This is a genomic window from Vulgatibacter sp., assembly GCF_041687135.1.
Taxonomy (GTDB): Bacteria; Myxococcota; Myxococcia; order Myxococcales; family Vulgatibacteraceae; genus JAWLCN01.
Genome location: NZ_JAWLCN010000003.1, coordinates 226,985 through 284,655, shown reverse-complemented (window position 1 = coordinate 284,655; position 57,671 = coordinate 226,985). Strand labels below are relative to the sequence as shown.

Annotated in this window: 38 protein-coding genes (2 of these 38 running past the window's edge); 13 read left to right on the top strand and 25 right to left on the bottom strand. The window is 70.7% G+C overall.

The annotated features are described in order from the left end of the window. From ACESMR_RS08610 to ACESMR_RS08595, 4 genes are all read left to right on the top strand, one after another. Positions 1-2,687, top strand: the 3' portion of a protein-coding gene (locus tag ACESMR_RS08610; RefSeq protein ID WP_373046645.1) for a hypothetical protein. It extends 2,731 nt beyond the left edge of the window; only the last 2,687 of its 5,418 coding nucleotides appear in the window; the start codon falls outside the window, past its left edge; it ends in the stop codon at positions 2,685-2,687. Further along, positions 2,687-5,845, top strand: coding sequence for a MopE-related protein (locus ACESMR_RS08605; protein ID WP_373046644.1), 3,159 nt, complete (start codon positions 2,687-2,689; stop codon positions 5,843-5,845). The genes ACESMR_RS08610 and ACESMR_RS08605 overlap by 1 nt, the downstream gene beginning before the upstream one ends. Before the next feature lie 61 nt (positions 5,846-5,906). Next, positions 5,907-7,931, top strand: coding sequence for a hypothetical protein (locus ACESMR_RS08600; protein WP_373046643.1), 2,025 nt, complete (start codon positions 5,907-5,909; stop codon positions 7,929-7,931). 81 nt (positions 7,932-8,012) lie between these two features. Further along, positions 8,013-9,830, top strand: coding sequence for a hypothetical protein (locus ACESMR_RS08595; protein WP_373046642.1), 1,818 nt, complete (start codon positions 8,013-8,015; stop codon positions 9,828-9,830). 75 nt (positions 9,831-9,905) lie between these two features. On the opposite strand, the gene hemL is transcribed toward ACESMR_RS08595, so the two are convergent. The 10 genes from hemL to ACESMR_RS08545 form a co-directional block, all read right to left on the bottom strand. Further along, positions 9,906-11,189, bottom strand: coding sequence for a glutamate-1-semialdehyde 2,1-aminomutase (gene hemL / locus ACESMR_RS08590; RefSeq protein WP_373046641.1), 1,284 nt, complete (start codon positions 11,187-11,189; stop codon positions 9,906-9,908). Between the two features lie 78 nt (positions 11,190-11,267). Next, on the bottom strand, positions 11,268-12,110 hold the full coding sequence (locus tag ACESMR_RS08585; protein WP_373046640.1) for a tetratricopeptide repeat protein: 843 nt from the start codon (positions 12,108-12,110) through the stop codon (positions 11,268-11,270). Between the two features lie 3 nt (positions 12,111-12,113). After that, the gene (gyrA, locus tag ACESMR_RS08580) at positions 12,114-14,867 is read right to left on the bottom strand and encodes a DNA gyrase subunit A (RefSeq protein ID WP_373046639.1); all 2,754 of its coding nucleotides are present in this window, start codon (positions 14,865-14,867) and stop codon (positions 12,114-12,116) included. 213 nt (positions 14,868-15,080) lie between these two features. Then, complete coding sequence (locus tag ACESMR_RS08575) at positions 15,081-16,544, bottom strand: hypothetical protein (protein ID WP_373046638.1); 1,464 nt, start codon at positions 16,542-16,544, stop codon at positions 15,081-15,083. A gap of 109 nt (positions 16,545-16,653) precedes the next feature. Next, the gene (locus ACESMR_RS08570; protein WP_373046637.1) at positions 16,654-17,343 is read right to left on the bottom strand and encodes a ferredoxin--NADP reductase; all 690 of its coding nucleotides are present in this window, start codon (positions 17,341-17,343) and stop codon (positions 16,654-16,656) included. A gap of 146 nt (positions 17,344-17,489) precedes the next feature. Further along, positions 17,490-18,692, bottom strand: a complete 1,203-nt coding sequence (locus ACESMR_RS08565) for a hypothetical protein (RefSeq protein ID WP_373046636.1) — start codon at positions 18,690-18,692, stop codon at positions 17,490-17,492. An 8-nt stretch (positions 18,693-18,700) separates the two neighbouring features. Further along, positions 18,701-22,186, bottom strand: coding sequence for an IPT/TIG domain-containing protein (locus tag ACESMR_RS08560; RefSeq protein ID WP_373046635.1), 3,486 nt, complete (start codon positions 22,184-22,186; stop codon positions 18,701-18,703). A gap of 11 nt (positions 22,187-22,197) precedes the next feature. Further along, positions 22,198-23,673, bottom strand: coding sequence for a hypothetical protein (locus ACESMR_RS08555; RefSeq protein ID WP_373046634.1), 1,476 nt, complete (start codon positions 23,671-23,673; stop codon positions 22,198-22,200). A gap of 2 nt (positions 23,674-23,675) precedes the next feature. Further along, positions 23,676-25,208, bottom strand: coding sequence for a choice-of-anchor D domain-containing protein (locus ACESMR_RS08550; RefSeq protein WP_373046633.1), 1,533 nt, complete (start codon positions 25,206-25,208; stop codon positions 23,676-23,678). Continuing rightward, positions 25,205-26,302: a hypothetical protein gene (locus tag ACESMR_RS08545; protein WP_373046632.1), complete on the bottom strand. Its 1,098-nt coding sequence runs from the start codon at positions 26,300-26,302 to the stop codon at positions 25,205-25,207. The genes ACESMR_RS08550 and ACESMR_RS08545 overlap by 4 nt, the downstream gene beginning before the upstream one ends. Before the next feature lie 364 nt (positions 26,303-26,666). On the opposite strand from ACESMR_RS08545, the gene glnA reads away from it, so the two are divergent. The 4 genes from glnA to ACESMR_RS08525 all read left to right on the top strand — a co-directional run bounded on the left by glnA (position 26,667) and on the right by ACESMR_RS08525 (position 32,809). Then, a complete protein-coding gene (gene glnA / locus ACESMR_RS08540; RefSeq protein ID WP_373046631.1) occupies positions 26,667-28,091 on the top strand; it encodes a type I glutamate--ammonia ligase in 1,425 nt (474 codons plus the stop codon). A 144-nt stretch (positions 28,092-28,235) separates the two neighbouring features. After that, on the top strand, positions 28,236-28,595 hold the full coding sequence (locus ACESMR_RS08535; RefSeq protein ID WP_373046630.1) for a response regulator transcription factor: 360 nt from the start codon (positions 28,236-28,238) through the stop codon (positions 28,593-28,595). A 54-nt stretch (positions 28,596-28,649) separates the two neighbouring features. Next, positions 28,650-31,922, top strand: coding sequence for a PPC domain-containing protein (locus ACESMR_RS08530; protein ID WP_373046629.1), 3,273 nt, complete (start codon positions 28,650-28,652; stop codon positions 31,920-31,922). A gap of 26 nt (positions 31,923-31,948) precedes the next feature. After that, on the top strand, positions 31,949-32,809 hold the full coding sequence (locus ACESMR_RS08525) for an alpha/beta fold hydrolase (RefSeq protein WP_373046628.1): 861 nt from the start codon (positions 31,949-31,951) through the stop codon (positions 32,807-32,809). A 68-nt stretch (positions 32,810-32,877) separates the two neighbouring features. Here the strand turns inward: ACESMR_RS08525 and ACESMR_RS08520 are convergent, their stop codons facing one another. The 5 genes from ACESMR_RS08520 to ACESMR_RS08500 all read right to left on the bottom strand — a co-directional run bounded on the left by ACESMR_RS08520 (position 32,878) and on the right by ACESMR_RS08500 (position 37,629). After that, positions 32,878-33,615 carry an ABC transporter ATP-binding protein gene (locus ACESMR_RS08520; RefSeq protein WP_373047106.1) on the bottom strand — a complete coding sequence of 246 codons (738 nt, stop codon included), beginning with the start codon at positions 33,613-33,615 and terminating at the stop codon, positions 32,878-32,880. A 14-nt stretch (positions 33,616-33,629) separates the two neighbouring features. After that, complete coding sequence (locus ACESMR_RS08515; protein ID WP_373046627.1) at positions 33,630-34,442, bottom strand: ABC transporter ATP-binding protein; 813 nt, start codon at positions 34,440-34,442, stop codon at positions 33,630-33,632. Next, positions 34,439-35,455 (bottom strand): branched-chain amino acid ABC transporter permease, encoded by a 1,017-nt coding sequence (locus tag ACESMR_RS08510; protein ID WP_373046626.1) that lies wholly within the window; start codon positions 35,453-35,455, stop codon positions 34,439-34,441. Before ACESMR_RS08510 ends, ACESMR_RS08515 begins: the two co-directional genes overlap by 4 nt. Then, positions 35,452-36,354, bottom strand: coding sequence for a branched-chain amino acid ABC transporter permease (locus ACESMR_RS08505; RefSeq protein WP_373046625.1), 903 nt, complete (start codon positions 36,352-36,354; stop codon positions 35,452-35,454). The genes ACESMR_RS08510 and ACESMR_RS08505 overlap by 4 nt, the downstream gene beginning before the upstream one ends. A gap of 78 nt (positions 36,355-36,432) precedes the next feature. Continuing rightward, positions 36,433-37,629: an ABC transporter substrate-binding protein gene (locus ACESMR_RS08500; protein WP_373046624.1), complete on the bottom strand. Its 1,197-nt coding sequence runs from the start codon at positions 37,627-37,629 to the stop codon at positions 36,433-36,435. A 137-nt stretch (positions 37,630-37,766) separates the two neighbouring features. Here ACESMR_RS08500 and ACESMR_RS08495 point away from each other — a divergent pair, with 137 nt between their 5' ends. Continuing rightward, on the top strand, positions 37,767-39,068 hold the full coding sequence (locus ACESMR_RS08495) for a response regulator transcription factor (RefSeq protein WP_373046623.1): 1,302 nt from the start codon (positions 37,767-37,769) through the stop codon (positions 39,066-39,068). Here the strand turns inward: ACESMR_RS08495 and nagZ are convergent. After that, complete coding sequence (nagZ, locus tag ACESMR_RS08490; protein WP_373046622.1) at positions 39,065-40,183, bottom strand: beta-N-acetylhexosaminidase; 1,119 nt, start codon at positions 40,181-40,183, stop codon at positions 39,065-39,067. The genes ACESMR_RS08495 and nagZ overlap by 4 nt on opposite strands. A 133-nt stretch (positions 40,184-40,316) precedes the next feature. Here nagZ and ACESMR_RS08485 point away from each other — a divergent pair, with 133 nt between their 5' ends. Then, positions 40,317-40,730: a hypothetical protein gene (locus ACESMR_RS08485; protein ID WP_373046621.1), complete on the top strand. Its 414-nt coding sequence runs from the start codon at positions 40,317-40,319 to the stop codon at positions 40,728-40,730. Positions 40,731-40,810: 80 nt separating this feature from the next. On the opposite strand, the gene ACESMR_RS08480 is transcribed toward ACESMR_RS08485, so the two are convergent. From ACESMR_RS08480 to ACESMR_RS08450, 7 genes are all read right to left on the bottom strand, one after another. After that, a complete protein-coding gene (locus ACESMR_RS08480; RefSeq protein WP_373046620.1) occupies positions 40,811-41,797 on the bottom strand; it encodes a hypothetical protein in 987 nt (328 codons plus the stop codon). A gap of 166 nt (positions 41,798-41,963) precedes the next feature. Continuing rightward, entirely contained in the window at positions 41,964-43,400 is a 1,437-nt protein-coding gene (locus ACESMR_RS08475; RefSeq protein ID WP_373046619.1) for a sensor histidine kinase, read from the bottom strand. Positions 43,401-43,567: 167 nt separating this feature from the next. Then, positions 43,568-45,667 (bottom strand): BatA domain-containing protein, encoded by a 2,100-nt coding sequence (locus ACESMR_RS08470; protein ID WP_373046618.1) that lies wholly within the window; start codon positions 45,665-45,667, stop codon positions 43,568-43,570. Continuing rightward, positions 45,668-46,561, bottom strand: coding sequence for a DUF58 domain-containing protein (locus ACESMR_RS08465; protein WP_373046617.1), 894 nt, complete (start codon positions 46,559-46,561; stop codon positions 45,668-45,670). 1 nt (position 46,562) lies between these two features. Then, complete coding sequence (locus ACESMR_RS08460) at positions 46,563-47,552, bottom strand: AAA family ATPase (protein WP_373046616.1); 990 nt, start codon at positions 47,550-47,552, stop codon at positions 46,563-46,565. Between the two features lie 2 nt (positions 47,553-47,554). Then, a complete protein-coding gene (locus tag ACESMR_RS08455; protein ID WP_373046615.1) occupies positions 47,555-49,213 on the bottom strand; it encodes a tetratricopeptide repeat protein in 1,659 nt (552 codons plus the stop codon). Next, positions 49,210-52,623 (bottom strand): DUF4175 family protein, encoded by a 3,414-nt coding sequence (locus ACESMR_RS08450; RefSeq protein ID WP_373046614.1) that lies wholly within the window; start codon positions 52,621-52,623, stop codon positions 49,210-49,212. The genes ACESMR_RS08455 and ACESMR_RS08450 overlap by 4 nt, the downstream gene beginning before the upstream one ends. A 291-nt stretch (positions 52,624-52,914) precedes the next feature. On the opposite strand from ACESMR_RS08450, the gene ACESMR_RS08445 reads away from it, so the two are divergent. The 3 genes from ACESMR_RS08445 to ACESMR_RS08435 are packed head-to-tail and all read left to right on the top strand — an operon-like array spanning position 52,915 to position 54,537. After that, the gene (locus ACESMR_RS08445; protein WP_373046613.1) at positions 52,915-53,532 is read left to right on the top strand and encodes an RNA polymerase sigma factor; all 618 of its coding nucleotides are present in this window, start codon (positions 52,915-52,917) and stop codon (positions 53,530-53,532) included. Positions 53,533-53,537: 5 nt separating this feature from the next. After that, positions 53,538-54,074 carry an anti-sigma factor family protein gene (locus ACESMR_RS08440; RefSeq protein WP_373046612.1) on the top strand — a complete coding sequence of 179 codons (537 nt, stop codon included), beginning with the start codon at positions 53,538-53,540 and terminating at the stop codon, positions 54,072-54,074. Between the two features lies 1 nt (position 54,075). Beyond that, a complete protein-coding gene (locus tag ACESMR_RS08435) occupies positions 54,076-54,537 on the top strand; it encodes a hypothetical protein (RefSeq protein WP_373046611.1) in 462 nt (153 codons plus the stop codon). 68 nt (positions 54,538-54,605) lie between these two features. Here the strand turns inward: ACESMR_RS08435 and ACESMR_RS08430 are convergent, their stop codons facing one another. Further along, complete coding sequence (locus tag ACESMR_RS08430) at positions 54,606-56,264, bottom strand: carbon starvation protein A (RefSeq protein ID WP_373046610.1); 1,659 nt, start codon at positions 56,262-56,264, stop codon at positions 54,606-54,608. 177 nt (positions 56,265-56,441) lie between these two features. Next, positions 56,442-57,671 carry the 3' end of an O-antigen ligase family protein gene (locus ACESMR_RS08425; RefSeq protein WP_373046609.1) on the bottom strand. Its footprint extends 1,254 nt past the window's final position, so only the last 1,230 of its 2,484 coding nucleotides appear in the window; its start codon lies beyond the right edge, outside the window; it ends in the stop codon at positions 56,442-56,444.

The window sequence follows — 57,671 nt, the reverse complement described above, 5'->3', positions numbered from 1 at the left end:
ACGACGAGATCTTCGAGGCCTTCCGCTACAAGACCCGCTTCCGCAACCGCACCGGCCAGAGCGTCGGCTTCGCGCCGCAGGTCTGCCAGGGCGATTCGATCCCCTACTGCTACGACCCGGCGGCGATCGAGGCGATCCGCGAGCGCGTCGACTGCGCCACCCACGTCTACACCGCCTATTACCCGGAGCTCACCGACGAGGCCCGCTCGGTGCTCAAGGCGTTCCTCACCCGGAATTTCTCCTACGCGGAGCAGCAGGTCTTCGGCCTGCCGGCGCCGATCGTGCTCGACGGCTTCGAGCGTCTCTACGCCGAGCTGCTGATCATGATGGGGGACGAGTCCTTCACCTCGGCCTTCGCCTCGCGTTTCGATCTCGCGGGCCAGAAGCTCGCCAACTTCGAGGGCTCGCTCTTCGAGCCGCAGGGGCTCAACCTTTCCGGCGGCGCGGGCTTCGAGATGTACTCGCTCTACCAGGCGGGGCAGTACTACCAGCTCGCCCTCGACCGCTTCTACGGCCAGGCCGCGGAGATCTGGGCCTCGATCGGCGAGCTGCCGCCGGGGCAGGGCTTCATCACCCAGGCCACCACCACCTCCTATTTCGACCGGCTGATCCGCGCCTCCTCGCAGAAGGCCCGGGTGTGGAGCGAGGTGGCCAAGCGCTACCAGGGCTTCAACCGCCCCGACCTCGCCCGCCGCGTGGTCGAGCGCGCCTACGGCCAGGCCTACATGGAGTCGATCCTCCTCTCGCAGATGATGCGGAAGGTGAGCCGGAACGTGGACGCCGCTTCGATGGCGCAGATCACGCGTTCGGTGGAGATGGCGCAGTACACCTACCGCGCCGCCCTCCTCGACATGCGGAGCGTCTACCAGGACATCTCCGACAGCATGACCTTCTACGGCATCCCGCCGGACTACATCCCCTTCCCGGCGCTGGACGCCCTCGACGTGAACGCCTTCGAGAAATCCCTCGCCCGCGCCCGGGAGATGGCTTCGGTCGCGGCGGTGAAGGAGCAGCGGGCCCTCGAGGACAACCGCAGCTTCGAGACCGACACCGTGCTCTTCCAGGCGGAGCTGGGCCGGATCCGCAACGACGCGGAGAACACCCTCGCCGACATCTGCGGCACTTTCGTGGTCGAGGAGGACGGGCAGAGCGCCGTCTACCCGGCGATCCCGCGCTATGCCTACCTGAGCGAGGCGACGCGGCTCTTCCCCGACCCCTGCGGCCTGGTGGGCAACGGCGCCCTCCACGACGCGATGGCGAGCCTCGACGCGGTCCGGCTCGACTTCGAAGGGGTGAAGCTCGCGCAGCGCAACCTCGTCGCTTCGATCGCCGACGCGGAGGAGCAGGTCGACAGGCAGTGCGCCCGGATCGGGTCCTTCAAGGACTACGTGATGAACGCCAACGCCGAGCGGCTGCGTCTCGAGGACGGCATCCGATCCCTGGAGCTGGTGATCGACACCACCACCAACGTGCTCGAGCTCCTCGGCAACCTCACCGAGCTCACCAAATGCGGTCCGCTCACCGGCGAATGCGCCACCGCCGCGGTCTCTGCGTCGGTCTACACCGGCGTCGCCGTCGGCGGGAACGTGCTGATGGCGGTCTCGAAGTCGATCATCGTCGGCCTCGAGCACCGGATCAGCGAGATCGAGAACGGCATCGTCGAGCGCGAGATCCAGGAGGAGTGCGACGCCGCTCGCATCGACGTCGAGTACACCATCCGCGACTTCCTCCGGCAGGCGGCGGAGCTCGAGCTCGAAGCGGTGAAGATGCAGTACGAGCTCAAGCTGGCCATCTCGCAGATCGCCAAGCTCCGCAACGACGCCACCGCCACCATGGCGGAGCAGGCCGAGAACGAGCAGCTCTCGATCAACGTGGAGGCGGCCCGGAACGATCCGAACGTCCGCATCTACCGCAACGACGCGATCTTCACCGCCGACCGCACCTTCTACGCCGCGCTCACCGAGGCCTACCGCGCCACGCAGGTCTTCGAGTACTACACGAGCCAGTCGTACGCGCCGAAGGACAAGCTCTTCATCGTGCGCATGGTCGCCGCCGGCGACGTGACCCTCGAGTCCTACCTCGACGAGCTCGAGAGCGACTACATCGCCTTCGAGGAGCAGTACGGCAACCCCGACACCCGCGTGGCGATCGTCTCGCTCCGGGACGACGTGCTCCGCATCCCGCGCAAGGGCGACGACGGCGTCGCCCTCTCCGAGGTCGCGCGCACCAGGCTCCTGCGCGAGAAGCTCGCCGACCCGAACCTCTTCGATCCCCGCGGCTACCTGCTCATGCCCTTCTCGACTTCGGTCGACGATCTCTCGCCGCTGACGCGCAACCACAAGGTTCGCTACGCGGAGGCGGAGATCGTGGGCGACGCGGTGGGCGACACCCTCGGCCGCGTCTACGTCACCCAGCGCGGCACCGGCGTGGTGAGCGCGGTGGGCGGCGGCACCAACTACTACGCCTTCCCGGTGCGCACGGCGGTCCTGAACCCCTTCTTCAACGGCGTGCGGGCGCTGGCGCCGGAGGTCTACCGCAACGAGCGGCTCCGCGACCGGCCCCTCGTCAACACCGGCTGGGATCTCGTCTTCAACCAGAAGGACGAGAGGGTGAACGAGGACGTCGACCTCGCCTCGCTCACCGACATCCGCCTCTACGTCTACTACACGGACTTCACGGAGATCTGATGAACGCCACCCTTCGTCATTCGTGGCTGGGCGGCCTGCTCCTCGCCGCCTCCCTCGCCGCCTGCAGCAGCGAGCCGGCACCTGCGCCGGAACCCGGATGTGCGGCGGGCGAAGTCCGCGACGAGACCGGCGCCTGCGTCGTCCCGGCGCCGACCTGCATCGCCGACGTGCCCGGCAGCATCCTCGCCACCTGCCGCGCCGAGCACCGGGAGTGCTTCGACGCGGGGCAGGGCGCGAGCTGTACCTTGTGCCTCGGCGGCTACGTCGAGGAGGACGGGGCGTGCAGGCCGGTGAAGGCTTGCGCCGATCTCGACTGCGGCAGCGAATCCCGCAGCTGCGTCGAGGGCGGAAGCCGCGCCGACGCGCAGTGCGGCGGCTGCCTCCCCGGCGCCGCCATCGGCGAGAACGGCTGCGTCCTGCGCACCTGTGAGGACGGCGTCCCGGGCAGCATCGCCGGCACCTGCGCCGAGCAGATGCGCAACTGCGTCGACACGGCCGAGACCGAGGCGAGCTGCGGCGGCTGCTGGTCGGGCTTCGTCGAGCGCGCTGGCAGCTGCCAGCCGGTCCGCACCTGCGCCGACCTCGGCTGCGTGGCAGCGGGCCGGAGCTGCATCCCCGCGAGCGCCGGCCAGGACGCGAGCTGCGGCGCCTGCAGGGCGGGCTTCGAGGAGATCGGCGGAAGCTGCGCGCCGATCCCCGACGCGAGCTGCACGGCAGGCGCCGGCACCGACATCAGCGCCGCCTGCGAGGACGAGTCGCGCAGCTGCGACGGCGCCGTGTCGCCCGCCCGCTGTGGCGACTGCCAGGGCGAGACCGCGCTCGATCCGGAGCGGGGCACCTGCGTGGAGCGGGTGGCCTGCGCCGAGCTCGGCTGCGCCGTCGAGAACCGCGGCTGCGAGGAGCTGCCCAACGGCCATTGCACCGGCTGCCTGCCGGGCTTCACCGAGGATCCGTCCACCGGAAATTGCCGGGCGGTCCGCACCTGCGGCCAGGTGCGCTGCGGCAGCGGCGAGATCTGCGTCGCCGCAGGCGACCACACCGACGCCAGGTGCCAGCAGGATTGCGGCGCCGACGGCATCTGGAGCGGCAGCCGCTGCGAGCCGTGCCCGCCTTGCGACGACGCAGGCGAAGACGGCCGCTGGACCGCGCCGACCGACGCGGGCTCGTGCATCTGCCGCACCCAGCCCGGCTACTTCTACTCGACGGCCGGCGACGTGGGCAGCTTCGCCTGCGACGCGGACGGCGACGGCTGGCTCCGCGAGAGCGCGCGCCTCGCCCTCGACTCCGCCGACCCGGCGATCCACGAGAACGCCCGCTGCCAGCTCCGCACCATCGACCGCGTGGTACTGGTCAACGAGGCGGGGCAGCGGAAGACGGTGCCGCTGCCTGCGCCGCTGCCGCTCTTCGAGAGCGATCGCAACGACGACGACACGCTCCTCTCGATCAGCTGGCAGGTGAAGGGGCTCCCCGCCTACGGCGCTGCCGGCGCGATCCCCGGCGCCCGTGAGCTCAACCGCTTCACCAAGCTCTGCCACGACCCCCGCGCCGACTACAACGACAACGGCGTGCCGGACGTGAACGAGTGGAACGGCCACGCCCGCTCCCCCACCGTGCGTCCGGAGCAGACGCCCTTCAACGAGTTCAGCTATTTCGCCGAGCTCCACACCGGCCGCTTCGTCGAGCCCGGGCCCGGCGATCTCCACGGCGCCTGGGAGATCGCGGAGAAGTCGCGCCTCGCCTTCACCTCCGAGGCAGAGCGCCCCGACCACGTGGCTCTCTCCTACCCGGCGGAAGACGGCACCCATTGGCGGAGCTGCGACGTCGATCGCGATCCGCGCTTCGGCGTCATCGCCACGCCGGTGGGCCTCGACTACGCGGTCCACTCCGATCCGGCCGCCGGCTGGAGCGGCATGAACCACCACAGCCAGTTCAAATGCCTGGTCTTCGAGAACGAGCCGGTGGCGGGGCTGCCCCAGCAGATCACGCCGACGCAGGCGGAGGCCCGGGGCTACCGCCTCAACCACTGCCGTGCAGCGGGTCCTGCCCGCTTGCCGGACGAGGTCAACCCCGCCGACACCGACGTCGCCTGCTCCCTCGTCCAGGCGAGCGCGGTCCGCCCGGGCGACGTGGCGTGGGCGGCGATCCCCTACGTCGACTACGGCCCGCAGCTCCCCGGCAGCAGCTACCAGGGCGGCTGCGTCAACGACTGCATCATCCAGTACCCCTCGTGCCCCGGCTACGACGTGAATCCGGCGGGCGTCACCTGCTCGCACGACGCCGACGACTTCGGCCGCTTCCTCGGCTGCGACGCCTTCGAGGTCTGCGACGGCTTCGACAACGACTTCGACACCGTCGTGGACAACGGCAACCCCGGCGGCGGCCTCGATTGCGACACCGGCGAGCTCGGCGTCTGTGCCCCCGGCACCACCATCTGCCGCGCCGGCAGCGTGCAGTGCGATCGCGACGTGCAGTCGTCGGCTGAGCGCTGCAACGGCCTCGACGACGACTGCAACGGCAGCGTGGACGAGACCTACCCGGAGGAGAACGGCGCCTGCACGGTTCCCGGCAAGCTCGGCGAGTGTGCCAAGGGCGTCTACAGCTGCACCAACGGCGCGCTGGTCTGCAACCAGACCATCCAGCCCACCAACGAGATCTGCGACGGCCTCGACAACAATTGCGATGGCCAGATCGACGAGGGCGAGGACAACGGCCAGTGCACCGACTACTACCTCGACGAGGACGGTGACGGCTGGGGCACGCAGCTGGCGAAGAAATGCCTCTGCGCCGCCAGCCCCTCGGACAACTACGACGCCCGCGCGAAGCACCGCGACGGCACGGTGAACAAGCAGCCCTTCGCCTTCGATTGCTGCGACCGCGACAACCGCGCCCATCCTGCTGCGTTCCACTGGTACACGTCGGCCAACGCCTGCGGCTCGTTCGACTACAACTGCGACGGCACCGAGAGCAAATCGAGCAACACCGCGGTCGCCGCGGGCTGCAGCACCTGCTGCTCGGGCTTCTGCTGCTGCGACCCCCGTGTCGGCTGGGCCAACAGCGTCCCCGCCTGTGGCCAGAACGCCACCTGGTACATCGACGATTGCAGCAACTGGTCGTCCTGCACCCAGGAAGGCGAGCAGCGCACGCTCTCCTGCCGCTGATCCCGTAGGCGGGTCTCCTCCTCGATGGGGAGGAGGCCCGCGAGAGTCTCTGGAGCTTCCCGTGAAATCGATCGCCACCCTCGCGGCCCTGGCCGCGTTCCTCCTCTCCGCCTGCGGCGCCGAGCAGGAGGCCTGCACCGTCGCCGAGGAAAACGGCGTGCGGACGATGCGCTGTCCCGACGGCACCAGCGCCGAGATCCCCGGCCCTGTCGCTGGCGGCGGCTGCACCGTCGAGGAGAACGGCGACGGCACCCGCACCGTGCGCTGCGCCGACGGCACCGAGACCGTGATCGAGGACGGCGCCCCGGGCAACGACGGCAAGGACGGAACGGACGGCACTGACGGCAGGCCCGGCCGCGACGGGACCGACGGCACCAACGGCAGGCCCGGAACCGACGGCACCGACGGCATCGACGGCGAGGATGGCGCCGAGGCGCTGGTGCGCACCGAGCCCGAGCCCGCTGGCAGCACCTGCCCCACCGGCGGCACCAGGATCATCGCCGGCGTCGATCGCGATCGCGACGGCGTCCTCGACCCCGAGGAGGAGACCGATCGCACGGTGATCTGCAACGGCCGCAATGGCACCGACGGTACCAACGGCAGCGACGGGCAGGACGGCGAGGATGGCCAGGACGGGCAGGACGGGAGCGACGGCTCCGACGGCGCCACCGCGCTGGTCGACATGGTCGACGAGCCCGCCGGCGCCAACTGCGGCTTCGGCGGAATCAAGATCGTCGCCGGCCTCGATCTCGACGCCGACGGCGTGCTCTCCGCCAACGAGGTGACCTCCACCCGCTTCGTCTGCAACGCGCCGACCTGGACCTTCGGCCTTCGCTACGACGCCGAGTGGGACGCGATGGGCGCAGGGGTCGCCAACCTCGTGGGCTTCCGGGCGCAGATCGTCGGCGCCTACGATCCCTTCGCCAGGCTGCGCTGGCGGGTGCGCTTCACCGACGCGACCGGCGCGCCCGTCGCCGGCATCGCCCTCGCCACCGGCGCCGATCCGATCGAGTGGCGGAGCTGGACCGAGGAGAGCTTCTCCGACGCGCAGGGCGAGGTGATCCTCGGCGGCTCGGGCTTCGAGGCGGGTGCAGCGGGGCTCCTCGCCGCGGGCGGCGCCCACGTGCAGTGGCGGATCACGCCGCCCGCCGCAGGCACCATCAACGCGACAGTCGAGCTCCTCTCCCTCGGCAACACCGTCGTCGGCAGCGGGACCGCCGAGGTGCAGGTCGCGCCGGTGCTCACCGGCATCACCCTCTGGGGCTTCGGCGAGCACCCGGCCACCGTGCGCAACCTCGCGGTGATCAACTCGCGGGTGGCGCCCACCGTCGATCCCGACGAGCTGGTCTCGTGGCGCTATACCGTGCTCGACGGCGCCGGCGCGCCGGTGCAGGGCGTCGCCTTCCACTACGACCTCGACGCGGTGGACGGCTTCGATCACGCGCACTGGACCGACGCCCTCGTCACCGACGCGAGCGGCGTCGCGGTGCGCAGCCCGGCGGGGATCGCCGCACGGGAGCTGCAGCTCTTCCGCGGCGCCAACTTCCCGGTCTCCTTCGCGCTCACGCCGGGGACCTACACGCTGCAGGTGGAGCTGCTCGAGGTGGCGGGCGGCACGGTGCTCGCCACCGACACCGAGACGCTCACCGTGGCGCACCTTCCCGCGCTGGCGAACTTCCTCCACTTCGATGCGGTGCAGGCGGACGCGCGTTCGTTCGTGGCGATCCAGGCGCGGCACGCGACCACCGCCACGCCCACCGAGACGGTGCAGTGGCGGGTGACGCTCTCGTCGGTGGGCGCCACGGCCAACACGCCGATCGACGGGGAGGAGCTCTTCGTCGGTGATGCGGCGGATCACCTCTACCACGCGTGGTGGACCGACTCGGTGACCACCGATGCGAGCGGCATGGCGCTGGTCGGCGATCCCTTCCCCGCCGTGGAGGCGATGGGGCTCGAGGGCGTGATCCTGCCCTTCAGCCTGCGCCTTCCCACCGGCAGCTACGAGCTGCGCCTGCAACTCGTCGAGACCGCCGGCGGCACCGCGGTCTGGGACCACGTGACGACCTTCACCGTGCCGGTGCCGTAGCGAAAAAGCTCCGAATTCCCACATTGCGAGCGGCAAGACGAAATGCTCGGATCCGCCCCGTTTCGAATGGGGGGAAACGACATGAAGAAGCTGCTGCTCGCCTGTGCCGCTCTCGTCCTCGCCGCCTGTGGTGGCGGGGACGCGTCGTCTTCGGGATCCGGTGGCGCTGGTGGCGGCGGTGGTGCGGGGGGAAGCGGCGGCACCGGCGGCACCGGTGGTGACCCGACCTGCCCCGCGCTGCCGGCCCACCAGCCCACGCTCTGCGACGCGCAGGGATGGTGCGCCGAGAACGCCGAGGCGAACCTCGCGGTGGAGGCGATCGCCGCCACCGAGGACGGCTTCTGGCTCGCCAGCACCACCGCCCTCGTCCACCGCGGCGCCGCGGGCTGGAGCCAGCAGGAGGCGCTTCCCATCGCCTTCGTCGCTGCGGCGGACGGCGCGCTCTTCGCCACGGGTTGGGAGGGGATCTACGAGCGCAGCACCTGCGGCGGCTTCCTCCTCCACCCCATCGACGGCGCCGCCGACTTCCGCAGCGGCTGGGCGGCTTCCGCCAACGACGCCTGGTTCGCCGCCACCGCGAAGGATCTCGCCGGCACCCGGGTGCTCGTCCATTGGGACGGCAGCGACGCCACCACCTGGCCGGTGCCCGACGGGCTTTCCATCCGCTCGCTCTGGGGCGCAGCGCCGGACGACGTCTGGGGTGCCGGGCCGCAGGGCCTCGTGCATTGGGACGGGAGCAGCTGGACGGTGGCGGAGGGCCCCGCCATCGAGGTCGCCGCGATCTGGGGCAGCGCCGCCGACGATCTCTGGGCGGTGGGACGGGACGGCGGCATCGCGCGCTGGGACGGCGCGGCGTGGGCCACCGTCGCTTCGCCCACGACTGGCGATTTCGTGGCCGTCACCGGCAGCGGCCCCGACGACGTGTGGATCGCCTCGGACTTCGTCGCAGGAGAGGCAGGGCTGCTCCACTGGAACGGCGCCACCCTCGCCGCCGTCGACGGCAGCGAGGCGCACGGCTTCCACGCCATCGCCGCCACCGGGCACGGCACGCTCTGGGCGGCGAGCACCTCCACCGTCGAGCCGCTGCGCCAGCTGATCCACTGGAGCCCCGCAGGCCCCGGCGACGCGCCGCTGCGGCGCTTCATCGATGCCGCCGGGATCAGCGCCGCTGGCGAGGTGGTCTGGGTCCTCGGCGCCGACGGCAGCACCGCCCGCTTCGCCGGTGGCGGGGTGGAGCGCTTCACCACCGGCGCCGACCGCGCCATCTACGATCTCGAGGCGGTGGCAGACGGCACCGCCTGGGCGGTGGGCGAGCAGGGGCTGGTGCTCCGCTTCGGCGCCGCAGGCTGGGAAGAGGTTTCGGGCGTGCCCGCCACCTGGGCGCTCCTCGACGTGGAGGCGGACGGCGACGAGGTCTGGATCGCCGGCGCCTCGTCGCAGGTGCTGCGCGGCGGCGACGACGGCTTCGCCACGGTGGAGACCGGGCTCTCCTTCGCCGCCGAGATCGCTGTGCGGGACGGCGCGGTATGGGCAGCGGGGGAGGGCGGCGCCGCCGCCGCCTGGAACGGCAGCGTCTTCGAGGCCCGGGGCAGCGCCGGGCGCGAGCCGAGCGATCTCGCCATCGGTCCCGGCGGCGACGTATGGCTCCTGGCGGATGGGGGCCTCTTCGCCTGGGACGACGGCAGCTGGGCGCTGCGCGAGGACGATCTCTTCAACGCCGGCCACCTCGCTCACGACGACGCCGGAACGCTCTGGGTGAGCGGCCCGATGCTCAAGCGCTGGACCGGCGGGGCGATCGACTGGATCGCCGGCGGCGACGCGCAGGGCGGCATCGCCCCGGCAGGTGGGTCGATTTGGACCGTGGGCTACGGCAACGCCGTGCTCCGCTGGGCGCCCTGAAAAGCGCCCGCCCATGAAAAACGCCCGGGCCGCTCGTGGCGGCGCCGGGCGTTTTCGTGAGCCAGGCCCTGCGGATCAGCGCACCGCTTCGAGCGCCCCGCGGATCCCGCGCACCGTGTGCTCGATCTCCGCGTCGCCGTGGGCGAGCGACACGAAGCACGACTCGAACTGCGAGGGCGAGAGGTAGACGCCGCGCTCGATGCACTCCCAATAGAAGCGGCCGAACTTCGCCGTGTCCGCCTTCTTCGCCGAGTCGTAGTCGTAGACCTCGTCCGGCGTGAAGTAGAGCGTCCACATGCTGCCGATGCGATTGAGCCGCGCCGGCACGCCGGTGTCGCGGAGCGCCTCCTCGATGCCGGCGTAGAGCTTCTCGCACTGGGTCTCGAGCCTGGCGAACGCAGCCTCGTCGAGGGCACCGAGCATCTTCATGCCCGCAGCCACCGCCAGCGGATTTCCCGAGAGCGTGCCCGCCTGGTAGACCGGCCCCTCCGGCGCGATCAGCTTCATCAGCTCGTTCTTGCCGCCATAGGCACCCACCGGCAGGCCGCCGCCGATCACCTTGCCGAAGGTGGAGAGGTCCGGCGTCATCCCCAAGCGGCCCTGCGCGCCAGAGCGAGAGAGGCGGAAGCCGGTCATCACCTCGTCCCAGATGAGCACGGTGCCGTGCGCCTGCGTCACCTCGCGCAGCGCCTCGTGGAAGCCGGGCTTCGGCAGCAAGACGCCCATGTTGCCGACCACCGGCTCGATGATCGCGCAGGCGATGGTGTCGCCGTGCTGCTCGAAGAACGCCCGCAGCCGCTTCTCGTCGTTGAAGGGCAGGGTGAGGGTGTGCTTCGCCAGATCCGCCGGCACACCCGGCGAGTCGGGGAGGCCCAGGGTCTCGACGCCGGAGCCGGCCTTCACCAGCAGCGAGTCGGAGGCACCGTGGTAGCAGCCCTCGAATTTGAGGATGCGATCGCGGCCGGTGGCGGCGCGGGCGAGGCGGATCGCCGCGGAGGTGGCCTCGGTGCCGGAGGAGACGAGGCGGACCTTCTCCACCGAGGGGACCATGCTGCAGATGAGCTGGGCGAAGTCGACCTCGCCGGCGTGCGGCGCGCCGAAGGAGGTGCCCTTCTTCGCCGCGTCGCAGACCGCATCGACCACCGGCTGCCAGGCGTGGCCGAAGAGGAGCGGGCCCCAGGAGCCGACGTAATCGACATAGCGGTTGCCGTCGACGTCGACGAGCCACGCGCCCTCGCCGCGGTCGAAGAAGAGCGGCTGTCCGCCCACGCCCCGGAAGGCGCGGACCGGCGAGTTGACGCCGCCGGGGATCTGGCGCTGTGCACGCTGGAAGAGGTCGGCGCTGCGGCTGTGGTCCATGCTTCGCTCCTTGCGGCCTCGAGGTGGCCGTGAAGGGCTTGGCATAGATCCCCGCGCCACCCTGGGCAACGCCGAAAGTCAGTGGGCGAGCGCTTCGTTGCGGGTCAGCGGACGCATCTTGCGGAGCTCGGCGAGGTGCTTGCGCACCCGGGCGAGATCCGCCTGCACCCGCCAAGGATCGGGGTGGGTCTCGAGCGCCGCGAGGAGCGCCGCCTGTGCCCCTTCCCAATCGCGCTGTGATGCCTTGGACTGGCCGATCTGGTAGCGCGAACGCGCCGCCACTGCCGTGTCCGGGTAGCGCGACTCGACCACCTCGAAGGCGGCGACCGCCTCGTCGTGGCGGTTCTCCATTTGGAAGGCGGTGGCGAGGAGGAAGAGCGCGTCCGCGGTCCAGCGGCCGCCGGGCGATCGCTCCGCCAGCGCCTGCGCCTCCTGCCTGCACTGCTCGTAGTCGCCCAGGGAGAAATAGGCCCGCGCGATCTTGAGCGCGAAGCGGTCGGCGTTCGGCCTGCCGGAGCGGGCGAGCGCCTCCCACTGCGCGATGGCGTCGTGCACGTCGTCGAGCTCGCCCCTGGCGATTTCGGCGAGGCGCTCGCGGGCGGTCCAGCTCTCCTCCGCCTGCGGCGCGGTGGCGATCAGCCTGCGGTAGATCTCCGCCGCCCGGCGGGGCTCGGAGAGCTCGAGGTAGGTGATCTCGCCCAGGCGCGCGTGGGCCTCGACCCAGCCCTCCCGATCCTCGTCGGGATCGAGGCCCGCCACGATCGCCCGGTAGGCGGCGACCGCCTCCTCGTATTTGCGCTCGAAGACGAGCTCGGAGGCCCGCTCGAGGCGGGCGCCCACCGAGTTGTAGTGGACGCCCCAGGCCAGCCCGCCTGCTGCGAGCGCGGCGAGAGCGAAGACGCCGATGCGGGAACGCTCCACCGATCAGGCCTCGGTCTCGGGCTCGCCGCCACCCTCGGAGCCACCCTCGGTCTCTGCCTCGGCGGCGGCCTCGGCCTCGCCGGCACCTTCCGGTGCTGCTGCGCCGAGCTCCTCGCCGAGGTCTTCGCCGAGCACTTCTTCTTCGGCCTTGCCCACGTCGGCGAGGCGGGCCACGGAGACCACCTTCTCGCCCTTGCCCACGGTGATGAGGCGCACGCCCTGGGTGTTGCGGCCGATCATGCTGATCTCGTTCACCGCCATGCGGATGAGCGTGCCGGCGTTGGTGATCAGCATCGCCTCGTCGTCGTCGTGCACCTGGCTGACGCCCGCCACCTTGCCGTTGCGGTCGGTGGTCTTGATCGTGATCAGACCCTTGCCGCCGCGGCCCTGCGTCCGGTACTCGCTCTCCTCGGTGCGCTTGCCGAAGCCGTTCTCGGTGATGGTGAGGATCGCGGTGCCCGACGCCACCAGATCGGCGCCCACCACCACGTCGTCGTCCTCGAGGGAGATGGCCTTCACGCCGTAGGCGGCGCGGCCCATGGCGCGGACCTCGCTCTCCTCGAAGCGGATCGCCATGCCGTTGGCGGTGGTGATCAGAATGTGGGAGGAGCCGTCGGTGAGCATCACCTGGACGAGCTCGTCGCCCTCGTCGATGCCCAGCGCGATGATCCCGTTGGCGCGCACGTTCGAGTAGGCCATCAGGTCGGTCTTCTTGATGATGCCCTTGCGGGTCACCGAGATGACGTACTTGCCTTCCTCGAAGCGGCGGACCGGCAGCACCTTGGCGAGGGTCTCGCCCTCCTGGAACTGCACCAGGTTCACGATCGGCTTGCCGAGCGCGGTGCGTCCCGCCTGCGGGATCTCGTGGACCTTGAGCCAGTAGAGCTTGCCCTTGGTGGTGAAGACCAGCAGGTAGGCGTGGGTGCTCGCCACGAAGAGCGACTCGATGAAGTCCTCTTCGCGGGTGGAAGCGCCGCTCTTGCCGCGGCCACCGCGCTTCTGCGCCTTGTAGAGGCTGACCGAGTTGCGCTTCACGTAGCCGCGGTGGCTCATGGTCACGACCATGTCCTCCTCGGCGATGAGGTCCTCGCGGGTGATGACGCCGGCCTCGCCGTGGATCTCGGTGCGGCGGGGATCGGCGAAGAGGTCGCGGATCTCCTTGAGCTCGCCCTTGATCACGCCGAGGAGCGTCGCCTCGTTCGAGAGGATCTCCTTGTACCAGACGATGCTGCGGATCAGCCCGACCAGCTCGTTGACCAGCTCCTCCCGCTCCATGTTGGTGAGGCGGGCGAGGCGCATGTCGAGAATCGCCTTGGCCTGCAGCTCGGAGAAGCCCGCGCCCATGTACTGGCGGGAGAGGCCGGCGTAGCGCGGCTCGTCGCGCTGCACGCGCTCGACCACGCGGGCGAGGCCCGCCTCGGCGATCTTCGGATCGAGCCGGGGCAGGTGGGTGAAGCGCTCGTGCTTGTAGAGCTCGTCCGAGAGGATGTTCTCGAGGCCCCAGCGGGCTTCCTCGGGATCCTTCGAGGCGCGGATCAGCGCCACCACGAGATCGATGAGGTCCTGCGCGACGACGAGGCCCTCGACGATGTGCTGGCGATCCTCGGCCTTGCGCAGATCGTAGCGGGTGCGCCTGGTGACGACGTCGCGCCGGTGCGCGATGAAGCGCTCCAGCATCTCCTTGAGGGTGAGGACCTTGGGCACGCCGCCGTCGATGGCGAGCATGGTGACGCCGAAGGTGGTCTCGAGCGACGTCTGCTGGAAGAGGTTGTTCACCACGACCTGGGCCATGGCGTCGCGCTTCACCTCGACGACGATGCGGACCTTCTCTTCGCGATCCGACTCGTCGCGGATGTCGGAGATCCCCTCGATCTTCTTGTCCTTGACCAGCTCGGCGATGCGCTCGATCAGGCGCGCCTTGTTCACCTGGTAGGGCAGCTCGCGGACGATGATCCGCTCGCGGTTGCCCTTGTCGTACTCCTCGATCTCGTAGACCGCCCGGAGGCGGATCGAGCCGCGGCCGGAGAGGTAGGCCTCGAGGATCCCGCCGCGGCCGTTGATGATGCCGCCGGTGGGGAAGTCCGGACCCGGCACGTACTCCATCAGGTCCTGGATGGTGCACTTCGGGTTGTCGATGAGGTGCAGCGACGCGTCGAGGACCTCGCCCATGTTGTGGGGCGGGACGTTGGTCGCCATGCCCACCGCGATGCCCGCCGAGCCGTTGACCAGCAGGTTGGGGAAGCGGGTGGGCATCACCAGCGGCTCGGTGGTCGAATCGTCGAAGTTCGGACCGTGGTCGACCGTGTCCTTCTCGATGTCGGCGAGCAGCATCTCGGCGAGCTTGGTGAGCCGCGCCTCGGTGTAACGGTAGGCCGCCGCGGAGTCGCCGTCGATCGAGCCGAAGTTGCCCTGCCCGTCGACGAGCAGGTAGCGGAGGTTCCACTCCTGCGCGAGGCGCACCAGCGCGTCGTAGACCGACGCGTCGCCGTGCGGGTGATACTTCTTGAGCACCTCGCCCACCACGCCGGCGCACTTCGAGAACTTCCGGTTGTGGAGCAGCCCCTCGTCGAACATCGCGTAGAGGATGCGCCGGTGCACGGGCTTCAGGCCGTCGCGCACGTCGGGGAGCGCGCGGCCGATGATCACCGACATCGAGTAGTCGAGATACGACTTGCGCATCTCGTCTTCGATGTTGATCGGCAGGGTGTTCGCAGAGGGCGCGCGCGGCGGCGGGGTGGTCGGCGTGTCGCTGGACATCGGTCCTCACTGGCTGCATCGAGCCGAGGCGTGCCCCGGAAAGACCCGGGGGACTCGGCCTTGACCACGAAAAACACGTAGAAATAACCGGCTCTTCCACGCCGGGTCAACCAATCTTCCGGCCTGCCCACAGGGCCGCCGCCGCAGGCGTGCACCCGCCTGGCCGGCTGGGTGGTGCGGGAACGGCCCGTTCTCACTCGGTGTGATGGGCGGTCAGCGTGGCGGAGCGCACGGGGCGGTCGCGGCGGCGCAGGCGACGAAGCGGTCGACCAGCGCCGCGGCGCCGTCTGGCGCCGTGGCGAGGAGGTGGATCGGCCTGCCGCCGGCGGTGTGGCGCAGGGTGATCGTGCGGGGGGCGAGGGTGAGGGTGGGGTCGTCCACGAGGGCCCGGACCCGCTCCATTGCGTCCCCTTCCGCCGGATCGAAGAGCACCACCGCCGGCAGCTGGCGCCAGCGGCCGAGCAGGGCCGGCGCCTCGTCCAGCGTCGCCTCCCAGCCGTTGCTGGCGCGGAGCAGGCCGAAGAGGCGCAGGGCGTGGGGCCGCAGCGCGGGGTCGCGGACGAGGGCGACCTGCCGCAGCTGCAGCGCCGGCGTGTCGAGCTGCGCGCCGAGGGCGGCCTCCACCGCAGCCCGATAGCGTTCGAGGAAGGCCCCGTCGTGCACCGTGCCGCCAGCTGCGATCTGCTCGCGCACCAGGGTGAGGATCGCCCGGGCCGCGCCGTCGATCGCCGGGTCGCCGTAGAGCGGGGCGGCCAGCCGACGCTCCCGCGTGGCCTCGTCGTAGAGCAGCGCCGCGCCGAGGCCATTGCCCGCAGCCGTGGCCACCGCCTCGTCGAGGAGCGCCCAGGCGGCCATCGCGCGCTGATCACCGACCGACACGAAGGAGGCGAGCGCCTCGCGCCGGGCGGCTGGCGGCGCATGGGCGAGGAAGCGGTGGCAGAGCTCGTGGATCGCCACCTCGAGCCGTGAGGCGGGCCTGTCGCCGGGGCGCATCTCGAGGAGCGCGTGGTCGCCGAGCTGCGTGGCGTAGCTGGGCCCCTGGGCCTCCGCCGGGATCACGGCGAGGTGCAGGGTGAAGCCCTCCGCAGCGCCGGCACCATAGAAGCGGCGCAGCTCGTCCACCCAACGCGCCAGCGCCGGATCGTCGAGCGCCGTCTCGAGGGCCGCCGCCGCGTCGCGCGCCGCTGCGGCACCGTGGGCCTGCCACCACGCAGCGAAGCGCGGGTGGAAGTGCGCCAGCACCCCGAGCCCCGCCTCCACCTGCGCCGGCTCGAGCAGCGCCGCCGCCCGCCGCTTCCACGCCGCAGCGTCGGACGCGAGGCTGCCGGCGACGCGGAGCTGCTCTGCGGCGTCCGGCGTCGCGTGGGGCAGCGGATGGAGGCCACCTTCGTCCTCGGCCGGCGCGTCGATCGCCGCCGACCGGACCACTGCCGCCCAGCGCTGCAGGATCCCCTCGTCTGCCTCGCTCCAGCCGTTCGCCCAGAGCGCACGCAGCGCCTCCCGGCTGCAATGGACCTCCGGCAACGCCAGGCAATCGAGCTGGTAGATCAAGTTGGCGAAGCCGTCCGCCCGCACCGTGAGCACCGGCTGCTCGAACGCATCCGGCGCCGGCACCTGCGCGGCGGCACATCCGCCCAGCGACGACACGGCCAGAAGAGCTGCCGCAATCCGCTTCATCGTCTCCCCCTCGCGCCGCGAGCAAGCGGCATCGCGCGCAGGTACGCGGGAGGCGCGCAGGCGGTTCACCTCGCGCGGCACATGCGCGCGGGCCCCGCACCACACCGCTTCAGACGTTGAGGTGGATCCGCTCCGCCGGTAGCCCGCAGCGGCAGAGCGCCTCGGTCACCCCGTCGATCATCCCCTGCAGCCCGCAGAGGAAGGCCACCGCGTTCTCCACCCGCGGCAGCTCCGCGCGGAAGCGCTCCTGCACGTAGCGGGCGTGCCCCGCCTGCGGCCCCTGCTGCGAGATCACCCGGTGGACCTTCACGCCCTGCGCGGCGAGCCCATCGAGCTCGGCGCCGTAGGGGAAATCCTCCGGCGTGCGCACGCCGAAGAAGAGCTCCACCGCGCCCCACCGATCCCGCTCGCCGAGGATCTCCTGGAGCGCTGCCCGGATCGGCGCGATGCCGGAGCCGGTGGCGAAGAGGAGCACGTCCCGCCCCCGGTTCTCCTCGAGGGGAAAGCCGCTCCCCATCGCCAGGGTGGTCTCGACCTCCGCCCCGACCGGCAGCGCGACCAGCTCGTCGGGAAGCCCCTCGCCCTGCTTCACCAGCAGCTCGACGGTGTCGCCGCCGGGCCCGCTGGCGATGGCGAAGAAGGCGCCGTCCGTCTCCCCGGGGCGGCGCACCTTGAGGAATTGCCCGGCATGCCGGTAGCTCGCCGCTACCCCCGGCGCGACCTGCAGGCGCAGGCCCCGGAGGAGCGGCGCCTCGGGCCAGCTCGCCACGATGCGGGCGGGATGAAAGGGCGTGGACATCGCTGGGCAACCTAACGGCGCCCCCCGGCCCGCTCAACCGTCGTTTCACCTGCAGCCGCAGAAAAGGAGCAGGAATGCGGCAGGAACGACGAAGGCCCGGCGCCTTCGGGGCACCGGGCCTTCGCGCTACGCGAGATGCCTCCGGCCTACTGGCCGCAGCCGCTCGGATCCTGGTCGCAGCGCACGTCGGAGCAGGCGACGCCTTCCTCCGGCGCGCAGTTGCGGCCGATCTTGCAGTAGCCCACGTTGCCGTTGTTCACGCAGAAGATCTGGCCGCGGCACTGCTCGTCCGAGGCGCAGCGCTCCCGGGTGATCTCGCAGTAGCCATCCGACTCGCAGACCTGCTGCGGGCAATCCGAGTCCTGCACGCAGGAGCAGAAGCCGCGCTGGCCACCCTCGCCGACGGCGCAGCGGCCCGCGCACTTGCCGTTGGCGCAGCGGGCGCCTGCGGGGCAGTCCGCATCCTCGCTGCAGCTCGGGGCGTTGACCGCGGCGCTGCAGCTGTTGTCGCTGGTGCAGGTGTCCTCGGTGAGGATGAGCACGTCGCGGCAGGCGAGTCCGTTGGGGCAGGCCTGGCCCTCCGAGCAATCGACGCCGCAGTAGCTCGCCTGGCCGGCGGGGTCGGTGGCGTCGACGAGGCAGAAGTTCGGGCCTGCGCTGCCGCAGCGCTTCGACTCACCGGGGCTCGCCGTGCAGTTGCGGCAGTAGGGCCGCGTCTCGGTGATCCCCGATTCGCAGGCGGCGAGCTGGGTGGGATCTTCGGGCTCCACGCAGAAGTCGCCGTAGCGGCAGAACGAGTCGTCGGCGCAGGTGTCCGAGGTGCAGCTGCCCACGTCGCAGAGGCTCCGGTCCTCCTCGTCGCAGGTGGGGCAGGGGATCGGGTTCCCCTGGTCGTCCTCGCACATGCAGACGTCGTTCAGGTTGCAGTCGCCGTGGCTCCTGCAACCGGGAACGCAGGTGAGGTTGATCGGGTCGCAGACCTCGCCGAGGTCGCACTGCAGATCGTTGTTGCAGCCGGTGGTCCGGCAGATGCGCTGCTGGACGTCGCAGAAGGCGCGGCCCTCGCAGTCCTGGTTCCACTCGCAGGCCTTGTCCGGGTGGCAACGGCCGTCACCCCCAGGGTAGAGCTCGCAATGTTCCGCCTCGCCGACGCAGGCCGCGTCGCCGGTGCAGACGCAGTCGCCGAGGTCGACTTCGCAGCGCCAGTTCGGATTCCCGTCGTGCTGATCGACGCACTGCTGGTCCGACGAGCAGAGCGCCCGGAACTTCGTCTCCTCCGAACACGAGGCGCCGGAGACGAGGATCGCGCCCAGGGCGGCGGCGATACCGATGAGAGAGAGATGGCGCACGGGCTTCCTCACAGGGGCAGCAGCTGCACGTCGTAGGTGAAGCTGGAGAAGGCGTCGAGGCTGAGGTTGCTGTAGTTCCACTGGTCGAAGCTGAAACGCGGCTCCCTGCCGGTGATGATGGTGAGCTGGAGCGCGGTGCCGGGCGGGTATTTGTCGCGGAGCCGCTGCAGCACCGCAGGCGGCACCGAGACGCGCCGCTCGCTACCCGGCAGCACCATGTTCCACTGCGGGATCGGTCCGGCCATGGTCGGCTCGTCGATGCTCACCACCGCCACCTCGGGGGTGGGGCCCGCCTCGGCCGTCCACTCGATCACGCCGTTGAAGCGCACGGTCGGCTGGACGAGGCGGGTGAGGCCCATGAGCGGCCCCATGGTGATGCCGGTGGAGATGTCGCCGTCCTGCCGCCGGAAGGTGGCGGTGAGCGGCAGCTGCTGGCTCGCGGCGACGCCGCCCCAGAGCTGGAAGATGAAGCTCTCGCCCGAGAGCGCCGGCAGGTTCTCGAGCATGGTGGAGCCCGGCGTCGCGCCGGTGCTCGCCTGGCCCACGGGGATGATCCCCTCGAGGCCGAGGTTCATGTAGGCGAAGACCTGCGACGAGCCCTGGGTGCCGAACCAGGAGGGCGGGTTGTCGATGGTCACCGGCACGTCGAGCGAGAGGTGCATGTCGAGGACGATGTCCGCGTCGGTGATGTCGCGGCCCGGGGTCGGGCTCACGTTGCGGCGCACGCCCATGAGCAGCGGCTCGAACTCGTTCGTGTCGACGTTGAGGATGCCGTAGACGGCGTAGATCGCCATGTAGCGGGTCGAGGCGAACTCGTAGGCGAAGGCGCCGCCCTCCTTGGTGATCAGGATGCCGCCCTGCGGACTGCGGAAGGGCGGGGCGTCGTAGACGGTGGGCACCGAGATCCGGACGAAGGCGGCCTCCTGCTCGTTGCCCGCCAGCTGCCTGCCGCCGGGGAGCTTGAAGCCCCAGACCTTGCCGGCGACGATCACGCCGCGCTCGTCGTTGTCGCCCCCGCTAGCGCAGCCGCTGTCGGACGGGCCGTTCATGTTGAAGAAGTCGATTCCGCCGTCGCCGTCGTCGTCGATGCAGTTCGAGCACTGGGCGAGGGGGCCCTCGGAGGAGCCGCCCGAGCACTGGCAGTCTGGATCCTCGGCGTCGATGAGGCCGTCGCCGTCGTTGTCCTCGCCGTCGCAGCAGGTCCCTGCCTCCTGGGGCTGCATCGGGCACATGCAGAGGTCCGGCATCGGCGAGTTGCTGGGGCCGCACTGGCAGCCGTCGAGATCGGCCTTGGTCGGGTCGCCGTCGCCGTCCCAGTCGATGAGGCCGTCGCCGTCGTCGTCGAGGCCGTTGTCACACTCGACCGGTTCAAAATTTGCGGTCAGATAGACGGTGAGGTTCTCGGAGTTCTGGTTCACGACCGTGGCGCTCTCGTAGGCATCGAGGGCGACCGAGACGATCTGCGCCTTGACCAGCGTGGGGTCGGAGAAGGTGATCTGCCCGCGGTCGTCGGTGAGGCCCTGCAGGTGCGTGGAGTCGTCGGTGCCGAGGATCACGAAGGCGTTCGGAAGCGGCACGCCGAGTCGGGAGCGGTTTCGCGGGTGCCCCCCGTCGAGGACGGTGACGTTCAGGGTGCCGTTGAGGGGACCGCCGGAGGCGCCGCCCGTGGCGTTGGTGGGATCGAAGTAGGTGAAGGCGCCGACCAGCGTGACCTGGTCGCCGGCGCCAGAGTCGACGGTGAGGTCGACGGTGCCCACGTTGCCGCGGGGCGCGACGAGCGCCGCGGTGTGGGAGTCGATCACCTGCACCTCGGTGGCTGCGGCGGCGCCGAAGCTGCCGCCGAGGCCGGGGCGGAAGCCCTTGCCGCGGACCGTGACCCGGGTGCCACCGGCGCGCGCGCCGGCGGAGGGCTCGGAGCGCATCACCTCGAAATCACCCTCGTAGACGAAGGCTGCGGCGAGGCGGCCGACGTTGGTCGCGTCGGCGGGATCGACCACGCGCACCGGCACCGGGCCGTCGCTGCCCATCGGCGTCACCGCGCGGAGGTGGGTGGAGGAGAGCCGCTCGACGTTCGTCGCCTCGAGGGCGCCGACGAAGACCCGGGCGCCGACGGGGAAGCCGGCGCCGGTGATGTCGATCGAGGTGCCGCCTGCCTCGGGGCCGCTGCCCGGAACCACGGTGGCGACGGAGATGGTGTCGACGTAGCGGTAGCCGCCGGCGAGGGTGTCGCCGCCGGCGGTGACGCGAACTTCCACGTCCACCAACCCCGGCGCTGCGGCGGCGGGCACGGTGGCGGTGACGAAATTCGACGAGAGGGCGGTCGCATCTGCGGCGAGCACGCCGTCGAAGCGGACGGTGAGGTTGCCGCCGTCGAGGTTGCTGCCGACAAGGGTCACCTGCTCGCCGCCGGCGAGGCTGCCGGTGGGGAGCGAGACCGCGTAGAGCTGCACCGTCGTCTCGGCGGGATCGTAGTAGGCGTAGGCGCTGGTGGTGCTGCCCGCCGCGGTGCGCACCTCGAGCTCGACCAGACCGGCGGCGGCGCCGGCCGGCACGGTCACCCGGAGGCTGCCGTCGTCCTGGAGGGTCGAGGTGGCGAGTGCGCCGCCGACGAAGACCTCGGCATCGCCCGCGAAGCCTGCACCCTCCACGTGGATCACGTTGCCGCCGGCGACGGGGCCGCCGGGCGGATCGACGAGGGTGATCTCGAGCGGGGCCTCGTAGCTGAAGGCCTTGCGCAGCGAGGCCTGGCCGTCTTCGTCGAAGACGCGCACGTCGACGGCGCCGGCGACGTCACCGGGCGGAAGGATGCCGGTGAGCGAGCCGTCGGCCTGCTGCTGCACGTCGATGGCAGCCCGGTTGCCGATGAGCACGATCATCGAGGGGCGGAGGTTCTCGCCCCGGACGGTGATCAGGGTGCCGCCGTCGATCGAGCCGGTGGGCGGCTCGACACCGTCGAGGTCCACCGGCGCCTGGTAACGGAAGCAGGCGGTGCAGGTCGACTCGCCGCTGGTGTTGACCACGCGGATGTCCGCGTCGCCTTCGAGGCCCGGCGGCGTGGTGACGAGGATGGTGTCGTCGTCGATGACCCGCGCCCCGACGGCGCGGTTCTCGCCCACGTAGACCTCGGTCACCTCGTCGGGCCTGACGCCGTCGTCGACGGAGAGGACGAAGCCCGCGCCGCTGACGATGATCGTCTCGCCGCCCAGCATCGTGCCGCGGGGCGGGCGGGCGTTGTCGACCCGGAGGTCGGCCAGGGGCGTACCGCCGCTGCCGCCAGCGCCACCTGCACCGCCGACACCACCGGTGCCACCGTCACCACCGGAGCCGCCGGTACCCGGCTTCACCACCGGCGGCTTGTTGCCGCCGGTGCCCCCGGTGGGCGGCGGCGTCTCGCCGCCACAGCCCACCGCCACGGTGGCGCCGGCAACAACCAGCCAGGGAATGACCGCGCCGAGCAGCGCGAATCCACGCGTCTTCCGAACGAGCCTGCGCATACCAATGACTCCTACTGCGCCGTGATCGAGAGATCGTAGGCGTTCTGCGTGCGGTCGTTGCTGGGAATGACCAACACGTAGGCCCTGCCGCCAGAGACCCCTGCCACCGCGACCTGCTCCACCTGATCGGTGGTGCGGGACGAGGCGAGCTGCGTGGTTCCATCGCTGCCGAACAAAATGAGGTCGAGGTCGCCCTTGAGCGGATCGTGGGTGAGGCGAACCGAGAGGCCGCTGCCGCTCGGCACCTCCACCACGTACCAGTCCGGATCGCCCGGACATGCCTGCAGGTTGCTCCGCGTCCCCGTGGTCAGCGGGCTGGCCTGCGTCGAATCGTCGTTCTCCTCGAAGGAGTCGTCGTCGCAGGGCACGCCACGGACCACGATCGAGTGGAGCGCGTAGCGGGTCTGCTTGTCCTGCGTGCGAACCCGGAGGAAATAGTCGCCGTCCGCCGAGACCGTGGCGTCGACCAGGAAGGGATTGCGGTCGAGCTCGCGGCCTGCGGCGTCGCGGAGCTGCACGTCGAGGCCACCCGAGGCGAGCGGATCGGCGTCGATGTTGACGTTGATGCGGTCGCCCCGCTGCAGGGTGAAGCGGTACCAGTCTTCCTCGGCGCCGCAGACCGTCAGGTTCTCGCGGTGTCCCGCGCTGATCGGCGTGGCGTTCGCCTGATCGTCGTTGGGCTCGTCGAGGTCGGGCTGGCAGGCAGCCAGCACGCAGCGGCCCAGCTGCAGGTCGCAGCGCTCGTCCTCGAGGCAATCGTCGTTGGCGTCGCAGGGCGGCGGCGGCTCCGTGCAGGTGGAGGTCGCGCGGTTGCAGATGGTGCCCGCCTCGCAGTCGCGATCGCTGAAGCAGGTGTTGGCGCCGGCGCAGCGGCCAGCGGCGATGTTGCAGACGAGGCCGGGGCCGCAGTCGACGTCCTCGGTGCACTCGACGCAGCGGCCTTCGATGCATTCCTCGCGGGCCTGGCAGACGTCGATCTCCGTCTCCGGCGTGCAGCGCTGCTCGCAGCTGCCGGTGCCCGGGTTGCAGACCTCCTCCTCGAGGCAGTCCGCGTTGTCGAAGCAGCCGAGGTCCTCCTCGCATACGTTCAAGGCGCGGTTGCAGCGCTGGCCTTCGGGGCACTGCCCGAGGGCGCCGCAGCGGACCGCCACCTCGCCGGGGACACAGAGCCCCTGCGTGCAGAACATGCCGAGGGGGCAGGTCTCGTGGGCCTCGCACTCGTCACCCCATCCGTCGCGGAAGAGGCAGGAGTAGGAGGCCGCGTCGCAGCGCTGCGCCCTGCCGCAATCGCCGTCGGTGGCGCACTGCACGCAGGTGCCCAGCGGGCTGCAGACCTGGCCGTCGGAACAGTCGGCGGTTTCGGTGCACCCGCCGCCGCCGCCGCCGCTGCCGCCGGAGTTGCTGTCGCCGCCATCGTCGCCACAGGCGACGGGGAGCACGCCGACGAGGGCGAAAATCAGACCGAGCAATACGGAGAGACGGCTCAAGACTACGGCTCCTGCACGGTGTCGATGGGGGTGATCACCGCGGACGGCCACTCGATCGAGAGGACGTCCCAGCGCTGATCGCGGGTCTCGAGGACGGTCGACATCTCCGCCTCCAGGACGCCGTAGACGTAGACGCGGAGAATGGCGGTGGTGGCGGGCTCGAGGGCGCCGTTGGTCTTGGCGAAGACCACCGCCACGTCGAACTTCCCGCCATCCGACGGCTTCGAGAAGACGATTCGCTCCGGGCCGAAGCCGCGGAGATCGTCGCGGGTGAGCCGCGGGTCGTCGGTGGTGTCGCCGAAGGTGCCGAAGTCCGGCGCGACGTTGCCGTAGTAGCAATCTTTCGCCGAGTAGAGCGGTGCGCCGTCGTCCAGCAGGTGGATGTCGAGATCGGTGTCCGGGTGATCCCAGACGAGCTCGAAGTAGAGGTCGTCCGCCGGCTTCACCTCGATGGTGATCGTCTCGCACGGCACCGCGGGGTTGTCGTCCGGGTGGAGGCAGGAGAGGCCGGTGCTGTCGGCGACGTCGAGGCCCACCACGTAGGTGCCCGGGAGGTCGGTGAGCAGGTTCGGCGTCGCTGCTGCAGGATCGTCGATCCGCGCCTCGGAGCCGAGGGGCTTGCGGTGGATCCGCCAGAGGTATTCCACCGGATCGTCGCCGTCCACGTCGTGGGACTCGCTGCCGTCCAGCGCCACCGGATCGCCGGGGGCGGGGACGCCGCTCACGTCGCCGATGACGGCGACGGGGGCGCGGTTCACCGTGGCGCCGAGGGTCACCACGATCTCCCGGTTCTCGGGATCGGTGGTGCCGATGGTGAGGGTGCCCTCGAGGGGCTCGTCCGGGCTCGCCTCGGTCGGCGAGCAGGCGACGAGCAGATCCACCGCGCCACCGGGCATCCCGTCCTCCGGAGGCGGCAGGCGTGCCGGGGTGCTGGCGGAGCCGAGAAGCGAGAACTCCGGCGCGCCGGCGAGCACGATGCTCTCGACGATGAGCGGGCCGGTGCCCACGGAGCGGATGGTCACCGTGCGCACTTCCTGGGTGCGCTCACCGACGCGTCCGAAGTCGAGGGAGCGCGGATCGATCTCGACCCGGCCCACGGTCGAGCCGCTGCCCTTCAGCACCACCACCACCGGCTGCTCGCGCTGGTCGTCGTGCTCGAGGGTGAGCGTCCCGTCGAATTCCGCCTGTGCAGGGGGCTGGAACTCGACCTCGACCACTTCCTCGTTGCCCGACTCGATCCGCAGGCCGTCGGGGCCGAGCGGCACCTTCACGCGGAAGGCGTCGTCGGAGCCCTCGATCACTGCCGTCCGCACGGTGAGGGGCGCAAGGCCCCCGTTCCGCACGAGCAGCTCGAGGACGACCTTGTCGAGGACGGGAACGGGGCCGTAGTCGAGGAGCTTCCGGCCGTCCTCGGTGACGTGGGTGGCGACCACGTCGATCGCCGGACCGACGTTGGTGACCTTGTCGTCGCCGCAGGCGGCGAGGACGAGCAGGGTGAGGCAGGCGGCTGCGAGCCGCAGGACTTCGCGTCTCACGGATCCCTCGGGAAATACTTGGCCTCGATGGTACTACCGGGCCCGGGCACGGCGTCGCCTTCGAAGACGAGTGAATTTTCGCGGCTGTCGAAGCTCATGCCGTTGCGGTCGGCGAACCAGGGGCTACAAGTCACCCGTCCCTGGCCACCGTCGCAGCTGCGCGTCACTTCGGAGCAGACCTCGGCGGAGAGGTGCGGCGAGCCCTCTTCGTAGTCACACGGGTAGTGGACCTGGACGGAGAGGAAATCCTCGGCGCCGATGCCGTCCGGATCGTCGCGATCGCGGGGCGGCGTGGAGAGCTGGAAGCGCTTGCGCAGACCGATGCCGGTGACCGCCAGATCCTCGAGGGTGGCGCCCCAGTCGTCGGTGCAGATCGAGCCGTGCACACCGCCGGTGAGATCGGCGATGGCCCTGTAGCGCAGGCCGGGCTCGGCGTCGTCGCCGCAGCCGTCGGGGACGGGGCCGGCGATCGCCGAGATGGCGACCGTGTTCTCGTTGCCGATCCCCTTGAGGCCTTCGAACTTCCGATGGAAATAGCGGATCTCACCGAAGGAGGAATCGTCCTCGTCGGAGACGATGATCACGTAGAGGTAGGCGCCCTGCCGCAGGAACATCGGCTCGTTGCTCGCGTCCTTGAGCGAAGCGGCGTTCTCGATGCCCAGCAGCGCCGACTCGAAGCCGGCCTCGAGGGCGCCGCCCTCCTGGATCCCGCCGATCGTCTGCTGGAATTTCTCGAGGGGGCTGTAGCCCATCCCGGGCTGCAGCACGAGGGGCGATCCGATCAGCCGACCGTTGCTGCGGTTGGCGTCGGTGGTGGTCACCCCGATGCGGTAGTCGACCTCGCCCGGCTCGCCGGCCCGGGACGGATCCGGGTCGATGAACTCGAGGAAGCGCGAGAAGTTGGCGGAAAGGGCAGCCTGCTCCTCGGCCATCGAACGGGAGTTGTCGATGACGAAGAGGATGTCGATCGACGAGGCCTTGAGCTGCTCGAAGCGGTCGACGACCGCCTCTTCCGGCGGCCGGTCGATGAGCCTCTCCCCGCCACAGGCGGAGAGGAGGAGAGCTGCGAGAGATGCGGAAATCTGGCGAGACATGGGACTCCAGCCTGGACGACGAGCAAGCGTCGGAGTCTAGGAATCGTGGCAAAAGGGTGTCAAACACCGCTAAAGACAGCGTCCCACCCCTTGGGCATCCTGTCCTAGTGCGCCTTTCTGCACCACCCCCCTTTGGCGAGGTTTCAGAAGGATTCAAATCGGTGTGCCTGCTTTTTGGGCAGTGCTGCCTTCCATGTGGGCAGCTGATCCGCCGGATCACCGGGCGATCGGCCTCCGAGCGCCGATCCGCCGGGCCAGGGGCGCTGGCCCGGTGCTTGCTCTAGAGCCAGGACGAACGGCGGCGCCCCGGCGCCTGCCGGAGTAGCAGGCGGCCGCGGCAGCGCGGCAGGGAAGGAAGGACGAGATGGCCGAGATGACTCCGAAGGACGTGATCGCCTACGCGAAGGACAAGCGCGTCCAGATGATCGACTTCAAGTTCATGGATTTCATCGGGATCTGGCAGCACTTCTCGATCCCGATGTCCGAGCTCGAGGAGGCGATCTTCGAAGAGGGCCTGGGCTTCGACGGGTCGTCGATCCGCGGCTGGGCCTCGATCCACGCCTCGGACATGCTGGTGGTCCCCGACGTCACCACCGCGGTGATGGACCCCTGCATCACCGACCCGACGCTGTCGCTGATCTGCAACATCGTCGATCCGATCACCAAGGAAGCCTACAGCCGCGACCCGCGCAACATCTGCCAGAAGGCGGAGCGCTACCTGAAGAGCACCGGCATCGCCGACACGGCCTTCTACGGACCGGAGCCGGAGTTCTTCATCTTCGACGAGGTCCGCTACGACACCGGCGCGAACCACTCGTTCTACAAGCTCGACTCGGACGAGGGGCAGTGGAACACCGGCCGTGAGGAGCCCGGCGGCAACCTCGGCTACAAGCCCCGCTACAAGGGCGGCTACTTCCCGGTGGGCCCCACCGACAAGCAGCAGGACATCCGCACCGAGATGTGCCGCCTCCTCGAGGCCGTGGGCATCCGGGTCGAGCGCCAGCACCACGAGGTCGCCACCGCAGGCCAGGCCGAGATCGACGTGCGCTTCAACAGCATGTTGAAGATGGCCGACCAGCTGATGTGGTTCAAGTACATCATCCGCAACGTCGCCTACCGCAACGGCAAGACCGTGACCTTCATGCCGAAGCCGCTCTACGGCGACAACGGCAGCGGCATGCACACCCACATGTCGCTCTGGAAGGACGGCCGCCCGCTCTTCGCCGGCGACGGCTACGCGGGCATGAGCGAGATGGCGATGTGGTACATCGGCGGCATCCTCAAGCACGGCCCCGCCCTCGCCGCGCTCTGCAACCCCACCACCAACTCCTACAAGCGGCTGGTGCCGGGCTTCGAGGCGCCGGTGAACCTCGCCTACTCGGCGCGCAACCGCTCCGCCGCGGTCCGCATCCCGATGTACTCGCCCTCGCCGAAGGCCAAGCGCATGGAGTTCCGTTCGCCGGATCCGTCCTGCAACGGCTACCTCGCCTTCGCGGCGATGCTGATGGCGGGCCTCGACGGCATCGAGAACCGCATCGATCCCGGCCAGCCCCTCGACAAGGACATCTACGGGATGAGCCCCGAGGAGCTGAAGGACATCCCGAAGATGCCCGAGTCCCTCGAGGGCGCCCTCGAGGCCCTGAAGAACGACCATGAGTTCCTGCTCAAGGGCGACGTCTTCACCGAGGACGTGATCCGCACCTGGATCGACACCAAGATGGAGAAGGAAGTGAACCCGGTCCGGATGCGTCCGTCGCCGATGGAGTTCGCGCTCTACTTCGACATCTAACGTCTCGTATCGGACGGAAGCCTCGTCCCTGGAAGGCCCGCCTCGCCCCTCTTTGGGGTGGCGGGCCTTCCGCGTATGCGCCCGGTGGACAACCCTACGCTCCACGGGGCACCTGCATCAGGAGGCCCCGGGGGGTACGGAGCCATGGCACAGCCGACGGTGCTGCTCGTCGAGGACGACGCGGTCCTCCGCAGCACGCTACGGGACCTGCTCGAAGCAGCGGGGCACCGGGTGATCGCAGCGCGCAATGGTGTCGAGGCCCACGCGCTCGCCGAGGTCCACCGGCCGGAGGCGATCGTCCTCGACCTGATGATGCCGGTGGCGGGCGGGTTCGACTTCGTGCAGCGGATCCGCGCGCAGGGGATCGACACCGTGCCCCTCGTCCTCTTCTCGGGGAGCGCCGACCTGGAGTTGGAGGCCCGGCGCATCGGCGCCGCGCGCTGGGTCCGCAAGCCCTGCCCGCCGGCGGAGCTCCTCGCGGCGGTGCACGCGGTCCTCGCCTGATCTGGCAGGTGCCGGGGAGGCGCATGGTCGGAGGGCTGTGGTAGCGTTCCTGCCATGCGTCTCCTCCGCCTGCTCCTCCTCCTGGTCGTCCCGGTCGTCTTCGTCGCCTGTGGCGACGAAGAGCCCGCCGAGGACCCCTGTCGCGGTGTCACCTGTCCGGAAGGCTTCAGCTGCCAGGCCGGCCAGTGTGTCGAGCGCCCCGTCGAACCGATCGAGAACCCCGGCTGCGAGGCCAACTCCGACTGCTTCCAGGATCCGCGCGGCGAGTTCTGCGACAGGAGCAGCGGCGACTGCGTCTCGTGCCTGAACGACACCCACTGCAGGGGCCGGAGCTGCACCGGCGGGATCTGCATGGGCTCGGTCTGCACCACCGACGCCGATTGCGCCGCGCCCACGCCGCGCTGCAACGAGGCGGGCGACGCGTGTGTGGCCTGCCTCGAGAGCGATGACTGCGCCGCTGGCGAGGCCTGCGAAGCGGGGAGCTGCGTGGCGGTGCCGGTGGAGTGCACCTCCGACGTCGAGTGCGAGGAGGCGGCGCCGGGCCGTCCGCTCTGCCTGGTCGAGGATGGCCGCGGCCTCTGTGTCGAGTGCCGGGGCGGCGCCGATTGCGGCGAGGGCATCGACTGCCTCGGCGGCGCCTGCGTCGACGTGCGCTGCGAGAGCGATCTCGACTGCGAAGCCTTCCCCGACCTGCCGGTCTGCAGCGACGAGGGACGCTGCGTCGGGTGCACCGGCGACGAGGATTGCGCCGAGGGCGAGAGCTGCAGCGAGGCCGGGATCTGCGAGCCGCCCTTCCGCTGCGGCAGCAACCAGGACTGCGCCGGCAATCCCGCCGGTGAAGTCTGCGATCCCGCCTCGGGCGCCTGCGTCGTCTGCACGGGTGACGCCGACTGCGCCATCGGCCAGCGCTGCGAGGAGCGCGCCGCCTGCGTGGCGATCGCCTGCGACACCGTGAACGACTGCCCGGTGGGCGCGCGCTGCGAGGCCGGCTCCTGCAGCGCCGCCGGCCCCTGCGGCAGCGGCGCCGACTGCGCCTTCGATCCGCGGGCGCCCGCCTGCAACGCCGAGGGCCAGTGCGTGGAGTGCACCGTCGACGCCGGCTGCGGCACCGGCGAGCGCTGCATCGACGAGGTCTGCACCGTCCCGCAGGAATGCGTCACCGACTCCGAATGCAGGGGCGGTTACGTCTGCGCCGGCGGCCTCTGCGGTGCCTGCCGCACCGACGACCAGTGCCCCCGCGGCATCTGCAGCGCAGGCGCCTGTATCGACGCGGCGACCTGCACCTCCGACGCCGATTGCGCCGACGGCGTCTGCTCGGGTGACGTCTGCAGCGACTGCGCCACCACCCTCGATTGCGCGCCGGGGCTCTGGTGCGCAGCAGGCCAGTGCGTGCAGCCGCCTTCCTGCACGGCAGATGTCGAGTGCGGCCCCGGCAGCATCTGCAACGGCGGGAGCTGCGTCGCCGCCAACTGCGCCGGCGACGTGGAGCCGGATCAGGGGCCCGCGCAGGCCCGGCCCTTCGCCCCCGGCGCCCCTGTTGCCGGCACCATCTGCAGCAACGACGAGGATTGGTACGTCTTCAACGCCGCGCCGGGGGCAGGCCTCTCCGCGCAGCTCCTCGCGCCGCCGCCCGGCACCACCCTCACCCTCGCCTGGTACGATCCCGCCACCAACGAGCTCCTGCAGCAGACGGGCATCGAGGGCAAGGTCCTGCGCCGCAGCCTCCCCGCCGCAGCGGTGGGTCGCTACTACCTCCGCGTCCACTCGGCCGGCGGGATGGTGGGGTCCTACAGCCTCCTCGCTTCGGTCGTTGCCGGCGGCGGCGCCTGCACCGACGCCCTCGAGCCCAACAACAACCGCACCAGCCCGCGCCCCGTCCCGGCCGATACGTGGCTGGAGGGGCTCGTGCTCTGCCCCGAGGTCGACCGCGCCGACGACGACTTCTTCTCGGTGGAGGTGCCCGCGGGCCGCTGGCTCCAGGCCTTCGTCTTCCCCGAGGCGAACGGCGAGGCGAGCCTCGAGATCTTCGACACCGCCGGTTCGCGGCTCTCCTCCGGCACCAACGTCGACTTCCTCGGCGGCGGCAAGACGGCTGCTGCAGCACCGGATGCTGCGGCGGACCGCACCCTGCTGGTGAAGGTGGCGGCGCCGGCGCCGGCACAGCGGCCGTACGCGCTCTACCTCTCGACCGCCGAGGATCCCGCCTGCGCCGCGGCGCCGCTGCTCATCACCAGCGGCGATCGCGCGCGGCTGGTGGGGGCGACGCTCGGCGGCGCGGTCGATCAGGGCGGCAGCGCCTGCGGCGGTGGCGGTCCCGATCTCGCCTACCGCGTGACCCTCGCCGAGAGCAGCCGCTTCCGGGCGGAGATCCGGGCGCCCTTCCCGGCGCGGCTCTCGCTCCGCGACGCCAGCTGCAGCGGCGAGCTCGCCTGCAGCGCGGCGCTCGCCACCGGCGAGGGGATCCTCGACGTGCCCCAGCTCGCTGCGGGCGACTACACACTGGTCGTCGGCGGGACGCCGCAGCGCGCTGGTCCCTTCACCCTGGCCGCCCAGGTGCTGCCGCCCCTCGTGCCTCCCGCCAACGACGTCTGCGGCGATGCGACGGCGCTCAACCTCGGCGGCGGCAGCGCCACCGTGCGCGGCAGCACCGCCGGCGCCAGCGCCGACGGCGCCTTGAGCTGCGGGCCCGGTGCACCCGAGGTGTACTACGAGATCCAGGTGCCGGCGGGCCGGCTCGTGATCGACCTGGCGGCGAACGGCCCTGCCTCGCTGGCGCTCCTCGACGCGGCCACCTGCGGCACCGAGCAGGCCTGCGTCGGGCCGCAGCAGCGCGCGCGCATCGACCAGCAGGTCGGCGCCGGGCGTTATGCGGTGGCGGTCGCCTCCACCTCCGGCACGGCGGTCGACTTCGACCTGACCGTGACCCTGCCGGCGACGGTGCTCAACGACGTCTGCGCCAACGCGTCGCCGCTGCCGCTCACCGGCACCATCGCCGGCGACAACACCTGGGCCGCCGACGATCTCTCGTTCCCGCTGGCGTCGAGCTGCACCGGTTACTTCACCACCGGCAACGACTCCTTCTACGAGTTCCAGCTCACCCAGGGGCAGACCGTGACCATCACCGTCACGCCGGAGCAGGGCTACGACGCAGCGGTCTACGTGCTCGGCGACGATTGCTCCGCGGCGACGCAATGCCTCGGCGGCGTCGACGCCGCCTTCGCCGGCGGCGCGGAGACGCTGGTCTTCACCGCGCCGGCTGCGGGGACCTACCGGGTGGTCGTCGACGGCGCCAGCGGCGGCGGGGCGTTCACGCTGCAGGCCCGGTAGGCTGCCGGGCACGGCAAGGCTGCTGCATGGTGCGTTTCGGCGGAGCGAGACACGAGGTCACGGTGGAGGGCGGCACCTTCGCCTACCTCGACGCCGGCGAGCGGGGCGCGCCGGTGGCGCTCTGCCTGCACGGCTTCCCCGATCACCCGCGGAGCTTCGAGCCGATCCTCGGCGCGCTGCTCAGTGCGGGCTACCGTGTAGTGGCGCCATGGATCCGTGGCTACCGCCCCAGCGTCTGCACCGGCCCCTACGATCCGGCGCGCCTCGGCAGGGACGCGGTGGAGCTCGCCGCTGCCTTCGCCGACGGGGGCAAGGTGCTCCTCGTCGGGCACGACTGGGGCGCCGTCGCCGGCTGGTACGCTGCGGCCCGGGCGCCGGATCGGATCGCGGCGCTGGTGGCGCTCGCGGTGCCCCATCCCCACGCCTTCCTGCGCAACCTGCGACGCCACCCCCAGCAGCTGATGCGGAGCTGGTACGTCGGCTTCTTCCAGCTGCCGTGGCTGCCGGAGCGGCTCCTCGCCGCCCACGACTTCGCCGCCGTCGACAGGCTCTACCGGGCGAGCACCGTGCCCCCGGGCAGGCCGCTGCCCTACCTGGACGAGCTGGTGGAGACGCTGCGCAGGAGCATGCCCGGGCCGCTCGGACCCTACCGCGCGCTGCCCCGCGGCAAGGCGCCGCGGGCGCTGGTGGTGCGGGTGCCCACGCTCTACCTGGCAGGTGGCCACGACCCGGCGGTGGCGGTGGAGATGGCGGAGGGGCAGGCGCGCTACGTCGAGGCGACGTTCGAGAGCCAGGTCTTCGAGAACGCCGGGCACTTCCTCCACCACGACCTGCCGGCGGAGGTGGGCGAGCGGATCGTGCGCTTCGCGCGGCGCTGGGCACGGTAGGTGCTTGGAGGCCGATCGAGCCGGATGCCCGACGACGTTGCCGGCGTGCGCTACCTCGTGGTGCGGAACTACTCGCCGAGGTAGGCCTTGCGGATCTCCGGGGCGTGGAGGAGGTCGCGGCCCGCGCCCTCCATCACCACCTCGCCGGTCTCGAGCACGTAGGCGCGGTGGGCGAGCTGCAGCGCCTTGGCGGCGTTCTGCTCGACGAGAAGGATCGAGACGCCCTCCTCGTTGATCGAGCGGAGGATGCCGAAAATCGTCTCCACGATCTGCGGCGCCAGGCCCAGCGACGGCTCGTCGAGGAGCAGCAGCTTCGGCCGCGACATCAGCGCCCGGGCCACGGCGAGCATCTGCTGCTCGCCGCCGGAGAGCGTGCCCGCCACCTGGCTGCGCCGCTCTTTGAGCCGGGGAAAGAGGGCGAAGCCCTTCTCCTTGTCGGCGGCGATCCCCGCCGTATCCCTGCGCAGGAAGGCACCGAGATCGAGGTTCTCCTCGACGGTGAGGTTGAGGAAGATCCCGCGGCCCTCGGGTGCGTGGGCCATGCCCCGCGGCACCAGCTTGTGGGCCTTCAGGGCGGTGACGTCCTCGCCGCCGAAGATCACCTGGCCGCTCGAGGGCTGGAGCATGCCGCTCACCGCCCGCAGCGTCGTCGTCTTGCCGGCGCCGTTGGCGCCGATGAGCGCGACCACCTCGCCTGCCCGCACCTGCAGCGAGACGCCGTGCAGCGCGTGGATCGCGCCGTAGTGCACGTGCACGTCGCGGAGCTCGAGGATCGACTCCGCCGCCAGCGCGGTGGGCGCCTGCATCTTCGCGGTGACCATCAATTCGCCTCCGCCGCTGCGGCGGCACCTGCGGGCGCCGCCTCTTCCGGCGCCTGCCCGAGATAGGCCTCGATCACCTTCGGATTGCGCCGCACCTGCTCCGGCGAGCCCTCGGCGATCATCACGCCGTGGTCGAGCACGTGGATCCGCTCGCAGACGCCCATCACCAGCTTCATGTCGTGCTCGATGAGCAGGATCGCCAGGTCGAACTCGTCGCGGATCCGGCGGATCAGCTCCATGAGATCGACCTTCTCCCTGCTGTTCATGCCGGCGGCGGGCTCGTCGAGGAGCAGCACCTTCGGCCCCGTGGCCAGCGCCCGCGCGATCTCGAGGCGCCGCTGCTCGCCGTAGGGCAGGTTCTTCGCCAGCTCCTCCCGCCGGTGGCCCAGCCCCATCACCTCGAGGAAGCCGTCGGCCCGCTCGGTGATCGCCCGTTCCTCGCGGAGGAACGCAGGCGTGCGCACCAGGCACTGCAGCCAGGAGGCCTTCGTGGTGTGGTGGCAGGCGATCCGCACGTTGTCGAGGGCGGAGAGCTCCTTGAAGAGCCGGATGTTCTGGAAGGTGCGGGCGAGGCCCCTGGCGGCGATCTTGTGGGGCCGGAGGCCGTTCACCACGCTCCCGTCGACCACCACCTCACCCGAGGTGGGCTGGTAGACCCCGGTGAGCACGTTGAAGGCGGTGGTCTTGCCCGCGCCGTTGGGACCGATGAGCCCGACGAGCTCACCGGCGCCGATCGCCAGCTCGAACTCGCACAAGGCCTTGAGGCCGCCGAATTGGATCGAGACCTGCCGAGCGTGGAGGATCGCGCTCACGACGCCGCCCCCTTCCGCGTGACGGCAGGGGCGCGGCGCCCGAGGCCGAAGAGCTCGCGGGAGCCGAAGAGGCCCTGCGGCCGCAGCAGCATCAGGGCGATGAGCAGCCCCGCGTAGATCACCATGCGGAAGTCGACGCCGGTCCAATCCTGCAGCGGCCGCAGCACCTCGGGGAGGATGGTGAGCAGCAGCGCCGCCACCAGCGCCCCGGAGATCGATCCGATGCCGCCCAGCACCACCATCGCCACGATCTCGATCGAGCGGACGAAGGTGAAGTCCTTGGGCGTGAGGATCTGCAGGTAGTGGCCGAGGAGGGAACCGGCCACGCCGGCGAAGAAGGCCGAGATCGCAAACGCCCGCACCTTGTAGCCGGTGGTGTCGACGCCCATCGACTCTGCGGCGATCTCGTCCTCCCGCACCGCGAGGAGCGCGCGGCCGTGGCTCGAGCCGAGGAGCCGCTGCGAGACGAGCACCACCACGCCCACCCAGAAGAGCACCCAGAAGATCGAGGTGGTCGGCGGGATCCCGACGAGGCCGGTGGCGCCGCCGAAGAAGACGGTGTTCTCGATCACCACCCGGATGATCTCGCCGAAGCCTAAGGTCACGATGGCCAGGTAGTCGCCGCGGAGCCGCAGCGAGGGGATGCCCACCAGCAGCCCGGCGACGGCGGCGAAGAGCCCGCCCACCAGCGTGGCGATCACGAAGAGGAGCTGGTCCGAGAACCAGGTGGGCACGCCGCTCAGCTGGTATTTGTTGCCGAAGGTGACGGTGATCGCCGCGGCGACGTAGCCGCCCACCGCCATGAAGCCCGCGTGCCCCAGCGAGAACTGGCCGGTGAAGCCGTTCACGATGTTGAGCGAGATGGCGAGGACCGCGTTGATGCCGGCCAGCCCCGCGATGTAGACGAGGTAGGAGTCGCCCTTCGTCGGCAGCAGCCAGCTCGCCACCAGGAGCAGCGGCACGCCGACGAAGGCGGGAACGAAGCTGCGCAGCCAGATGCGCCCGCTGCTCATACCTTCTCCGCCGCCATGCGGCCGAAGAGGCCCGCCGGCTTGAAGACCAGGATCAGGATGAGGATCCCGAAGGCCACCGCGTCGCGGTAGCTCGAGGCGCCATAGCCCACCACCAGCGCCTCGGTGAGGCCGATGACGATGCCGCCCACCATCGCGCCGCGGATGTTGCCGATGCCGCCGAGCACCGCGGCGACGAAGGCCTTGAGACCGAGCATCACACCCATCGTCGGCTCGATCCGCGGGTAGCCGAGGCCGACGAGGATGCCGGCTGCAGCGGCGAGCGCGGAACCCAGGGCGAAGGTGAAGCCGACCACGAAGTCGGGGTTGATCCCCATCAGGCTCGCGGTGCGCCCGTCGAAGGAGACCGCCCGCATCGCCGCGCCCATCTTCGAGTGGAAGATGAGCCGGTGCAGGCCGAACATCAGCGCCACCGTGGAGCCGAAGGTCACCGCCTGCAGGCTGGTGAGCGAGACGCCGGCGATGGCCACCAGCGGCACGTTGGGGATGAGGCTGGGGAAGAACTGCGGCGAGGGGCCCATGAACCAGGGCAGCTGCCCCACCGCCTGGATGAACATCGAGACGCCGATGGCGGTGATGAGGGCGTTGAGCCGCGGCTTGTCGCGCAGGGGCCGGTAGGCCACGCGCTCGATGATCAGGCCGAGCAGCGCGCAGACCACCATCGCCACGAGGAGGATGAGGAGGAAGCGCGGCTCCTCGCGGAACTTCGGGATGAAGCGCGTCGCGTAGAAGCCGGCGAAGGACCCCAGCATGAAGACTTCGGCGTGGGCGAAGTTGATCAGCTGGAGGACGCCGTAGACCATCGTGTAGCCCAGGGCGACGAGAGCGTAGACGGCGCCGAGGGAGAGGCCGTTGATCAGGTGCTGCAGCAGCTCGGTCACGAAGAAGGCCCTTACAGCGGTGCCCGACGCGGTCCCGAGAAGGACCGCGCTGGGCGTGAACGGCAGTGGTCGGAGATCCTACGGCTTGATGGTGGTGGCGTAGACGGCCTTGCCGTCCTCGACCTTGAGCACCACCGCGGGCTTCACCGCGTTGCGATCGCCGTCGATGGTGATCGCGCCGGTGACGCCTTCGTAGCCCTTCGTCCGCGCGAGCGCGTCGCGGATCTTCGCGCCGTCGAGGCTGCCGGCCCGGCGGATGGCGTCGGCGGCGATGTAGGCGGCGTCGTAGCCGAGGGCCGACATCGCGTCCGGCACCGTCTCCTCCTCGAAATGCTCTTTGTAGGAGGCGATGAACTTCTGGATCCGCGGCGCCGGATCGTCGAGCGAGTAGTGGTTCGAGAAGTAGGAGCCCTGCAACGCCTCGCCGCCGATCTCGTAGAGCTTCGAGGAATCCCAGCCGTCCCCGCCGAGCAGCGGCACGTCGATGCCGAGCTCGCGGGCCTGCCGGGCGATGAGGCCCACGTCGGTGTAATAGCCGGGCACGAAGATCGCCTGGGGCTCGAGGCCGCGGAGCGCGGTGAGCTGCGCCTTGAAGTCGATGTCCTGCGCCGAGTAGCTCTGGTCGCCGACCACCTTGCCGCCGAGCCTGGTGAAGCTCTCGACGAAGAAGTTGGCGAGGCCCACCGAGTAGTCGTTCCGCACGTCGCGGAGGATCGCCACCTTCTCGAGCTTCAGCTCCTCGCGGGCGAACTTCGCCATCACCGTGCCCTGGAAGGGATCGATGAAGCAGATGCGGAAGACGTAGTCCTTGCCCTCGGTGACCCGGGGGTTGGTGGAGGCGTGGGTGATCATCGGCACGCCGTTGGCCTGCGCGATCGGCGCCATCGCCAGTGAGCGGGCCGAGGCCACCTCGCCAAGGAGCACGTGCACCTTGTCCTGCACGATGAGGCGGGTGGCGGCAGCTGCCGCCTCCGTGGGTTTGCCCTGGTCGTCGTAGGTGATGACCCGGATCTTCTTGCCCAGCACGCCGCCGGCCTCGTTGATCTCCTTCACCGCCAGGGCGATGCCCTTCTTCGTCGAGGTGCCGAAGGTGGCTTCCTGGCCCGTGAGCGAGCTCACTTCACCGAAGAGGATTTCATCGCCGCCGCTGCGTTCCTGCGCTGCTGCCGCGCCCGCGGGGGCGGCTGCCTTCTTCTCTTCACAGCCGGTGAGGGAAGCGAGAAGTACGGCGGCGACGGCGAAGAGCGGCGCGATGGAGAGCCCGCGGGCGTGCATTCCTACCCCCAAGGAAAACGTGCGGTTGAGAAGGGAGAATTCGAGCACGGCTTCTCACGGACGGTCAACCTGCCGCAGGGCGGAAGCGGCTCCTTCTCACAGGCCGTTTGACACGCCAGGGAGGTGGGGATAGCCAGATGGAACCTATGCACCGCCCCCTGATCCTCCTCGTCGACGACAACCGCGAGCTGGCCGACCTGCTGTCGCAGGTCTTCCAGGAGGCGGGCTATCGCACCCGGGTCTGCTACCGCGGCAGGGCCGCCCTCGAAGCGATCGACGCCGAGGCGCCGGACGCCGCGGTGGTCGACATGCTCCTGCCCGACGTGATGGGCACCGAGGTCGGCAAGGTCCTCGCGCAGCGCGCGATCCCCTTCGTCTTCGCCACCGGCGTCTTCAAGGGGCGCCAGCACGCCCGGGACGCGGAGGAGAAGTACGGCGCCCGGGCCCACTTCGAGAAGCCCTTCGCCGCGGGATCGCTCCTCGCGGCGATGAAGGAGATCGTGGCGCCGCCGCCGCCAGCCGAGGCCGCTTCCGACGAGTCGATGGAGGTCGAGCTCGACATCGACGTGGAGACCGAGCCGGACGCCACGCCGATGGCGCCGCTGGAGATGACCGGCCAGGTCGCGCTCCGGGGCCCGATGGTGCAGGCGGTCCTGCGGGGCGACGACTTCCGCCTCGAGGCGCCGCTTCGTGGTCAGACCCTGGTGCGCACGGGGCCGATTCCGACGCAGCCGCAGCAGCGCGTGCAGCGGGGCGCGCTCCGCGACAACCTGCCCCAGCTCGTCACCGCCTTCTGGCTCCTCCAGGAGACCGGCGAGCTCTGGCTGCAGCGGGGCAAGGTGAAGAAGGCGATCTGGTTCGAGAAGGGGGCGCCGGTCTTCGCGCTCTCCAACCTCGCGGCGGACCGCTTCGGCACCTTCCTCGTGCGCCTCGGTCGCATCACCCCCGAGCAGCTGCGGGAGGCGACCGCGCGCGCCGTCGCCGAGAAGCGCCGCACCGGCGACGTACTCGTCGCGATGGGCGTGCTCCAGGACGCCGAGCGGCTCTACTACGTGGCGCAGCAGGTGAAGGCGATCCTCTACTCGCTCTTCGCCTGGTCGGACGGCGAGTACGTGATGACCTTCCAATCCCGGGCGGCGATGGAGCCGCTGCGCCTCGGGCTCCATCCCGCGCAGCTGATCAGCCGGGGGATCAAGAAGCTCTACGGTGTCGACCGGCTGCAGCGGCTGCTCCTCCTCGAGGACCGGCTCGCGCCTTCGCCGGAGCCGGCCTACCAGCTGGCGGACGCGGGCCTCGAGCCGTGGGAGGAGCAGCTCCTCGCGCGGATCGACGGCGAACGCACCGTGGCGGAGCTCCTCGCCATGTCGGGGAAGCCCCGCGAGGTGGTCTATGCCGCCCTCGCGGTGCTGCTGGCGCTTCGCTTCGTCGAGAAGAGTTAGACCTCGGTCGGATCGCGGCCGGTCGTGCTCGCGAGCAGCGGGCTCGCGGCGCGCACCCGCTCGATCACCGCGCGGTGCTCGGCGCAGCCGACGACGTTGCGAAACGCCTCCGCTGCTGCGGCGGGCCGCACGTAGCGCTGCACCAGGGCGTCGACCCGGCGCCGCGCCTCCTGCACCCGGGCGAGCGGCACGTCGCCCCGCGCCACCGCAGCGGCGAGCAGATCGATCGCCCGGTGCTGCACGTCCGCGTGGTGGCAGACCAGGAAGAGGTCGACGCCGGCGTTGATGCCGCGGACCACCGCCTCCTCGAGGCCGTAATGCTCCGCGATCGCCTTCATTTCGAGATCGTCGGAGATGACCACGCCGTCGAAGCCCATCCGGTCGCGGAGGATGCCGTCGAGGGCGGGCCGGCTCATCGTCGCCGGGTAGCGGGCGTCGAGGGGCTCGAAGATCACGTGGGCCGTCATGATCGAGGCGACGCCGGCGCGGATCGCCATCTCGAAGGGTGGTAGCTCCACCGACTCGAGGCGCTCGAGGGAGTGGGGCAGGCGGGGCAGGTCGACGTGGCTGTCCTGGGAGGTGTCGCCGTGGCCGGGGAAGTGCTTGCCGCAGGCGGCGACGCCGGCGCGCTGCAGGCCGCGGATCAGCGCGGCACCCAGCCGGCCCACCGCCTCCGGGCTCCGGGCGAAGGAGCGGTCGCCGATCACCGGGTTGGCCGGATTGGTGTCCACGTCGAGCACCGGGGCGTAATCGAGATCGACGTTCACCGCCCGGAGCTCCCGCCCCAGGACCGCGCCCACCGCCTCGGCGAGGCTCTCGTCGCCGGCGGCGCCGAGGGCGCGCATCGCCGGGATCTCGGAGAAGGGATCGCGCAGGCGCATCACCCGCCCGCCCTCCTGATCGACCGAGGTGAGGAAGGGCCTGCCTGCGCTCGATTTCAGCTCCGCGCAGAGAGATGCAAATTGTATCGGATTTTCCACGTTGCGGCGGAAGAGGATCGCGCCGGCCACGCCGAGCTCCTGGAGCTCCCTGACCTCCGAAGGCACGGAAAGCCCCGGAAACCCTACGCAAAAAAGCCCGGCAACCAATCTCTTTACATCACCCGTGGCGTTCATCGATAACACACTCTGGCTACGCTTTTTGACCGGCGGTGCGTGCTCCCATGTTCGTGGGAGGCAAAAGCGAGCCGTATCGTGGCAGAGATGGGCACCGCTTCCTAGTGAAGCCGGCGGTCCAAGGGGGCTGAGGATGGGATGGTGGAGCGGGCTGGCCCGCACGAAGCGCGTCGGCGCTGCCTGGTACCGTGAGAACGGGCGGATCGGCACCTGTGTCCGCTGGGACGGGGTGGTCGCCGCCCGGATCAAGGGGCGGCACGGCACCTACGTCGTCTTCGGCAGCCCCCGCGCCCTCGACTGCACCTGCAGGGCGCGCCACATGCCCTGCCCGCACGTGGCGGCGGTCGGCGCCGAGTACGAGGAGCGCCCGGAGCGCTTCGACGAGCTGCGATCGAGCCTGGAGTCGCTGCCCGCGGCGCACGCCTTCGGCGAGTCGGTGGAGCGGCTGCTCCTCACCAACCCGGCCCCCCTCCTCGAGGCGGTAGAGCGGGGCGAGCTGGGCTCGCTTCCGGCGCTGCTGGCGCAGCAGCACGGCAGCGTGGCCTGAGACCGGGCCGCCGACGCCGCCATAACGAAAAGGCCGGGGCTTCCACCCCGGCCGTTTCTCTTTTCACGAGCGGCGATGCGCTACCGGAGGACCTCTTCCTCGTCCTCTTCCTCGTCCGCTTCACACGAGGTGTTCCAATCCTCGAGCTGCTCCTGCAGCGCCGAAGCATCGGTGCTGTGGACGTTCGACGAGTTCGCATCGCAGCGCCAGCCGGTCGGAAGCTCGCCACCAGATGCGATCATCGTGTCGGCGGCGCTGATCAGCGCATGGATGTCGACCGAGTAGTCGCCGTAGCCCGCAGCGACGTTGAGCTTTGCAGCGATGAGCTGCTGGGCCAGCTGGATGTACTGGCCGGGCGAGTTGTCGCGCTCGAGGCAATCGTCCGCTTCGATGGCGGTGTAGTACTCGGTTCCCAGATCGAGTCCGGTGGGCAGCCACGCCTCGGGGTGGTTGTCCCAGTAGCCCCTGCCCATCGGGCAGTCGTAGCCGGCACAAGCGACCGAGCACGCGTACGACGTACCGTCGGTGTAGTAGCTCTCCGGGCTCCGAAGGTAGTGGATGCCGTTCTGGCCCCCGGTGTTGATGTTCCGGGCCCAGCCCTCGACCGCGTATTCCGTGCCACAGGTCGGCGCGCCGGTGCAGGTCACGGAGACGCCGTTGTGCGAGTTGCCGGCGAGGTGCTCCGCGACGTACCACTCGACCGAGAAGACGCGGGTTTCGCCAGGCGCCATGGCCCAGCTGTTGTTGCCGTTGGAGGTGAAGCTCACCTCGCAGACGTCCGGGCTGTTCCAATCGATGCTGCCGTCCGCTGCAGGTGTGACCAGCGCGAGGCGGATGCCGCCAGGGGCGCCGTACGTCGCGCCAGCGGTCACGGCGACGGCGAAGCCGCCGTTCTCGTCGGTGGCGCAGGCATAGCTCGGCGCCTCGAGGGTCACCGTCGTCTGGTGGTTCGAGTTCTGGTGGAGGGAGCCGGCGCCGCCTCCATCACCGTCGAGCCCGCCGCAGCCGGCAAGCATGCCGACGCCGGCGAGAAGCGCGAGACCATTCCGAGCAGGAGCCAAACGCATATCCCCCTCCGTCATATTTGGGGCCTTCATTGCCACGAAGGACGAGTGGGGAACCTGCGGGTTACGTATGGGAAGCGCTTACATTGGCCCCCGCCGGCCTCGACTACCAACCCAGCGGGATTGATTGGGAGTGCCCGTCGAGGACCGTTGCAGGCCTCCCATACGGTCAGCCCGCCAGCGGCAGCTTGAGCGCGAAGCGCGCGCCGCGGCCGTTGCCCGGATCGACGGTGACGTCGCCGTGGTGCAGCCGTGCCAGGTTCCGGGCGAGGAAGAGCCCGAGGCCCAGGCCGTCCCCCTTTGCCGAAGCGCCGCGGGCCAGCCGCTCGAAGAGCCGCGGCACGAATTCGGGCGGGACGCCCTCGCCCTCGTCGGCGACCTCGACGATCGCCAGGTTGCTCTCCCGCCGCGCCGAGATTCGCACCGGCTTTCCCGGCGGCCCGTGCCGCAGGGCGTTGGAGAGCAGGTTGCCGATCACCTGGTCGAGCCGGACCGGATCGCCGTCGAGGAGCAGCGGCGCCTCCACCTGCACGGAGATCGTCCGCCCCTCGGCCAGGTAGCGCCGGAAGCGCTCCTCCACGTCGAGCACGATCCGCGCGAGATCACATCGCTCGGTCTGCAGCCGCAGCCTGCCGGTCTCGAGGCGCGCGGTGTCGAGCATGTCGGCGATGAGCCGCTGCATTCGATAGGTGCCGTGGACGGCGCTCTGGATCAGCTCGCCGACCTTGGGATCCGCCGCGCCGCGTCGCTGGGCCAGCTGGAGATAGGCGCGCACCGCGGTGAGCGGCGTCTTCAGCTCGTGGGCGGCGATGTTGAGGAACTCGTCCTTGGCCCGCTCGAGCCGGCGTAGGTCGGTGACGTCGATCGAGATCACCAGCCCGGCCACGACCCGCCCGTCCTTCATCACCGGGCCGCTGTGGATGATGCACTCGCGCCGCTCGCCGAGGAGCCGGTCGCGGGCGCTGCCGCGCATCTCGATCGTCTCACCGACCAGGGCCTTGGCGATCTCCACGGAGCGGACCGTCACCGGCTCGCCCTGCTCGTTGCGGAGGTCGGAGGCGACGAGGATGTCGTCGCCGCGCTGGCCGATCTCCACGCCGAACCGGGTGCGGGCCTTGTTGTTGGCCCGGAGCACACGACCGATGCGGTTCAGCACGACCACCGGATGCGGGATCTGCTCGAGCACCTGATCGCCGAAGTCGAGCTCGCCTGCATTCGCAGGCGCCAGGCGCCGCAGCTCGGCCTGCACCTGGAGCACGACGCGCCCTGCGTGCGGCTGGGCGACGCCGCTGAGGAGCACCTCGCCCTGCGCGCCATGGACGTGGAGGTCGTGGAAGGGCTGCGCCTCGTTGCTCGAGAGGGCGCGGCGACAGAGGGCGAGGAGCTCGCCCTCCCCCTCGGGAAGAACGCTGCCGAGGGACTTGCCGAGGACGCCCGCGGGATCCATCTGTCCCGGGAGCCTCTCGACCCAGCGCCGGTTGGCCCACCGGTGGAGCAGCTGGCTGCCCTCCAGCACCGCCACGGCCATGGGCGTGTGGGCGAAGAGGGAGGCCAGGCCCGGGACGGGGTCGGTCCGTCCCTGATCCCCGGAAACGATCAGGGGCAACAGCGGATCTTTCTGGGCACCGGTCATGGCGCGGCACTTTGGATCGGGTCGGTCCGCGTCACAATGGCGCCGCCGGATCGTTGCCGGGGGGCCGAGGGCAGTCCCGTCAGCTGGCCAACGATCCACACTGCCGGTGCAATGCCGCTTCTCTTGCAGCCGCGCGGCGATCAGCGCCGGATCAGCGCTCCCTCGGCACAAAAGGCGAGAACGGCGAGGGCGGCGAGCACGCTCCAGATCGGCGTCTCCTGCTTGCGCTCGGCGAGCGGCGCCTGTTCGACGGCAGACCGCTCGCCACCGAGATGGGCCTTGAGCTCGTCCGGTAGCAGACGCCGGGTGTCCGACTCGATCGGGTCCACCCGCACGGCGAAGGAGAGCTCGGCGATCTCCCGCCCGTCGGGCGCCTTCACCCGGTAGGCCCCGGGCACGTCGAGGGCTGCCACCTGCAGCGTTCCCTCGTGGGTCTCGACGGGCCTTTCCTTTCCGTCGGGGCCGACCACCGCATCGATCTGCTGGCCGTCCTTCGGCGCGAGCGCGTGGACCGCGCCCACCACCAGATCCGCAGGCTGCCGCTCCTCGAGCGCACGGGCCAGCCAGGCCGATGCCTGCTGCATCGTCGGCAGGAAGGAGGCCTGGATCGCCCAGTCCCCCCAATCACGATCGACGGTGGAGGTGTAGAGCAGCACCCGACCGTCGCCGATCTGCCGCTCGACCAGCGCCGGCGCGCCGTCGTCCCAGGTGGCGAGCACATGGCTGCCGTCCCCCTCGACGCCCGGCTGGAGCAGGTAGTAGCGCCAGGTCCGCGCGGCGAGGAAGCCGTCCTGCGCGCTGCCGGAGAAGACCCGCAGCACCGGATGGCGGAGGTCGAGGTCGCCGAAGCGGGCCGGCCGCTGGTCCTCGCGGCCCCGCTCCGCAGCGGTCTTCACCAGGTGGAGCTGCCGGGGCAGCAGCTGCCCCAGCCTCGTGTTCCAGGCCTCGGACTCGACGTTGTCCCCGAGGCCGACGAAGAGCCCGCCGCCCTTCTCCACGAAGGCGCGGAGCCGCTCGGCCACCGCCGGATCCGGCGCCCGCACGTTGAGCAGCAGCACCAGATCGTAGCCACCGATCTCCTCGCCCGGCAGCGACTCCGCGTCCACGGTCCGCACGCTCAAGGGCGAGGCGCCGCCCATCCGCAGCGCCGCCTCGACGAAGAAGGCCTCGTCGCGGTAGCGCACCGGGGAGGGGTCGCCGTCGACGACGAGCGCGCGCAGATCGCGCGGCACCTGCACCACGAAATCGCGCGCGTCGTCGAAACCGAGCGCGTCGGATCCGAGGCGCACCGCGCCGGTGAAGGAGCCGCCGCGGGGAAAGCGGAAGGCGAGCTTCTTCGACGCGGCGCCGTGGGCGGGCACCTCGACGAAGCCCTTGGCCACCACGCCGTCCTCGACGACGAGCTGCGCCTCGAGATCGGCGACGGGTTCCTCGCTGAAATTGCGAACGGTGAAGACGAAGGCCTGCCCCCGCGGGCCCACCTCCGGCGCTGGCTCCACCTTCAGATCGGTGATCGCCACGTTGGGCATCGGCTTGCCGCGGGCCGCGTCGAGGACCGTCACCTCCGGCAGCACCTCGCCGGTCTCGGTGGGCACCGTCGCCGGCGGCGCGTCGAGGCGCCAGCCAGCAGCGGTGAGATCGGTGGCCACGTAGATCCGCTTGCCCGGCACCTGCGACTCGCCCAGCGCCCGGGCTGCAGCGGCGACGCAGGCGGAGAGGTCCGCAGGCCGGTAGGCGAGGGTGGCGTCGTCGATCGTCCGGCGGGCGGCGGCGCGATCGAAGGAGGGCGCAGCTGCCACCGGCGGGCCGCCGTCGCAGCGCACCACCGTCACCGGCTCCTCGCCGGAGAGGCCGGCGAGCACCTCGCGGGCATCCTTGCGGGCAGCGTCGAGGAGCGTGTCGCCGCCCTCCTTCCACCCCATCGACATCGAGGTGTCGAGGACGATGGCGGTGGCGGCAGGCCCCTGCGGCGCCGCTGCGGCTGCGGCGGCGGTGCTCTCGAAGCGCGGCTTGGCCAGCGCCAGCGGCACGAGGAGCAGGAGCAGCGTGCGCATCGCGAGGAGGAGCAGGCGCTTCAGGCGCAGCCGGCGCACGTTCCGCTTCTGCGAACGCAGCACCAGCTCGATCGCCGCGAAGGGATGGGACCGGGGGCGGCGCCGCTGGATCAGGTGCACGATCACCGGGATCGCTGCAGCGAGCGCGCCCCAGGCGAGCAGCGGGTTGGCGAAGGAGATCCCCACCTATGCCGCTCCCCGCTCGCGGCGCGCGAGGAAGCGCAGCAGCAGCCTGTCGAGGGGCGCGTCGGTGCGAACCAGCTCGTACTCCACGTCGGCGTCCCTGCAGGCGCGCTTGGAGCGGTCGGTGAGCTGCCCGATCTCCTCGAGATACGACTCGCGGATCGCCCGCGGATCGACCTCGAGCTCACCTTCACCCTCCATGCCGAGGAAGCGCGTGGCGTCCTCGAAGGGGAACTCGAGCTCCCAGGGGTCGAGGATCTGGAAGACGGTGACCTCGTTCTTCATCCGCCGCAGATCGGTGAGGCGCTTCAGGGCCCCGGGGGAGAAGTCGAAGAGATCGGAGAGGACGAAGATCGCCGCCCGGCGCCGCGCCTTCTCCGCGATCCAGTCGGCGGCGGCGGCGAGATCGGTGGGCCCCTCGCCCTGGAGCTCCTCGAGGTGGTGGAGGATCGCGGGGAAATGGCCCATCGCCGCGCGGGGCGGCAGGTAGCGCGTCTCCTTGCCCCTGGCGATGACGAGGCCCACCGCGTCCTGCTGCCGCACGAGCAGGTAGGAGAGCGAGGCGGCGAGCACCGCGGCGTACTCGAGCTTCGAGAGCCCCTCGGCGCCGCGGTAGGCCATCGAGCCCGAGGCGTCGACGAGGAAGAACGCCCGCAGGTTGGTCTCGTGCTCGAATTGCTTCACGTAGTAGCGATCGACCTTGCCGTAGGCCTTCCAGTCGATGTGGCGGAGCTCGTCGCCGGGGGCGTACTCCTTGTGCTCGGCGAACTCCACGCTCTGCCCCTGGTGCGGCGAGCGGTGGAGGCCGGAGAGGATCCCCTCCACCACCGCGCGGGCGCGGAGCTGCGTGGTTCCCAGCTTGGCCAGGAGCTTCGGATCGAGCAGGTGGGCAGCCACGTTATTTCGCCATCTCCAGCAGGCGGTCGATGATCTGGGCGCTGTCGACGCCCTCGGCTTCCGCGGTGAAATTCGGGAGCATCCGGTGGCGGAGCACGGGCTTCGCCAGCGCCTTCACGTCCTCGCGCTCGGCGGCGTAGCGGCCGTGCAGCACCGCCCGCGCCTTGGCTGCGAGGATGAGGTATTGCGACGCACGGGGGCCCGCGCCCCACGACAGGTAGTGCTGCACGAAGTCGGGGGCGTCGGCCTCCTTCGGGCGGCTCTTGCGCACGAGGTTCACCGCGTAGCGCACCGTGTCCTCGGCGACCGGGACGCGCAGCACCAGCTCCTGCAGCGCGAGGATCTCCTCGGGGCCGAGGACCTTCGACGGCAAGGCGCCGGCGGCGCCGGTGGTGCGCAAGACCACCTCGACCTCCTCGTCCTCGGAGGGGTACCCAACGTCCACCATGAACATGAAGCGATCGAGCTGCGCCTCGGGCAGCGGGTAGGTGCCCTCCTGCTCGATCGGGTTCTGGGTGGCGAAGACGAGGAAGGGCGGCGCGAGGGGATAGGTGCGGCCACCGGCGGTGACGCGCTTCTCCTGCATCGCCTGCAGCAGCGCCGCCTGGGTCTTCGGCGGCGTGCGGTTGATCTCGTCGGCGAGGACGATGTTCGCGAAGAGCGGCCCCTTGACGAAGCGGAGCTCGCGCCTGCCGGTGGTGCGATCCTCCTCGAGGATGTCGGTGCCGGTGATGTCCGAGGGCATCAGATCCGGCGTGAACTGCACCCGGTTGAAGGAGAGGTCGAGCACCTCCGCCAGCGTGCTGATGAGCAGGGTCTTGGCGAGGCCCGGCACGCCGACGAAGAGGCAATGGCCCTTGGCGAAGAGCGAGACGAGGAGGTGCTCGACCACCTCGCGCTGGCCCACCACGCGCTTTTCGATCTCGCCCAGGATCCGTTCCCGCGCCTGGCCGAGCTGCTGCACCGCCTGGAGATCGCTACCCGCTTCCATTCTCAAGGTCTCTGCTCCGTGGACTGCTGGCCGGGAACCGCTCCGGTGAGGAGGGCGAGGGCCCGGGACGAACGCTGGAGGAGGTCCGCGTCGCCCGTCTCCTTCGCCACCGCGAGGAGCCGGCCGTGGACTTCCGGATCGAAGGGATTCACCGAGACCGCGGTGCGGAGGAAGGGCTCGGCGTCGCGCACCTTGCCGCTCTGCATCTTGGCCCGGGCGAGGTTCAGGTTGGTGAAGACGTCGTTGGGAAAGTAGTCGCGCGTGGACTCGAGGACCCGCACGGCGCTGCCGTGTTCGCCCAGCTCGAGGAGCGCCAGCGCGTATTTGTTGGAGAGGTTGGGGAATTGCGCGCCAGCGCGGGCCACCGCCTCCTCGTATTTCGCTGCGGCGGCTGCGAATTTGCCGCGGGCCCGCAGCAGCTCGCCGAGGTGCGCCGCCTTCCGGGCCCGGGCGTCCTTGATCGCGCGGAACTCGGAGAGCTCGGTGAGGTCCCGGTAGGCGTTCTTCTTCTCCGGCTCCTGCGGCGCCTCCGGCTGCTCGTCGGCGAAATGCTTCTCGAGCAGCGCCACCGACGCGTTCTCCTGTGGGTAGGGCCGCTTCTGCAGGTAGTGCCGCCAGGACCGTTCGAAGACGGCGAAGGGCTTGCCGTAGACCTTCGCCACCGCGTCGCGGTCGGAGAGGCCAGCGCCGAGGTGCGAGAGGATCCGCTCGACGCTGGTGGCGTCCGCGCCGTGCAGGTACTCGATCGCCGAGAAGACCTCGGCGAAGGCGAGGGCCGCGTCGCGGGCGGTGGGCAGGAGCGCGATCGAGGGGTGCATCTGCTCGAAGGTGATCAGCTTCTCGGCCTTCACCGCGTCGCGGAGCAGCGCCTCCGAGGGGAGCTCGAGGGCCTTGCCCGGCGGGCCGCGCCACGCGGTCTCCAGGTATTTGGCCATCCCCTCGTGCAGCCAGATCGGCGTCTGGTTGCGGCTCTTCTTCGTGATCACCAGGTGCACGTACTCGTGGGCGAGGGTGTCGCGCCACTCGTAGCCGCGCAGCAGCGCCTTGGGGCTGGTGATCATCAGCTTGTTGAATTTGCAGACGGCGATGGTGCCGGTGGTCTTGATCGCCTCGATGCCGAGGGTGGAGACGGCGGAGAGCTCCTCCGCGTCCGCCACCACCTCGACGAGGATCTTCCCGTCGGCGGGGCTCGGCTTGAAGCCCACCACGTCGCCGATCTGCTCGTAGGAGGCCTCGAGGGTCTCGAGGGCCCAGGGGGCGAGGATCTCGTCCTTCCCCGCCGGGTAGCGGAAGACGAAATTCTTCGACTCCACCTGCTGGTAGTTCGCGGTGATCGCCTGGGTCCTGCGGGCCACGTCGAGGTAGCCGCCCGGCGTGCCGGGGGCGCCGGCGTCCTCGAGGAGGCGCGCCGCGCCCTCGTAGTCGCCGGTGTGGAGCTTCACCCTGCCGAGGAGGAAGGCGCTGCGCGGATCGCTCGGGTTCTCGCCGTAGAGCGCCTCGGCGAGGGAGACCGCCTTCGGCATGTCCCAGGCGGAGAGGGCCTCCTCCGCTGCAGCCATGCGCTCGTCGGCGGCGGCCCACGCCTGTGCAGGCAGGACGAAGAGCAGGGTGAGGAGCAGCGTCCGCGCTGCTGCTCGCGCGGCGGCGGGGAAGGCGCTCATTTGACGATCTCCTCGTAGTACTCGCGCACGTGCTCCTTGAAGGGCGCCGGCGCGTCCTGCTTCATCGCGTCGAGGATGTCCTTCCGGAATTCCTCGGGCGCCTTGTACTGATCGGCTCCGGGGATCGCGACCTTCTCCTTGTCGTCGAAGTCGCCGTCCATCCCCGACTCGCCGCGGCCACCGCCAGCTGCGAGCGGCAGGGGAAAGCCGCCGCCGCCGCGGTTGTTGCGGGCCTGCTGCTTCGCCTTCTCGAGCCCCTGCTGCAGCGACTGGAGCTGCTCCTGCGCCTGGCGCTCGGAGGCGAGGGCGCCGCCGGGGTTCCTGCCGCGGAGCTTCTGGCCCGCCTCGGACATCGACTGCTGCGCGCCCTGCATCGCGCCCTGCGCCGACTCGTCGAAGATCGGCGCCTGCTGCCCGATCTTCTGCGCCTGCTGCTGCAGCTGCCGCATCTGCTCCTCGAGCTCGCCCTGCCGCTGCGCCATCCGCTCCATCTGCTGGCGCTGCTCGGGGCTCATCTGCCGCGCCGGGTTGGCGAACATCTCCTCGAGCTTCTGCTTCACCTCGCGCACCAGCGGCGTCGCTGCAGCTGCCGGCTGCCGCGCCTCCTCGATCGCGTCGCGATCGGGCAGGTTGAACTGCCGCGCGTAGCCGAGCTCGCGCTCCAGCGTGCGCTCGAGGCTCTCGGTATGGGCCAGCGCCTGCGCCGCGCTCTCCATCGCCGCATCGAAGTCCTTCACCGAGAGGGCGTTCTCGAGATCCTGCAGGCGCTCCTGCGCACCGCCGAGATCCTCGGTGAGCCTGGGCGGAACGTCGGCGCTCGGCACCTCCGCGAGACGATCCTGCGCGCGCTCCACCTTCGCCTTGAGCTCGTCGATGAGCTTCTCGCCGTTCTGCGCCAGCTGCTCCTCGAGCTTCTTCGCCTGCTCGCGCTTGAGCTGCTCGGTGGCGTCGGCGAGCTCCGCCTGATCCTGCTGGAGCTGCTGCAGCTGCTCCTCGTACTGCTGCAGATCCTTCTGCAGCTCGGCGAGGGCCGGATCGTTCTCCGCCTGGGAGTCGGCAGCGTCGGAGAGGGCCTGCGCCATCTCGTCCATCTGCATGCCGAGCTCCTGCAGCTTCGCCATCGCCTCGTCGATCTTCCCCTCGCCGAGGAGCTTCTCGATCTCGTCGAGGCCGCTCGCCAGGTTGCGCTCCTCCGCCATCGCCTTCATCGCCTCGGCGTTGAGGTGCTCGTCCTGGATCCCCTTGGAGAGCTCGGCCATGCGGCGCATCAGCTCGTTCATGCGGTCCTTGAGCCGCGCGAGCTCGCGGAGGATCTCCTGCTTCGCCGCGTCCGAGGGCGCCTCGCGGTATTGCTCCATCAGGTTGGCGAGCTCGCGGCGGCTGCCCGCCATCTCCCGGGCGAGCTCCTCGATCTGCTGGATCCGCTGCCGGTCGAGGAGCGCCTCGAGGTAGAGCACGCTCCTCTCGAGCTCCTGTTGCTCCGCCGCTTCGGCGCGGTCGAGGGCTGCGAGCTGCGCGCCCGGCGCCGTCCGGGCGCGGGCCCTGGCGGAGCGGGTGAAGCGGCCCTTCTCCAGCACGCCCTGCGAGATGTTGATCAGCGCGGCGGAGAGCTCCTGCGGCGCCTTCTCGTCCTTGCGCAGCTCGCCGGCGACGTCCGAGAGCGTGGTGCCGACCTGCAGCACCTGCTCGTCGGCGGGGGCGCCTGCGTCGATGCGCTTCTCGCCGCGGACGGCGCGGGGGCCTTCGCGCGGCGCGATGCGATCGCCCAGGGCGAGGACCATGCCCTCCCAGGCCTCCTCCACCTTCGCGATCAGCTCGCGGAGGTGCTCCGCCTCGGAGAAGACCTTCAAGGTCTGGGTGCGGCTCTGGCCCTGCTTCGCCCCGCCGACCGCGTCGTTGTCGGTGGCGCGCAGATAGTAGGTGACCACGTCGCCGGGACGGAGCTTCAGGGTGGCGAGCTCCCAGACCCAGCTGCCGTCGGCACGCCGCCGCGGCGTGCCGTAGGAGGAGACGGAGACCTGCTGCTCCGGCGTGCCGCCGACCTGGTAGACGAGCTCCACCTTCGCCACGCCGTAGTCGTCGGCTGCCTCGAATTGCAGCTGCACCGGATCGCGCTCGGTGACGGTGAGCTCCGCCACCGGGGCGAGGATGTCGATGGTGGGCGCGCCGTCGAGAGCGGCGGTGATCGGGATCTCCGGCCCCACGGCGAGGTTGCGGTTCCGGTCGTCGGCGAAGCGGAAGCGGTAGGCGCCCGACTTCTGCACCAGCAGCGTGCCGGTGAGCTGGCGGCCCTTCACCTCCATCGGCAGCGAGGCGCCGTCGACGTCGACGTAGGCCCTGGCGAGATCGCGGTCGGCGCGGGTCTCGATCCGGACCTGGGTGCCGATGGGCGCGGTGATCTCGCCGTTGGTCCCCTCGACCGTCTTCGGCGGCAGGCCGGTGTGGGCGGGGTAGAGGTAGGTGAGCGCGATGTCGCCGGTGATCGGCGCCGCGCGGGGGAGCTCGCCGTCGTTCTCCGCCGGGGCGTCGCCGAAGGCGAGGCGGCCGAGGCCCGGGGTCACGGCCTCGGCGAGGAAGGCGGCGACGGCGAGGAGCGCGAGCGAGAGGGCCGCAGCGGCGCCGGACCAGCGCAGCGGCCTGTCGTCGAAGGCCTCGCGGGGGCCGGCCTGCCGCACCGTGCGGGCGGTGGCCTCGACGTGGGCGCGGGCGAGCTCCGCCGAGAAGGGCTTGTCGATGAGATCGTCGCGCTCGGCCAGGGGCAGGAGGCCGGCGAGCTCGACGGCGGTGGTGAGGCCGGCGGCCCTGGGGTCGCGGGACTCGAGCAGCCGGGCGAGCTCGATGTCGGTGGGCTGGCCGGCGCGGCGCCAGGCGAAGATCGCTGCAGCCGTGGCGGCGAGGGCGAGGAGGCCGAGGGCGATCGGCCGGACGAGAGGCGTCGCGCCGGCGCCGAGGGCCACCGCTGCGAGGAGGGCGACGAGACCGGCGGTGCCGACGAAGGCGAGGAGGGCCGTTCCACCGTGGACCTGCCACGCGCGGCGGCGGAGCGCGGCGCTCACCCGGGCGAGGGCGGCGATGGCGTCGTCGGAGCGGGGCGGCGGCGGCAGGGGCTCGGGCTTGCGGGCGGCGCTGCCGTCGGTGGGGAGGAGGGGCGGCGGCTGGGGGCCGGGGGCGGTCGGGCCAGAGCCGGTACCGAGGCCGGTACCGGGGCCGGGCCCGGGCGTCCACCCGTAGGGGGCGTCATGGGGCAGGGGCACCACCTCCGCCGGCTCCACCGGGCCTGCAGGCGCCTCGGGCTGCTGGCGCAGGTCGGCAGCCTCCTCCACCCGGCGAGCCCAGGCGGGGTCGCTGGTCGAAGACGCGGGGCTATCACCCACGCGGGGCGGCTTGGGAGGGGTGGGGCGGTCGGTCATGGATCCTGCGTGGCGGCGGTAGCAGAAGGCCGGAGCGGCAACCATGGCCTCCGGCGGGGCATTCCCCCGCAATATAGCCCGCCGGTGCGCCAGGTGCTCTCCCTGCCGGACGAGCGCGGAGCACGAGGAAAACCGGGGTTTTGGGGCCGTTCGGGGCGGCGGTTTCGTTGGCGGCGCAGGTCCTGCGTGCTAGGGTCGGTGCGACCTCACGCCCGGCCCGCCCGGGAACCGAGCGCGCCATTGAATGCGACGCGACTTCGATCGTCTGACACCTCGAGCGGAGACGACAGGGTGGAAATCGATGACCTGACCCTGGTCAGCCGCTGCAAGGAGGGCGATCAGCAGGCGTTCCGGCTGCTGGTGAAGCGGTACGAGCGGAAGGTGTTCTCGCTTGCGTTCGGCATGCTGAAGGACCGGGAGGAAGCGATGGACGTCTCCCAGGAGGCCTTCATCAAGGTCCACCGGTACCTGGCCGACTTCAAGGGTGACTCCTCCTTCTATACGTGGCTCTACCGGATCACCCGCAACCTGGCCGTCGACCGGATCCGGTCGCGGCGCGGCGAGGGCGTGGCCTTCGACGAAAAGGTGGGGCAGGACGAGGCGGAGTTGTCGGACGCCGGATTCCTGTCGACGCGGCTCGGGACCAACCCGCAGAAGAGCGCCTTGCGGCGGGAGCTGGCCGAGACGATGGCGGAAGCCTTGCAGCAGATCCCCGAGAAGCACCGGGAGATCCTGCTGCTTCGCGAAGTGGACGGATTGAGCTACGAGGACATTGCCCGGGTGCTGGAGATCCCGAAGGGAACGGTGATGAGCCGTCTCTTCCACGCCCGGGCCAAGATGCAGAAGCTGCTCGAGGGCTACCTCGGCGGTGACCGGCCCGAGTTCGGGGTCGGAGAGGAAGAGGGCTGAAACCCATGGACGGGCGCCGCGACATCGAGATGGAGATGCTCCTCTCCGCGTACCGCGACGGCGAGCTTTCGCCGGACGAGCGGGCCGTGGTCGAGGAGGCGCTGCGCGAGGATCCCGGGCTGCAGGCGCGGCTCGACGATCACGCGGCGCTCTCTTCCTGGCTGCAGGCCTCCGTGGAGAAGGAGGCCGACCTGGTCGACTTCTCCGGCTTCGCCGACCGGGTGATGGCGGGGCTGCCGCCGCCGGTGGAGGAGCGGGCGTCGCTGTGGGCGCGCTTCACCGTGTGGCTCGACGAGACCCTCACCTTCCACAAATGGCAGGCTGCCTCGGCGCTCGGCGCGGCGGTGGTGCTGCTGGTGGCGGGGCCGCTGGTGTGGAACGCCACCCACCGGGCTTCCGATGCAGGGCGGATGCAGGGCCCGCTGCTCGCCGGCGGCCCCGGCCTCTCCCAGGTGATTTCGGTGCAGACCGCCGAGGACACGGACGCGATGCTCTTCAAGACCGAGTCCGGAACCACGGTCATCTACGTGCAGGGAAATTGAGATGAACGCTTCGCGCCGCACGCTGCTCGCCGCCCTCGGCATCGCCCTCCTCGCCGTCTTCGCGCCGCTGCACGCGATGGCCGAGGGAGAGAAGGCCGACGTCACCGTCCACGTGGTCCTCGCCAGCAAGCAGAAGGGCGAGAACGATCCGCGGCTCGAGCGCTTCCGCAAGGCGCTGGGCGACTTCGCCTACAAGAACTACAAGCTGCTCGCGATGAAGAAGGCCAGCGTCGAGATGGGCAAGAGCGAGACGGTGGAGCTCGCCGGCGGCAAGACGCTCACCTTGAACTTCCGCTCGATCGACAAGGACGGGCGGGCGCGGATGAAGCTGACCATCCCCGGTGTGGTCGAGACCACGGTGGCGGTGCGGCCCGGCGGCGACGTGGTGCTGGGCGGGCCGGCGATGCCCCACGGCGACGGCGTGCTCTTCGTGCCGGTGACGCTGAACAAGGTGGCGAAGTAGGCGGCTCGCCTTTCGTTCGCACCGATGCGGCCCCTGCAGGCTCATTGCCGGCAGGGGCCGTTGCGTTCCTACTCGGCGGCGACCGGGCTGCTGGCGCTGGCGCGGGGGGCGCGGCGGACGGCGGCGACGCCCTCGAGGACCACCCAGATCTGCAGGGCGAGGATGGTGCCGCCGCAGAGGGCGAGGACGTAGTTGCCGGCCTCGAGGTATTGGGCGAGGTTCAGGCCCATCGCGGTGCCGGAGATGGCGAGGACCAGCAGCATCGGGATGCCGGTGTAGAGCCAGGGCCTGCCGGTGACGTAGAGCCACACCGTGACCACCACCAGCGAGAGGCCGGCGAGGAGCTGGTTCGACGAGCCGAAGAGCGGCCAGAGGGCCTGCTCGCGGCCGGCGAGGTAGAGCAGGAGCGGCGTGCCCACCGCGACGAAGCTGGCGACGTAGCGGTTCTGCAGGGCTTTGAGGCCGTAGATCTGGCCGAGCTCCTCGAGGATGTAGCGCTGGATCCGCACGCCGGTGTCGAGGCTGGTGGCAGCAAAGGAGATCACCAGCACCGCGACCACGACTTCCGCGGGACCGCGGGGGATCGCGAGTGCGGTGAGGAAGGTGGCGGCGCCTTCGACGAAGGCGGCGAGGCCGCCCGTCGTCGCCGCGGCGAACGAGTGGTAGTGCCCGGCCCAGTCGGCGAGGCCCGCGCTCACCGCGAGGGTGGCGACGAGGGCCAGCGTCGCCTCGCCGAGCATGCCACCGAAGCCGACCATGCGCGCGTCGGGGGCGCGGGCGATCTGCTTGCTGCTCGTGCCCGAGGAGACGAGGCCGTGGAAGCCGCTGATCGCGCCGCAGGCGATGGTGACGAAGAGGAAGGGCAGCACGTTCGGCGTGTCGGCGGGCACGACGTTGAGCGCCGGAGCGGTGATCTGCGGCTGGGCGATCAGGAGGCCGAGGATGAGCGCGCCGAGGCCGACGAAGAGCTGGTGGCTGTTGATGTAGTCGCGGGGCTGGAGGAGCACCCAGACCGGCAGCACGCTCGCCACGAAGGAGTAGGCGAGGAGGGCGACCACCCAGGCCGTCATCTGGTGCGCGCCGAAGAGGCTCTCGATCGAGATGGGGTTGCGGATGCCGATCCAGACCGAGGCGTAGAGGAGGAGGAGCGCCGCGATCGAGGGCCAGAGGAGCGGGATCTTCTTGCGGTAGCAGAGCCAGCCGATGGCGACGGCGACGAGGATCTCGAAGTTGATCGGGATCACCGTGCCCGGCTTGGCGACGAAGAGCGCGGCGATCGATTTGGCGAAGACCGCGATCACCAGGAAGATCAGGAAGAAGATCACCAGCAGGAAGAGCGTGCGGGTGCGCGGTCCGAGGACGGAGGCGGTGATCTGTCCCACGCTCTGGCCGTTGTGGCGGAGCGAGAGGACGAGCGTCGAGAAGTCGTGCACCGCGCCGAGGAAGACCGAGCCGAAGACCACCCACACGATCGCCGGCACCCAGCCCCAGATCACCGCGATGGCGGGGCCGATGATCGGCGCCGCGCCGGCGATCGAGGAGAAGTGGTGGCCGAAGAGGACGTGCTTGTGGGTGGGCACGTAGTCCTGCCCGTCCTCGTGGACGCGGGCGGGAACGGGGTCGTCGTCCCGCAGGCCGAAGACGTGCTGGGCGAGGTGGCGCGAGTAGAAGCGGTAGCCGAGTGCGAAGACGGCGAGGCCGCCCACGCAGACGAGCGCGGCGTTCATGTGCAATCCCCCGGTTGAGCGGGGGATCGTAGCGCAGGTCAGCGGCGCCGGGTGATGCGGGTATGCCAGGTGGCCGGTTGCCGTGGCCTCGCAGGAGGTGGGGTTGAGCGGTGCTCACGCCTGATGGGGCGCCCCGCTCGACGTGAACACCGCTCAACCCCTGTCCCAGGGAGTCGGTCAGGGGGTGGTGCCGAGGAGGCGCTGCTCGAGCAGCTCCATCTCGCGCTGGCGTTTGGAGTCCACCAGCTGGGCGAGGCGCTTGCGGGCGCCGTCGGCGCGGTCCCAGTCGGCGAGGGGCTCGAGGGTGGTGGCGGCCTCGTCGAGCTGGCCCAGATCGAGGAGCACGTCGACGAGGGTGAGGCGGTACCACTGGTTGTCGGGGACGCGGCCCACCAGCAGGCGCAGCTCGTCGCGGGCCTTGAGCAAGCTCTTGTCGGCGCGGAAGGCGCGGGAGCGGAGCCAGTGGCGGGTATTCTGCGCACCGGCATGGGCGGCGACGGGGATGCGCTCGAGGGTCTCGATCGCTTCGGCGTAGCGCTTCTGCTCGATCTCCAGCTCGGCGAGGCCGAAGAGCGCGTCGGTGCTGCGGCGGTCGAGACCAAGCGCCTCCTCGTAGCGCGCGCGGGCGTCGTCGGGGCGCTGCAGCGCACGCAGTGCGAGGGCCTGCAGCGCGAGGGCGCGTGCCGGCTGCTCTTCGAGGGGCCGGAGCCGCTCGGCGAGGGCGAGGGCGGCTTCGTGATCACCTTCTGCCCGACGCAGCCAGAAGAGCCGCCCGAGCACGCGCAGATCCGGCTCCTCGATCCGCTCGAGGAGCTCGATGGCGAGCGCCCGCTGGCCGCTCTTCTCCACCGGCCCAGCTGCGACGAGCGCTGCCTGCGACGCGGCGGGCACCCCGGCGCGCACCGCCTCGGCATCGTCCGGCCACCAGGCGAGAACGCGCTCGATCGAAGGCCGGCCGAGCGATGCGGCGGTGCGGAATTCGGCGAGTGCCTGGCCCTTTGCGCCCAGCCTGGCGAGGGTCTCGCCTGCGAGGAGGTGGCCGCTGCCTGCCTGCGGGTTGAGGCGCAGCAGCTGGTTCACCCAGGGCAGGGCGCGCTTTGCACCGTCCTCTTCCGCGGCGGCACGGGCAGCGGCGATCTCGGCGGGCAGGTACCACGCCGGCCGCTCGGCCCACGCAGCCCGCAGCTCGGCCTCCACGTGATCGAAGGGGATCGCCTGGTCGGCGCCAAACGCGACGAGCGTCTCACCCACCCTGTCGATCTCGGGCCACGCGCGCGCACCGGCCAAGCCGACGAGGAGCGGCGCCGCCACCGCGCAGGCGAGCACCGGGGCGAAGCGCACGCGGACCTCACGCCGCACGTGGTGGGCGAAGAGCGCGAGGAGCGCGAGGCCCGCCGCCGACTGGAG

Bases quoted from the DNA above. Each gene is read 5' to 3' on its own strand.
- ACESMR_RS08430 (WP_373046610.1), bottom strand. From the start codon at position 56,264: ATGAACGCCGCGCTCGTCTGCGTGGGCGGCCTCGCCGTCTTCGCACTC.
- ACESMR_RS08440 (WP_373046612.1), top strand. From the start codon at position 53,538: ATGGACGGGCGCCGCGACATCGAGATGGAGATGCTCCTCTCCGCGTAC.
- ACESMR_RS08435 (WP_373046611.1), top strand. From the start codon at position 54,076: ATGAACGCTTCGCGCCGCACGCTGCTCGCCGCCCTCGGCATCGCCCTC.
- nagZ (WP_373046622.1), bottom strand. From the start codon at position 40,183: ATGAACGCCACGGGTGATGTAAAGAGATTGGTTGCCGGGCTTTTTTGC.
- ACESMR_RS08605 (WP_373046644.1), top strand. From the start codon at position 2,687: ATGAACGCCACCCTTCGTCATTCGTGGCTGGGCGGCCTGCTCCTCGCC.
- ACESMR_RS08545 (WP_373046632.1), bottom strand. From the start codon at position 26,302: ATGTCTCGCCAGATTTCCGCATCTCTCGCAGCTCTCCTCCTCTCCGCC.
- ACESMR_RS08455 (WP_373046615.1), bottom strand. From the start codon at position 49,213: ATGAGCGCCTTCCCCGCCGCCGCGCGAGCAGCAGCGCGGACGCTGCTC.
- ACESMR_RS08450 (WP_373046614.1), bottom strand. From the start codon at position 52,623: ATGACCGACCGCCCCACCCCTCCCAAGCCGCCCCGCGTGGGTGATAGC.
- ACESMR_RS08495 (WP_373046623.1), top strand. From the start codon at position 37,767: ATGGAACCTATGCACCGCCCCCTGATCCTCCTCGTCGACGACAACCGC.
- ACESMR_RS08510 (WP_373046626.1), bottom strand. From the start codon at position 35,455: ATGAGCAGCGGGCGCATCTGGCTGCGCAGCTTCGTTCCCGCCTTCGTC.
- ACESMR_RS08575 (WP_373046638.1), bottom strand. From the start codon at position 16,544: ATGAAGCGGATTGCGGCAGCTCTTCTGGCCGTGTCGTCGCTGGGCGGA.
- glnA (WP_373046631.1), top strand. From the start codon at position 26,667: ATGGCCGAGATGACTCCGAAGGACGTGATCGCCTACGCGAAGGACAAG.
- ACESMR_RS08530 (WP_373046629.1), top strand. From the start codon at position 28,650: ATGCGTCTCCTCCGCCTGCTCCTCCTCCTGGTCGTCCCGGTCGTCTTC.
- ACESMR_RS08460 (WP_373046616.1), bottom strand. From the start codon at position 47,552: ATGGAAGCGGGTAGCGATCTCCAGGCGGTGCAGCAGCTCGGCCAGGCG.
- ACESMR_RS08480 (WP_373046620.1), bottom strand. From the start codon at position 41,797: ATGCGTTTGGCTCCTGCTCGGAATGGTCTCGCGCTTCTCGCCGGCGTC.
- ACESMR_RS08520 (WP_373047106.1), bottom strand. From the start codon at position 33,615: ATGCAGGCGCCCACCGCGCTGGCGGCGGAGTCGATCCTCGAGCTCCGC.
- ACESMR_RS08525 (WP_373046628.1), top strand. From the start codon at position 31,949: ATGGTGCGTTTCGGCGGAGCGAGACACGAGGTCACGGTGGAGGGCGGC.
- ACESMR_RS08500 (WP_373046624.1), bottom strand. From the start codon at position 37,629: ATGCACGCCCGCGGGCTCTCCATCGCGCCGCTCTTCGCCGTCGCCGCC.
- ACESMR_RS08485 (WP_373046621.1), top strand. From the start codon at position 40,317: ATGGGATGGTGGAGCGGGCTGGCCCGCACGAAGCGCGTCGGCGCTGCC.
- ACESMR_RS08595 (WP_373046642.1), top strand. From the start codon at position 8,013: ATGAAGAAGCTGCTGCTCGCCTGTGCCGCTCTCGTCCTCGCCGCCTGT.
- gyrA (WP_373046639.1), bottom strand. From the start codon at position 14,867: ATGTCCAGCGACACGCCGACCACCCCGCCGCCGCGCGCGCCCTCTGCG.
- ACESMR_RS08560 (WP_373046635.1), bottom strand. From the start codon at position 22,186: ATGCGCAGGCTCGTTCGGAAGACGCGTGGATTCGCGCTGCTCGGCGCG.
- ACESMR_RS08535 (WP_373046630.1), top strand. From the start codon at position 28,236: ATGGCACAGCCGACGGTGCTGCTCGTCGAGGACGACGCGGTCCTCCGC.
- hemL (WP_373046641.1), bottom strand. From the start codon at position 11,189: ATGGACCACAGCCGCAGCGCCGACCTCTTCCAGCGTGCACAGCGCCAG.
- ACESMR_RS08570 (WP_373046637.1), bottom strand. From the start codon at position 17,343: ATGTCCACGCCCTTTCATCCCGCCCGCATCGTGGCGAGCTGGCCCGAG.